We start from the raw sequence: 57,671 nt of genomic DNA on the forward strand, positions 1-57,671 counted from the left end.
AATTAATATACTCATTTAAGGGTATTTAACGAGTCTTAGTGTCTCGATTATGTTTGCTCGGATTTACCTATGCTTGTTCCTCAGTTAAGAGAAACTTGCTGTTGCTTTCCAATCTTTCAAAGATCTTTGTATATTTTTAGCCCTGCGGCTAAGAACTTCTTTTTTTCCACCCCTTCATTTCTGAAGCGGGGCGCGAAGATAAGCGGCTTCTTCATTCCGTCAAAATGTTTTTTCAGAACATTTTGATTTGATTTTCAGGAAGTTAAGAGCTGTTTTTCTATCGAAGCGGGTGCAAAGATAAGAGCTTTTCGGCTACGCTGCCAAATCTTTTTTCTTAAAAACCGGCGGCTATTTTTTCACCCTTATTTTCCCCTCACCGTAAAGAACAACCGCCTCTATTTGTTTGGCGGGCCGCAAAGATACAAGCCCATCCATTACAAGCCAAGCCTTTTCTTTTCCTTCTTAACATTTTCTTTAGTTTACCCCCGTACGCCGGCCCTATCCTCCTTTCCTCCCCTGTTTACCGGAACGGCCTTTGCAGCAATTATTCCGTTGTTTTTACCTCAACCGCTTGCATATGGAAGAAACCCTGCAAAAAATACAGGCCTATGCCGACCAGGCGCATGGCGACCAGACGCGGAAATACTCCGCCGAACGCTTTATCCATCACCCCATACGGGTCATGGAAATGTGCCGCCAGTATACGGATGACCCTGCCGTGCTGGCCGCCGCCCTCCTCCACGACGTGCTCGAGGATACCCCGGTGACCAAGGCCGAGCTGCAGGCATTCCTGCTGACCGTCATGGACCCGCCCACCGCCCTGAAAACCGTACAGCTGGTGGAAGAGCTGACCGACGTCTACCTGAAAGAAAAGTATCCCTACTGGAACCGGCGCCAGCGCAAAACCCGGGAGGCGGCCCGGATCGCCAAAACCAGCGGCTCCTCCCAAACGGTCAAATACGCCGACATCATTGACAACTGCTCCGGCCTCCTCGCCAACGACCCCGAATTCGCCCCTACCTTCCTGCGCGAATGCAGCGACCTGCTGAAACGCATCCCCAGCGGCGACCGCCGCCTGTACCAGCGGGCCCGCGATTCAGTGGCCGCCTGCCTGCTCCAGGCCGGCACCCCGAGCAAACGGGGGCAAAACAACCGCTGGAAAAGAAAGAAACCCTGAACCCCTGCCCCGGCGCCCCCTTTTTCACCTGTTCGTCACCGAAAGCGAGCAGTCCCCGGGGAATGACGACAGGCATCCCAATCCCTGCCATAATAATGGTTTCAAATTTTGCTATATTGCCACACAGAGCCATATCATTTACTAAGGGATACGGAACTGGTTTACTTTATCGCGCCATATGGGGTCACTTTTAAAGAAACATACGCTTGCTTTCTTACTGGCTTATCTCCTCCTCCTCCATCGGCTGCATGCCTTTGACGGCCCGGCTACCTCTTACCTGGGTATCGAACAGGGCCTTTCCAATAATTCCGTCGTCTGCGTCTACCAGGACCATAACGGCTTTATGTGGTTCGGCACCTACGACGGCCTGAACCGCTTTGACGGCTACGAATTCACCGTCTTTAAACACCAGGTGGGCGACACTGCCTCCCTGCCGGGCAATACCATCTATTCCATTGAAGGCGACTCCAGCCACCGCCTCTGGATCGGCGCCCGCCAGGGCCTGGCGGTTTACCATCCCCTGCGGGGCTCCTTTTCCCCGGTCCGTTTTTCCGACTGGAGAAAGCTGAACAGCCTGCGGGTTTCCGGCAGCATCCAGCAGGTGAAAACGGATGCACAGGGCGATGTTTGGGTGGGCACCGAGCACCAGGGCCTGCTGCGGTTCCCCGCCGGATCACTCAACGGCATGCAGGTGCCGCTGCTGCACCGCTCTGCCAGGACCGGGGCCTACGCCGCCCGCTTTATGGAAACCCATCCGCAGAAAGGCCTCCTGTGGGTGTTCGTGGAAAACGAAGGCCTGGGACTATACGACAGCCGGCACAACGCCGTGCAGATCGTCTCCGCCGCCCAGAAAAAGATCAACGTGCTGCGGACCGACCGCCAGGGCCAGCTCTGGGTGGGCACCGACAACGGCCTGTACCGCTTTGATGCCGCTACCCGCCGCTTTTCCGCCAATTACCTGGCCGAACCGGCCCGCATCATCAACATTACTGCCGACCCCAACGGTATGCTCTGGCTGGCCTCCGACGGCAACGGCCTGCTGGCGCTGCCGCCCGGTGCCCCACAGGCCCAGCCCTACCTGGTGGCCGGCACCCGCAACCGGCTTACGAGCAACTCCCTAACCACCGTGTACCTCGACCGGCAGGGCCGCAAATGGATCGGCACGCTCCGCGGCGGCATCAACATTATCGAACCCCGGCCCAACCCGTTCAAAAGCGTTTTCTCCATCTTCGACCAGGCGGAAGAACCCGCCCGCAACTTCATCAACAGTTTTTGCGAAGCCCCGGGCGGCAACGTCTGGATCGGCACCTCGGGCGCCGGCCTGAAATACTGGGACCGCCACCGCGATACGTATACCTACTATACCCACCGGCCCCGGGACGAGCAATCGATCAGCAGCAACATCATTACCTACATGGCCCGCGACTTCGAGGGCGCCACCTGGCTGGCCACCTGGAATGGCGGCCTCAACCGCCTGCGCAAACCCGGCGGCCCCTTTGAACGGTTCGCCTGCGAAAACCCTTTTACCGGAGCCGAAGAAAAGAACGTATGGGTAGTCTATGAAGACCGCCACTGCACCCTCTGGGCCAGCACCACCAACAACGGTACCCTGTACCGGCTGAACCGCGACAGCAACCGGTTCGAACTCTTCGACCGTCGGCTGGAAAACCTGCAGTGCCTGGCGGAGGACCGCCGGGGCACCCTCTGGGGCGGCAACTACTCTTCCCTGATCCAAATTGACCGGCAAGGCAGACGCCACCGCTTTTTTACCATCGGCTACCCGGTGCGCTCCATATTGGAAGACCGGCAGGGCAACTTCTGGGTGGGCACCGACGGGGCGGGCCTGCTGCAGTTCGACCGGCAAACCGGCCGCTATACCCGCTACACCACCGCCAACGGCCTGCCGGGCAATACCATCCTCCGCATCCTGGAAAGCAACAAAGGACGCTTGTGGATCAGCACCTTTACCGGCCTGTCGCGCTTCGACCCGCAGAAAAAGGAATTCCGCACCTTTTCCCTGGCGGAAGGCGTGCCCAACAACCAGTACAACTTTAACGCGGCCGGCAAACTGAGCACGGGCGAGTTCCTGTTCGGCGGCATCCGCGGCTACACCTACTTCAACCCCGACAGCGTGGTGGACTTCGAAACCATGCCCGAGGCGCAACTGACGGGCCTGAAGATCAACAACGAGCCCATCGAACAGGACGACTCCTATATCTCCAAAAAAACCGGAGACCGCATCGTAGAGGTAACGGTGCCCTACAACCGCGCCATGATCACCCTTTCCTTCGTAGCCCTCGAATACCGGGCGCCCGGCAACATCCGCTACGCCTACTGGCTCGAGGGCTGGGACAAAGGCTGGACCGATGCCGGCAAAATCCGAACGGCCCACTACTCGCGGCTGCGGGAAGGCACCTACCTGTTCAAACTGAAACATACCAACGCCGCCGGCGTCTGGAGCGCCGAAAAAACCCTGCTGCGGGTGGTGGTGCTGCCGCCCTGGCACCGCAGCTGGTGGGCCTTCCTGCTGTACCTGCTGGCGGCGGGCCTGGCGGTGAACCAGTATTTCCGCTACACCAAAAAGCTGGAAGTGCTGGTGGCCGAACGCACCCGCGAGCTGCAACGCTCCAACGAAGACCTCCAGCAGTTTGCCCACGTAGCCTCACACGACCTGAAAGAACCGGTCCGCAAAATGAAAACCTTTACCAATTTCCTGACGGAAGCGCTGGAAGGACGGCTGAACGACCGGGAAAAGAATTACCTGCACAAGGTACACAGCGCCGTGGACCGGATGTTTATCATGATTGAAGGCGTGCTGGCCTACTCCACCATCAACGCCCAGGAGCAAACCTACGAACCGGTAAACCTGAACGAGGTGCTGAAACATATCGAGTCGGACCTGGAGGTGCTGATCCACCAAAAAGCCGCCGTCATCCAGCACGCTCCCCTGCCCGTCGTGGAAGGTGCCCCGGTGCTGCTGTACCAGTTGTTTTACAACCTGATCAACAACTCTTTGAAATTTACCAAACCCGGCCGCCCGCCGGTGATCGCCCTCTCCAGCGAAATCTTTTCCAAACAGGGCAAAGAATGGGCGCGGATCATCGTTAAGGACAACGGCATCGGCTTTGACCAGAAATACGCGGAGCGCATTTTCGGCACCTTCACCCGCCTCAATGCCAAGGACAAATTCGAAGGCACCGGCCTGGGCCTGGCCTTGTGCAAAAAGATCGTGGAACGCCATGGCGGCTCCATAGCAGCCCATTCGCAGGAAAACGAAGGCGCTGCCTTCGAGATCCTGCTGCCGCTGAAACGGCTGGAAAAAAAGTTATGAGCGCAGGAGGTTTCTAATAGGCATATTGGGTAAAAACGGTATCCAGCACCACCGCCGTGCGGAAGATGTGGCCGCCGGCACCCAGGGTGCCGTACCCGGCCTGGACCACCGCACTGTAATCGGCCGGCCCGATATTGCCGGAAGTGGGCTGGTAATTAAAATCATACAGATCGGTAAGCGTGGCCTGCACTTCCAACGTATCCAGGATCGCCTTCCCGTCGGTGCGGCAGCCCGCGGCAATGGAGATCCGGCCCGTCAGCGTGGCGGTACCAAAGGCATTATACAGGTCCTTGTCCAGGGCCGGGGCGGAAGAAACATACCGGATCAGGGAGGGCAGCTCCAGCACCAGCCGGCCCGTTTGGCAATTGCCTGATTTTATGCGCTGCAGGTTGTTGTGCAGCAGCGTGCCGATCACTTCCCGGAACGCTTGCGACGCCCGGATATCCGCCCCCAGCACCGAACCTTTCGGAAAGACGAAATTCCGCACCAGGGCCCGGCCGGAGGCATCATAGTCGAAGCCCACCTGATAGGACAGGCTGGACCGCAGTTTCGGTTCCAGGTCGGCCAGCGGCAGGTCGGACCAGTTGTAGGAGCCGCCATAATTAATCGGCTGGTGCTGCAGGAAGCTGCGTAAAAAGGCACCGGCCCGCTGCAGGCCGGAAAGCGCCAGTGCCAGCTGCAGCACGCCCATAGCGGATGTATAGGCTTTCTGATTAACGATCGCAAAGGTCCCGTCCGACAAGGACGAGGATTCCCCGCTATCCACCAGGTTGTTCTTGTTGGCGTCCACCCAGGCCAGGAGCATATATTCCTTTAAGGGCAACGATCCCCCCGTCTCCAAAGTCATCTGCACGGAAGCGGTGGTACCGGAAAGGCTGCCCTCCCCATACACCTCCTGGTGGCCGCTTTCCGCGGAGGCGAAGCGAACCTTTACATAGGGCAGCAGGGCCGGATCGGACACGGAGATCTCCGCGCCGGCATAGGCCGTGGCATTGTCGCGGGTGCCCATCAAAATGCGCCGGTCCGCATTGCCGTCCGTACCGGCATTGCCGCCCCCTCCTTTTTGCAAAAAATTCAGCTCTTTGCCGGAAGCAAACTGCTCCGACCAGAATTTCGTGATAGCCACCGTACCCGAAGGGGGTTTGGCGTTTTCCTCACCGGGCTTCCGGCAGGCAACCCACAGAAGGCAGATCAAAACAAGCGGCAGGGACATACCTGGGTTAGACGTGCGTATCAAGGGACTAATTTTAAAACGTTTGTGGTAAAAAAACCGTTTGCTTTTTTAGGGCGGGATTGCAATAGAAGGAACAAGGGATCGATGGGAACAGGAAGACAGGGCCGGCGCCTTCGCCACAGCCTCTGCAAGTATACACAAAAAACAGGGCCTTGTCAAGATGCCCGCCGGAAAGCAAAAAGGGAAGAGGCCGTGGCACTCTTCCCTTTCTCCCTGGAAAAAATGATGTTTATTCTGTGGGGTTGTTGAGGATCTGCTGTGCAATGGTTTTTTTCAGGTTCATTTCCGGCAGGTTGCCCGGGTTCGAAAAAAAGCGGGGCGTGGCAAACTGAACGAAATTATGCAGGAAGGTGAAGTGGTCGCCGGCCAGGGTACGCACCTCGCCGTCATGGGGAAAGACCGTATATACATTGACAAACTGGAGGTCGGGAAGGCCCAGGTCGATAGACTCCACTGTATAGGAAATCTTATGCCCTTTCCCTTCGTAAGGAACACTGATCGTCTTTACATTTTTCATGGTCAATCGTTTGCCCGGTAAGTTACCGCTTTTCCAGTGAAGCACCACTTGGGGAAAGAGGGAATTAGTTAATTGGTTCATTGGTTCATTGGTTCATTGGGCAGGGGGAACAGTCCTTAAAAGAAAAGGGTTCAGAACCTTTAAAAAGTTTCGAACCCTTGGTCGCAGGAATTTTCCCTGCAACAAAACTATTTCTGCCTAATGCCCAATGAACCAATTAACCAATGAACCAATGAACCAATGAACCAATTCCTACTTACTGGAGAAGTCCCTTAAATGCCGGCAGCAGGTAGTCTTCCAGTTCCTTGAAGGGAATAAACAGCGTGATCTCACCCAGGGCGTAGGGAGCGATCTGGTAAGGAATGTAATTGAAGCCGATGCCTTTGGCCGTTACAAAAAAGTTGTCGGTGGGTTTCAGGTGATTGGAAAACAATCCTCCTGCGGTGAGGGAGTCCTGCGGGTTGAGCCGGTAGCGTTCGCGGAAGCTTTTTTCCAGCAGTCCCTCCAGCTTTTCGCACCCAAACCGGCTCAGGATGTCGGTCAGGGCCAGGGTCTTTTTCCTCATAAGGTCCACCACGGCGTAGGTGGTGCCGTAATTGCTGTGCGCCCCGCCCACGTAGGAATAATTGATGCGCGCCAGGGTCACCAGCCGGGGCGACTGGTAGACAAATACCAGCCGGTCGGAAACCGTCATGTTGTAGGGTGCGCCGGCCACACTGGGACCCGGCCGTGTTCCTTTGTTGTACTCATCGAGGTAACCGGCCAGGAACGAACGCTTTTCCTTCAGGAACCATTCACCGATCTCCTCCTGCTTGTCGGAGCCGCTGCAGAACGACTGCCGGATCACCTCCTTCATAAAATTTTCCATCGGCCCGTTGCCCAGGGGCCAGACCGATGCCGCCTCGAACAGGGCGCCGGGCACATCCTGCTGGTCCGGCTTTACCGAGCCGGTGGTATAGACGTAGGTGCAGCCGACCGGCGCTTTCATTTCCACGGCCAGGAACGAAGACGACAGGCTGTCGCCGGTTTTTTTCCAAAACCCGGCCGCCCCCGATGAGGTTAAAGAAATGGTAAATTCCTCCGTGGGCCGTCCGCCGGTGAAGCTGGCCAGCCGGATATTGTCGGTGCCGGCCAGCGACTGGCCGAAAAAATAAATGGGTTGCTGGCGGGCATTGTAGTAATAAAAGCCCAGGTAATGGTTGCCTGCTTTGTGCAGGTGCAGGGTCACCGGGAAGCGATCGATATTGCCCGCCAGCATTTTATACCAGCCGGAAGGTGCCGCTGTTTGGGAAAATCCGTAAAAGCAGGTAAGTAAAAAGAAAAGCGTAAAGATTCCTTTCATGTCTTGGTTCGTTTGGAAGGTGAATAAATATAATTCATTTGTCCTTTTACACGAAGGGGCGGAAGCTGCTTTCCTAAAGATGTAGGCAGTACTGTTGGTTTTCACCGGTGCAAACGGATAAGGCCCGGGGAGTGGTTACCAGGAAGGCCGGAATGGGTGGCATAACTTTTTTTTCAGAGCGTGGCGGCCTTTGGACGATAAAGATAAAAAGACCGTTCCAGCCATCCTCCTGGCGGCCGGGTAAGGAAAAGCGCCGCTCGCCTGCCTATCGTTCAGGGGTAAGCGGAAACATTTGAGGAGGATGCCTTCCCCAATTTTGAAAACCGGAAAGGGCGGGCCGCGAAAAGCAGGGACATGAAAAAAGCCGGTCGGCAACCAGCTTTTTTCAGGGTACTATATGGCGATGATCGAAGCGTCGCTATTTTGTCTTCAGCTCGGCTTCGGTCACGTATTGCTTGTGGCCTTTTTTATCCACCCAGTAATACCGCGATTGTCCGTCAATATAGATGGTTTCGCCGCTCGGTCCGGCTTTGCCGTCCACCGTTTTGTCCAAAACCTTGGAGGCGCCTTTGGAGGTCACCTCGGCCGTTTTATGGGCCGCCTTCTTTGCACCTTTCTTGATTCCCTTACCGGCATCCTTTACCTCTTCTTTCACCTTTTCCTGCGCCGAGGCCCCGGAAGAGAGCCCCAGGAACAAGGCGAACAATCCTGCACTGATGATCTTTTTCATAACAACAAGGTTTAGTGATGATTAAAAAGCTCTGTTTTTTTATATCTGTGAATCCTCTCCTTCTAAAATAGTGCCAGTAGCAGAGCAAACCGTCCCAAAAAGGAAAAGCCGGCAACCGCCGGCTCTCCTAAAAAACACACGCTATGACAGGTAACCCGGGGTTCACTTCTGCGAAACCTCGGCGGGGCGCAGCGTGGGATAGGTAATGCCCAGCTGCTCCAGGTACGTTTTGTATTTGTCGGGGTTATAATAAAAGGCCTTCATCCGGGGCCGGTACTCTTCCATGATGCCCTTGTTCAGCTCGATGGCGGGCTTGTCGGTGGCCGAGATCAGCGGGATGTATTTCGTTTCTTTTGTCTGCACCTTGTCGAAATAATCCTTGGCGGCGGTCAGCACTTCGGGCTTCAGGAACATGTCCAGCAGGGTCATGGCCTCGGCCTTGGCGCCGGCGGTAGCACCTTTGTGGGCGATGGGGGTAGCCATCGAAATGGCGTTGGCCCAGTGGTGGCCCGGCAGGCCGGGGATGTTGGAGGGAAAGCGCAGCACTACGGTGGGCACGGTCCAAGAGATGTCGGCGATATCGTCCGAGCCGCCGCCCATGGAGAATTTTACGGGCGTGCCGATGGTATCCACTTTGGAATCCAGGCCGTCGATGGGGCGGCCGCGGCCGTCCGTTTTGGGGGCGCCAACTTCTTTCTGCACCGCCCGGGCCAGGGTCTGGTCATCGGCGCTCCACTGCGGCAGGCCTACGGCCTTGATGTTTTCGTACATAGTCTCGGCGATGGGCTTGTTGAAATGTCCCGGCCAGGCGCTGCCCAGCACGGTATACGACATCTTGGTGCCGGTCATCATGGCCGCTCCCTTGGCGATGTTGACGGCGTCGTCGTACATCTGCTTGATCTTGGGATAGGTGCGTTCGCGGAAGTAGTACCAGACAGCCGATTTGGAAGGCACCACGTTGGGCTGGTCGCCGCCGTCGGTCACCACGTAGTGCGACCGCTGGGTGGGTTCCAGGTGCTCGCGGTGGTAGTTCCAGCCTACGTTCATCAGCTCCACGGCATCCAGGGCGCTTTTGCCGCGCCAGGGGGCGCCGCCGGCATGGGCCGCCTCGCCGTCGAAGGAGAATTTCACCGACACCAGGCCGTTGCCGCCGCCATCGCCATACGATACGCCCAGGTTGCTGGCCACGTGGGTAAAGATGCAGGCGTCCACGTTCTTGAAGTAGCCGTCGCGGACATAATAGGCCTTGGTGCCCAGCTGCTCCTCGGCTACGCCGGGCCAGAGCACCAGGGTGCCGGGAATGCCTTCCCGCTCCATGACCTTTTTCAAGGCCAGCACGGCGGTGATGTTCAGGGGCAGGCCGCCGTTATGGCCTTCGCCATGGCCGGGGGCGCCTTCGATGATGGGGTCGTGGTAGGCCACGCCGGGTTTCTGGGAGGCTTTGGGGATACAGTCGATATCGCTGCCCACGGCAATCACCGGTTTGCCCGAGCCCCATTTGGCGGTCCAGGCGGTGGGGATACCCGCCATGCCCATCTCGATGGTAAAGCCGTTCTTTTTCAGGATATCGGTCAGGTAGCGGGAGGTTTCGCTTTCCTGGAAGCCCAGCTCGCCATAGCTGAACACCATGTCCACCATCTGCTGGGTCAGCACTTTCTGGTTTTCAATCTCGGCCATCAGCTCCAGCTTCAGCGCCTTCAGCTTGGCGGCGGAAACTTTCGGGGGTTCTTTCTTCCCGGGGGGATCTCCGGGACCACCGGCCAGGGCCGCTACAGGAACCACGGTATTCAGTCCCAGCAGCACTGCGGCGCCCACGCCCAGCAGCCTGCGGCTGATTGCTTTTCTTTCATTCATAACAGTAATTTTTTGAGGTGACTCTTTTGGGAAAAAGGAATTGGTTAATTGGTTAATTGGGGTATTAGGAAGGGCGGAAACGGTTCTAAACTCAGAAACTCAGAAACATAGGAACCCAGGAACTTTCTCCGAACTCGTAAACTCAGTTTTATTCGCACATCATCCCAATCGGGGCTCCGTCCGGCATGGAAACCGGCGTTCCGGGCAGGGGTTCGGCGGGGTTCATTTCAAAGTTCTTGATCTGCGCCACTGCAAAGGCGTAATGGGCCTGCCAGTCCTTGCCTTTGGCGGTGGTGGCCGACAGCCATTGCTCCAGCTCTTTCACCTTCTGGCCGGCGATGGCACGAACCTGGGGCGCCGCATCCTTGTTGGCCGACAGGCTCACCAGCTGTTGCAGCAGGCGGATGTTCACGGCCCGGCTAATCTCGCCGGCATAGCCGTCCTTCTCCCCTTTCTTCCAGGTGGCGGCGACCATGCGGTCGATGAGGTCGTTTAGGGAAGGCTGTTCGGGGTGCAGGGCGTGGTGGCCGAGGATGCGGGCCGCCCGCTGGGGGTCGAGGATGAGGCCGAAGGTCATGCCGGCAGCGGCATCTGCCGGCGACAGCGGGTCGAAGGTCATGCCCGTGAAGCCCTTAAAGGTTTCCCGTTCGTTCTTGTTGTAGCCGAAGGGTCGCGGCGGGATCAGGTCCACTACTTTGGACGGCAGGGCCAGCGCTTCGGGCTGCACCGCCGCCATCAGGGCGTCGAGGGCCCGGTACTGCTCCTTAGCCGGCACCAGCAGGTTGGGCTTCTGGCCGTCGCCGCGGAGGGCGTAGGTGTAGTCCACGCCGCCCAGCACCTTGGCGGCTGCCTCCACCTGGTAGCGGTGGAAGAAATACATCGGCACCAGCACTTCTTCAAGGGTGGCTAACGGGGCGCCGGTGGGGATCTTTTTTTCCGAAAAGCCGTTGAGCACCACGGAGCGGACCTTCATCACCTCGTTGAGCTCGTCCACGGCGTTTTTACCGTTGTCCCAGAGGTGGGTATTGGGGTGGGCGCTGCTGGTGGGGCGGGCGTCCTGGTCGGTCAGGAAGCGGAGGCCTTTTTTCATATAAGCCTGCACCAGGCCTTCCAGCTCCTTTTTCTCGTCGGTTTTTTGGGGAAACTGGCGGTAGGCCAGGGTGACGGCCACCTTGTCCCAGTCGCCGATGCCCTTGGCATAGGCGTCGGACAGGTCCACCTGGTTGTTCTTGCCCAGCTTCGCCTGCGGGTGGGGGTAGTCCATTACGGAGGCGCGGTCGGTGGTGGAGGCGATGTAGTTGTGCGGCAGGCCCAGGGTATGCCCTACTTCGTGGGCCGCCAGCTGGCGCATGCGCTGCATACACATTTCCACGATCTGGGGCGAGAGCGGCTTGCCGTCCTCGAAGTCGGCCAGCAGGCCCTGGGCGATGAGGAAGTCCTGGCGCACCCGCAGCGAGCCGAGGGTGACCTTGCCCTTGATGATCTCGCCGGTGCGGGGGTCGGTGATGCCGCCGCCGTACGACCAGCCGCGGGTGGAGCGGTGCACCCACTGCACGAGGTTATAGCGGATATCCATAGGGTCGGCATCCGGCGGCAGCAGCTTTACCTGGAAGGCGTTTTTGAAGCCGGCGGCCTCAAACGCCTCGTTCCACCAGGCCGTGCCTTCCACCAGGGCGCTGCGGATGGGTTCGGGCGTGCCGGGATCCACGTAATACACAATAGGTTTTACGGCTTCGCTGACGGCGGCGTTGGGGTCTTTCTTTTCCAGGCGGTGGCGGCGGACAAAGCGCTTTTCAATGGGTTCGCTTACCGGGGTGGCATAGTCGAAATAGCTGATGCTGCCGATGCCGGCGCGGGGGTCGAAGGCGCGGGGCTTGTATTGGTTGTCGGGCAGCTGCACAAAGGAAAAGTGCTGCCGCAGGGTAACGGCGCCCGGCGTGGGCACCACCTCGCGCAGGTAGGTGCCGGCGCCCTCGCCGGTGAGGGTGGTGGTCACCTCCACCTCGGTGTTCAGGGGAAAGTTCTTGGTATAGGGCAGGTAAAAGGCGCAGCGCTGGGGATCGATGCGGTACACGCCCTGCTTGGCCCGGCTGATGGCCGCCGCCGCCCCTACGGCATCCTGCTGCAGGAAGAAGGCGGTGGCGTCCACCAGCACGCGGCCCGGCTCGTCGGCTGCCACCTCGAAGCCGGCCAGCACCGAGTGGGCAAAGGACTCTTCCACCGCCCGCTTTTCCATTTCGTTGTCGGTGGTGGCGCGGTAGTCGTAGTTCTGTTCGGTCATCAGCACCTTGTTGCCCGAGCGCTGGAATTTTACCACGTGGGAAGGCCCCATTTTGCCGCGGTCCAGGCCAATGTCGTTGGAGCCTACGCCGGCGGAAAGAGAAGCAAAATAGAGGATCTCGGTATCCAGCTTGTCGATTTCGAGGAACAGCCGTCCTTTCTTCGCATCCCAGTACATGGGGATAAAGCCGGGCAGGTGCTGCATGCCCGCGGTAGCGGCAGTTATGGAAGTGGCCTGTGCCTTTGCTTCGGCCGGCGCTTTTGCCTGCTGCGCCAGCACGGGGGAAAGGGAAACGGGAAGAAGGAAAAAGGGAACGATCTTTTTTATCATGTAACGATTTTTAGGGTCAGTGGTCAATGGTCATTAGTCAATGGTCAGTGGCTCTTTCCCACCGGCTTCACCGCTCCTCCTGCCGGGAACGGCCGGAGTTTGGCGCACAAGCCGCAGTGCCCTGGAGCGGTAGCAGCATCGGTGGTTTTCTCAATCATTTTTGCATATTGCCAATGGCCTATTGCTTATTTGGTTATCAGCAGCTTATTGGTCAGGATCTCGTTGTTGGGCAGGGGAAAGATATAGGCGGCGTTGGAGGGTGCTACCGCGGGCGATGACAGGCTGCTGCTGCCCTTGGCCGGGATAGTCAGCAGGTTGCGCAGCAGGTCGTTGGAGCGGAAACCCTCGCCCAGCAGCTCGATGCGGCGCTCTTCCCAGATGGTCTGCACCAGGTCGGCGGACAGGGCCGTCTTCTGGGCCGGGAACACGTAGGAGGCATCGGAGCGGTGGCGAACGGCATTCAGCAGGTCGGTGGCCAGCGGCAGGTTGTTGGTCTTGGCCAGCGCCTCGGCATAGTTCAGCAGCACCTCGGCATACCGGATCACGGGCACATAGTCGGTATACGGGGCGGGCTTGTTGTACTTTTTCAAAAAGGTGGCCCCGCTGGCAACGGTCAGGAAGCCGCGGCGGCTGTCGGTGGCCCGCCAGCCGGTATTGCCCATGATGCCGGAGGGGTTCAGGCTGTATTCGGCATTGCCGTTCGGGGCGGCATTGAAGATATAGCCCAGGGAGTTCTGGCCGGTAGAGGAGTTCAGGTCGGTCATAGGCAGGGAAAAGATGGATTCGGTGCTGGTATAGTTGGAGGCAAAGATCGCCTGGATGTCGGTAGCCAACTGGTGGGCCACGCCTGCAGGCGCTTTATAGGGTGCCGTGGCCGGAACGATCTTGCGGGCTTCCTCGATCACTTTGTCGTAGAGGCCCATGTTGAGGTACACCCGGGTCTTCAGGGCGATGGCGGCATTCTTATGCGCCCGGCTGGCGTTCAGCAGGTCGGAGGTATAATTTGCGGGCAGGGCGGCTTCGGCCTCGTCCAGGTCCTTGAGGATCTGCGCATATACTTCGGCGACAGAGCTGCGGGCCAGGTCGTTGTGGGCGGTGGAGGTCTCTCCTGCCAGGCGCAGCGGCAGGCCGGCCGAGGAGCCCCCGTCCTTTACATAGGGCTGGGCATACAGGGTAACCAGGGTGAAGTAGCTCAGGCCGCGTAAAAATTTCCCTTCGGCCGCGAATTGGGTGGCCAGGGCAGGCGTCACCTTGGCGTTGTTGGCGGCCAGCCCGTCGAGGAAGACGTTGATGGCGTTGATGGCGCCGTAGGCGGCGGTCCACAGGTTCTGCACCTCGTTGGAGCTGGAGTTGAGGGTGTGGCTCCAGCTGTCGTAGCCGGTAAAGATGTTGGCGGTGCGGTTGAGGAATTCCTCGCCCCGGAACTCGCCGTACATCACGTACTTGCCGCCGTAAAACTGCGGGTCCTTCACCTTGGTGTACATGCCGTTCACCAGTCCCAGCACCCGCTCGGGGGTGGAAAAGGCCGTGGCGTCGAGGATCGAGGTTTCGGGCGCCGGGTTCAGCATTTCGGATTCTTTTTTACAGGAAGCCAGCGCAGCCGCCAGCACCAGGCTGATACCTAAACTTTTTATGGAGAGCGTTTTCATGTCTGATGTTTTTGTGTTGGAAGGAGTTTTTCGGGAAATCGGACAGGTGTTGCCCACCTGTCCGATTTTTTTATTGGAGGACCATTCACTCTTAGAAACCTACGTTCAGGCCGAAGGTGAAGGTGCGGCCCTGGGGAGCGGAGTTCTTGTCCACGCCGGGGGTCAGGTTCGAGTTGCCGTTGGAGGAGATCTCGGGGTCGGAGCCGCTATAATTGGTCAGCATAAAGGCGTTGAACACCTGGGCGTATACCCGTACCGAGCTGAGGCCTGCCCGGGCAATCAGGTCCGTCGGAAGGCGGTAACCCAGCGAGGTGGTTTTGAGCTTCAGGAAGTCGGCCTTTTCCACGTTGGCCGAGATGGGCCAGGAAGAACCGTTCGACAGCAGGTCGCCGTACACTACGCGGGGCACGTCGGTCACCTGGCCGGGGGTGGTCCAGCGGTCAAGCACCTCGGTGCTGTTGTTCCAAAACCGCTGGTCGCGCAGGGTGGCCCGGGTGCCGTTCTGGATAAAGTTGCCACCGGAGAAGGTGAAGCTCAGGTTCAGGTCGAAGTTGCCCCAGTTCAGCGAGTTGTTGAAACCGCCGTACCAGGTGGGCAGGGCGTTGCCGAGGATGTAGAAGTCTTCGGCGGTGATGGCCGGGGCCGGCTTGCCGTCGAGGTAGGTCCAGCGGCTGCCGCCAGCGGGAACGGCATGGCTGTACTGCACCTGCTCCCCTGCCTTGTTGACAAAGATTCGCTGGCCGGTAGCTGGGTTCACGCCGTTGGTCTTGGCACCGTAGAGGCTGCCTACCGAGTAGCCCACGCGGGTGATGTTGGAGGTTTCGGCAGCGGTGGAAGTAGAGCCCACGATGTCGAGGTTGCCGCCGGCCAGCTCGGTTACCCGGTTCTTGATGGTGGTGAAGTTGATCGAGGGGGTCCAGGAGAACCTTCCCTTCTTCACGGCCGTGCCGCTGAGCGCGAATTCATAGCCGCGGTTGTACATCGAGCCCACGTTCACCAGGATGCCGTTGTCGGGAATGCCCTTGGAAGGTGCCTGGGGCGCATTAAGGATCAGGCCGTTGATGTTGTTGTTAAAATAAGTGGCCTCTGCCTGCACCTTGCCGCGAAACAGGCCCAGGTCCACGCCGATGTTGGTCTGGTCGGAAGTTTCCCAGCCCAGGTCGGGGTTGCCGGCCTGCGAAAAGTTCCAGGTAGCGGCATTGCCGTAAAGCGAGGAGTTGTAGAGCATCAGCGAAGCGTACTGGTTGGTCAGGTTGCCGTTGCCTACCCGGCCCCAGGAAGCCCGCAGCCGCACGTTGTTGGCGATGTCATACAGGGACGAGCTTTTGTAAAAGTCTTCCGACGACAGGGCCCATCCGCCCGAGATGCCGCCGAAGTTGCCGTATTTCTTACCCGATCCCAGGGCGCTGTTGCCGTCGCGGCGGAAGTTGATGGTAAAGAAATACTTGCTGCGGAAGTCGTACGACAGGCGCGAGAAGGCCGAGGCGTAGGCTTTATCCGAGATGAGGTTGTTGGTGATGGGCGTGATGCGGCCGTAAGAGCCTTCGTAGTCGTCAAAGAACAGGTCGGACGCCTGGGTGCGGGAAGCGCCCCAGCGGGTGTTGTGGAACGACTGCACGTCATAGCCGGCCAGCAGCGACAGGTTGTGGGTATTGGCGAATTTCTTCGAGTAGCCCAGGGTGTTGGTCCAGTTCCAGCTGTTGAAGCGCGAGGCCACGTTGGTGGCGGTACCGCCGTTGGCAAAGCCGGGCCCGTGGACGGGGCTGTTGAACAGCTTATTCTCCACCTGCAGCAGGTCCAGGCCGTAGCTGGTCTTGAACTCGAGGCCCTTCAGCAGCTTGGCGGTGGCCCCGAAGGTACCCAGGATGCGGTCGTTCTCGGAGGTATATCGGTCCAGTTCGAGCAGGGGTACGGGATTGTAAAAGTTGCTCACCACCCGGTTGTTGCCCATGCCCATGGTATTGGCGCTGCTGATGTTGTAGGTGCCGTCGGGGTTGTAGGGCGACACATTGGGGGCGGTCAGCCAGGCCAGGCGGGCCACGCCGTTCAGCTGGAAGGCGTTGCCGCTCAGCGAGCCGGTATTGGGCGAGGCGTTGTAGCTGTTGTTGTAGCTGACGTTGCCCGAGAGGCTCAGCCAGTCGTTGGCTTTATGGTTGACATTGAAGCGGACGGTCTTGCGCTGGAAGTTGTTGGTCTTGATAAAGCCGTCCTGGTTGCTGTAGTTCAGCGAGAAGTAGTAGGTGGTGGCTTCCGAGCCGCCCGAGATGCCCAGGCTGTGGTTGTGCGCCACGCCGGTGCGGTACACCTGGTCGTACCAGTTGGTATTGACGATGTTGCTGTCGGCATCGTAGGTGGGGAAGAACAGGGCCGAGGCCACGCTGGCGTTGTTTTCGTTGCCGGTGAGGATTTTGGAGTTGAGCACCGCTTCGTTCTTGATCATCATGAACTGCTCGGCGTTCAGCATCTTGGGCAGGCGGATGGGTTTGGTCACCCCTACCCAGCCTTCGTAGGTCACCTTGGCGCGGCCGCTCTTTCCTTTTTTAGTGGTAATCAGCAGCACGCCGGCAGCGGCCCGCGAGCCGTAGATGGAGGTGGAGGCCGCGTCTTTCAGCACGCTGATCGACTCGATGTCGGCGGGGTTGATATCGCCCAAGGGGTTGTTGGTCACCGTGGCGTTGGCCGATACTTCGCCGGTATTGATGGGAACGCCATCTACCACCACCAGGGGGTACGAGCTCAGGGAGATGGAGTTGATGCCGCGGATGCGGATGACGGGGGCGTTGTTCAGTACGCCGTTGGGCTGGGTAATGTTGACGCCGGCCGCCCGCCCGGCCAGGGCCTGGTCAAAGCTCTGCACGGCGGCATCCTTTAATTTATCCCCCGAAACGGAGGCGGCCGAGCCGGTAAATTCTTTTTTCGACTGGGTGCCGTAGCCGACTACCATCACTTCACTCAGGGACGCTTCGGCGGCGCCCAGCACCACGGCCAGGGCGCCGGATTTGCCTTTCAGCGGCACTTCTTTGGCCTTAAAGCCTACGGAGGAAAAGATCAGCACGGCATTATCGGCGCATTTGACCGAAAAGCCGCCCTGGGCGTCGGTGGTGGTGGCGATATTCGATCCTTTTACCAGTACCGTTACGCCGGCCAGCGCTTCGCCTTTTTCATCGGTCACTTTACCGCCAATGGTCACGGGCGGCAGGTTGTGGGCGACAGCCCCGGTGGAAGGGCCGTCTATTTCCCCGGCATTTACCTGCAGGCACGCCGTCAACAGGAACAGGGCGGTCAGTTTCATACATCGGTGGGTTGTGGAGGGAAGCTGCTGCCGCATGCCTTTACCATCCTTAGAAATTCGCATTTTTTCTCGTGCTTTGGGTTTAGGGTTAAACATTGGGTTTGGTCAGGGAATGCCCGGCCGGAGCGGAAACAGGGTTCCGCCGGGATCGTTCCGACTGCCAGGTTCCCACCTGGCGCTTCCGTATGGCTGAATGATGCTTTTTATTTGATGCCCGGTCCTTCATCGCCCAGCAGGCGCTTCAGGAGGGTCTTTGTTTCATCCCGCAACCGCAGGGCCGCCGCGCTTTGTTCGTCTTCGAACAGGGGCGGCCTGTTTTCGTAAGAAGCGTACCAGGTTTCCACCAGCCGGCGTTCGGCCTCGGTACACCTGCCGCTGCGGTATTTTTCCAGGATGTCAGCGGTGATTCGGTTGTCCACTTCTTCTTCTTTTTAAGGGTAAGCGTATGTAAAGAACAAATATTGATTCCTAATATCCGTGTCCTTTTATAGTTAAACGATCTTAAAATTCTTGACCGCCATTATATTTTTAAACTTTTTTTAGAAAAAACAATGTCGTAACTTTGATTGTCAACAATACACTTTAAATGTAAAATTTTTTAATCCGATGGCCGATCTTAAGAAATGTACCGACAGTGAAATTTTTGGATTGCTGAAAATGGGCGATATGGAAGCATTTGACACCATCTATGACCGTTACTTCATTTCCCTGCTGAACGCGGCGTTCAAGCGGTTGCGTTCGCGGGAGGATGCCCGCGAGGTGGTGCAGGATGTATTTGTACAATTATATATGAAGAGAGAGCAGATCGGGCACACCCAGAACCTGCCGGCCTACCTGCACACGCTGCTGCGCAACCGGATCATCGACCGCTTTCGCGAGGAGCTTTCGCGCAAGAAGCGCCACGACCGGCTGAAGACGATCCATCCTTCCGTGGTGAACGAGGAGCACGAGGCAGAGATCGACGTCAAGTTGTTGCAGGAGGAAGTAAAAGGAGTGATCGACGGGTTGCCCCAAAAATGCCGCGAGGTGTTTGTGCTGAGCCGGGTCAACCATTTGTCGCACCACGCCATTGCCGAAAAGCTGAAGATATCGGTGAGCACGGTGGAAAAGCACATGGGCAAGGCGCTGCGGATCATGCGGGAGCGGATCGGCACCTACCAGCTCAGCCGCGCCGTGGTGGCGGGGGGCATGCTGATCACCGACCTGTATGCCTGTTTTCACCCGGCAGCATGAACATTTAAAGAATTTAGGGGCATAAAAAAAGCCCGCTTTTCAGCAGGCTTTCATCAATAGGTTTTTCCGCTCAAAGATCATCGTAATTGCCAACCTGGCGGTAAAAGGATTTCCGGCCTTTTTCCTCCCGGCTTGCTTCCCTGCGGGAAGTAGACGCAGGCTGCTCCTGGCGGGAAAGCTCCCGGGAGCGCTCGCTCCTTTCGCGTACTCGGGAAGGTTCGGATCCTGTTCTTTCCGGGCTGGGGATTCTTTCGTGCGCCGCACGTACAGACAATTGTTGTTGCGTGTTCATATGGTTTTACCGTTTAGTGAATGGATAAGGTGATAAGTTCCGGCTATGGCCGCCGGGCCCTCGTGGAATGGGCCTGCAAGTAACCATAATTCTTCCGATCCGGTACGCTCAGCAGTTTATATTAAATAATCTTTATGTTAATGCCCTTTAGCACCACCGGGCTCACGTGTTGCAAAACCTTGCAGCCATATTCGAAATTAAAATAAATTATAAAGAACTAGAAGTAAAGCGACTTAAAAACAAAAGAGCCAAGCGTTTTCCCGTAGCCCGGCCTACCCATCCGGTACCCCAACCCTTACGGCTCAGTCCGCTAAAAAGCGGAAGCCCTTCCGCCTCCTGCCGGGGCAGGGAGCAAAAGGGCTTCCGCAAAACAGATGCAAACGAACGCGCTTCCTTAATGCACCTTCTCTTCCACATAGGCCGGGGCCAGCCCCAGCGTGCTGTTGGTCCAGGAGCGCACTTCCTGGCAAAGGGCGGCATCCTGCGCCAGCGACTTGCCATAGGACGGGATCATCTGCGACAGTTTTTTGTTCCATTCGGGCGAGGCGAGGCGTTGCGGGAAGCAGCGCTTCAGCAGCGTCAGCATAATGGAAACGGCAGTGGAGGCGCCGGGAGAGGCTCCCAGCAGGGCGGCTATGGAGCCATCGGCCGCACTCACCACCTCGGTGCCAAACTCCAGTACCCCCCCGTGCTCGGGGTGCTTCTTGATCACCTGCACGCGTTGACCGGCAACTTCCAGGTCCCAGTCCTCCATTTTAGCATCCGGCATATAATCCTTCAGCGCTTCGAGGCGTCCTTCGGGGGTCAGGCGTACCTGCTCGATAAGGTATTTGGTCAGCGGGATGTTCTTGATGCCCGCTGCCAGCATGGGGCGAATATTATTGATCTTGATCGACTTGAACAGGTCCATAGCGGAACCCTGCTTCAGGAACTTAGTGGTAAAGCCGGCATAGGGGCCGAACAACAGTTCGCGTTTGCCCTTGATCCAGCGGGTGTCGAGGTGGGGCACCGACATCGGAGGCGAACCTACGGCCGCCAATCCGTATACCTTGGCGTTGTGCTTTTCAATGATCTCGGGGTTGGTGCAGCGCAGCCACTGGCCGCTTACGGGGAAGCCGCCATAGCCCTTACCTTCAGGGATGCCCGACTTCAGCAGCAGGGGCAGGGAGCCGCCGCCGGCGCCGATGAAGACAAACGCCGCCCGCACTTCGCGCTTTTTACCGGAATTCTCGTCCTTTACCTTTACTTCCCAGTAGCCATGATCATCCTGGTCGAGGTCGGTTACCGAATGGTTAAAGAACATGTGCACGCCGTCCATGCTCTTCAGGCGGTTAAAAATGCTGCGGGTCAGCGCACCGAAGTTCACGTCGGTACCCTGGTCCATTTTGGTGGCGGCCACCTTGCCGTCCTTGTCACGGCCTTCCATGATCAGGGGAATCCATTCGGAGAGTTGCTTGGCATCTTCGGAATACTGCATTCCTTTGAAGAGGTGGTTTTGTTGCAGGGCTTCATACCGCTTGCGCAGGTAGTTCACGTTCTGGTCGCCCCACACAAAGCTCATGTGCGGAATGCTGCGGATAAAGGAAGCGGGCGCGGACAGGATCTTGTTTTCCACCAGGTAGGCCCAAAACTGCTTCGACTCTTCGAAAGAAGCGGCAATTTTGACGGCTTTGGAAGTATCGATGGAACCGTCGGCCTTTTCGGGGGTATAGTTCAGCTCGCAGAAAGCCGCATGGCCCGTACCGGCATTGTTCCAGGCGTCCGAACTTTCGGCGGCCGCCACGTCCAGTCGTTCAAAAATGTCGATGGTCCAATCGGGTTCCAGTTCCTTGATCAACATACCTAAAGTGGCGCTCATGATCCCTGCGCCAATCAGCACCACGTGCGGGGTTGCTGAAGCATTTTCTTTTATACTCATTATCTGCCTCCTAAGATTAAAAATGAATTTCCCCGCAAAAATACTATGCTACCGGCTGAAGTTGAGGAAAATCACTTTTTTATTCGGAAGAGTTTAAATTATTTCTATTTTTCTAATATATAAATCCTATCCCTGTTTTCCGTAAAAAAGACCCGGACACGCCAAAGGCGAACTATTTAACAGCGATTCCTATACATGAATTTTGGGCAGGGCCCCGGGCCGCCTGCACAAAGGCCTCATTACCAGTCACAGCATTTCAGGACCAGGACGCAGGCCACAACTCGCTAAGGACCCGGAGGCTCATCCAGGACAGGACGGCCACGACCGCCCAGCCGGCCGCCTGCATCCAGAGCGGGTGCCGGTAGGTGCCCATGATCTTCGACCGGGCCGCCGCTACCAGGACCACCGACAGGGCCAGCGGCAGGATCAGGCCGTTGACCGCCCCGGCCAGGACCAGCAGCCGCACCGGCTTGCCCAGGAACACAAAAGCCACCGTAGCAGTGATGATCAGCATCGAGATGATGAGCCGTTCGTGCTTTTCAAGGACCGGGTGGAGGGTTTTGAAAAAGGAAACAGAGGTATAGGAGGCGCCCACCACGGAGGTGATGGCGGCGCACCACATCACCAGCCCGAAGAAGCGGTAACCCAGGCTGCCGGCGGCCCGGAACACCGAAGCCGCCGGGTTGCCGCTGCCCAGCGAAACGCCCTGCGCCACCACCCCCAGGGCCGCCAGGAACAGCACGAACCGCATGAGCGAGGTCAGGAGAATGCCGGTGACGGCGCTGCGGGTCACCTGCGGCAGGGCCTCCGGCCCTTTGATATGGGCGTCCAGCAGGCGGTGAGCGCCGGCAAAGGAAATGTAGCCGCCCACGGTGCCGCCCACCAGGGTGATGATTTTGAGCACGTCGGTTTGTGCCGGCCAGATGGTGCGGTAGAGGGCATCGGCCAGGGGCGGCCGCGACACGAAGGCGATATAGCAGGTAAGACCTACCATCAGCAGTCCCAGTATTTTGGCAAAGGCATCCATACGCCGGCCGGCCTCACGAAACCAAAACAGGGCCAGCCCCGCTATACAACTAAGAGCGGCACCGGCCCGGGGATCCAGGCCGGTCAGCGCCTGCAGGCCCAGGCCGCAGCCGGCCATGTTGCCGATGTTGAAGGCCAGCCCGCCAAAGCCGATCAGGCAGGCCAGGGCCAGCCCCAGTCCCGGCAGTAATCGGTTCGCCAGGTCCTGTGCATGAAGTTCGCTAAGCGTGATCACCCGCCAAATGTTGAGTTGTGCACCGATATCGAGGAGAATGGAAATAAGGATAACGAAACCAAAGGAAGCCCCCAGATCAGCAGTGAACTGGGCGGTCTGGGTAAGAAAGCCCGGCCCGATGGCCGAGGTAGCCATCAGGAAGGCAGCGCCCAGGAGGGCGGAATGGTTTCCTGTACGTTGGTTATTGCCGATAGGTAAATATAATGATGGAGCGGGTGACCGTAACATACTCGGGACCATTTCACGCTCTTTGGAAGAATAATCCCGAATAAGTATCTTTTCATCCACTGTTCGCCCTTTTTCCAAAAACAGACTGTTGAACGCAACGCTCACCTGAATCCTAAATGGCCATGCGGAAGAATTTTATTGCATGCATTATACTTCCCCTGCATTTCTTACTATCCCATCGGCTCTATGGCCAGGGGAAACTACCGCCTGCAGACGTTCAACGTCATACCATTGGATTTTCTCCTTTTAATAATCATACGCATATTTCGGGTGTGGCAATCGGCCTGACCGCACATCCCTGGTCCGCATGGAACGATACTACTTATGTACAGGTAAATGGACTGAATATCGAAGTAGGACCCCTGGGAATTGTTGGAGGGATCTGGGGCACTCTATTCGGTCTTATCGGCAGGAGGGATTCCCTGCATAACAGGATGAGCATTTTCACCCATAACGCCTATTCAGACAGCACCGACTTCCGGCACGTCGTGTACGGGACGAAAATCAATGGCGTATCCGTGAGCATTGGGGGTATTTCCGAAACATTTAATTCCGGAATAATCGTGAACGGGCTCTCCGGTTATGTTTATACCACCAGCGGGATACAGGTCAGCGGCCTGTTGAACGAAATGTTTGCTTTCAAAGGGTTGCTGGTGGCAGGAATTTCCAATAAAACAAATATCGGTAAGGGGGTCCAAATCGCTCTTATAAACAATAGCAATACCGGCCAGGTTTTCCAAATTGGACTATTTAACCGTATTGGAAAAAGGGTATTACCATTTATCAACTTCGGTTTCAAAAAGGAACACAAAGCTTCCCCAGGAAAATAAACAAGCATTACCGGCATAGCTATTCGTATAGGGTCACCAATACCTGATAGGTGTCTATGGCCGGTTCCATTGGAAAGCTATACTTTATCGCACCTCAAACCTTAAGGATAGCCCGGAATCCCCTGGCGGCATAGTAGGAAGAGGCGCCGTTATGATACACGAAGACAGTACCGTAGCGGTAATCGGCGAACAGGGCCCCACCGAGTTTCCGTATAGCGGCAGGCGTTTGGATCCAACTGGAGGTCTTCGCATCGAAAGTTCCCAGCTGCTGCAGTTGCCGGTACTGTTCTTCGGATAAGAGCTCTACGCCCATATCCGCTGCCATACCCATGGCGCTGTCCTGGGGCTTATGCTCTTTCCTGGATTCCAGGGCTTCGTGGTCGTAACATACACTCCTGCGCCCTTTCGGACTTTCCGCCGCACAATCCACAAACAGGTATGCGCCCGTCTGTTGATCCCAGCCCACCACATCCGGTTCGCCTTCGGTACTCTCCATCGCATGGAGCGACCACAGTTTTTCCGGGTTGGCCTCCAGTTTGGATTGTATCGTAGACCAGTCCAACCCTTTATGCCGGTTGCCGTTCTTTTCAAAACGGGCTTTCAACAATTTGAATAACGCCTCCTGCTGGTCCGGGGACAGCAGTTTTATATCTTCCTTTACCACCATGTATAAATTATTTGTTGGCGTTGAAGGTGCGACAGCAACTCTTCACCTGCTACCTATCTTACAACAGCCATCATGGGAAAATACTCGTACCGGTTGATTTTGCTGGCAGGGTCATTGGCAATAAATTCCTGCACTTCCTGTTCGCTGTCCGCGGAAATGATTCCCAGTCCATAAACCGCTTTGGGATCCAATACCGGTCCGAAAGCCACTACTTTCCCCTGGTTCATCAACTCGGTCCAATAGCCCACATGGCTCATCATAATTGTCCGTTCTTCATCCGTCATCGTCTGGGCAAAGTCGGGTCGCGAAGGAAGCAGGTGCAATACGAAATACTTTTTGTCCATTTCTTGATTTGTTATTTAGTCTGGCCGATAAATTTAGAGTACTTCGGCCAGATTTTTCCACCGGCGCTGTCACCCGTCCGTTTTCCTATTCCCTTCGTAAGTATTCCTCCACGTTAAGCGGCGTCACGTTCCATTTATTCAATACCGCTTCCAGGATCAGCAGTTTGTCCAGCAGGAAATTTTCATTTTGCAAATCGGCTTCCGAAGCCGATATCGTCTGCCCATAATACAAGTTGCGCTGAAACCCCAGTTCTTTTTTCAGCTTCGCCTTCAATTCCTTGTTCTTTTCCAGGTCAATGAAGGGAATGATCTCGATTTTCACCGTCTTTTGCTCAGGGTCAACCAGATTTATCCGGAAATAGTATTTTCCCAATTTACCTAGTAAGAATGTCTCCAGCTCCCGGACAATACTTCCTACTCCATCCAACCGTCCGTAAAAGTCAAGTTTTTTAAAAGCAGGTTTATCAAAAAGTTTCTTTCGCTTCACCAGGTTGTTGTAATTCTGAACTACCGCAGCTACCACTGCAAACAAAGAAAAGCCAAACGCATAAAGAACCGAAAAGGGAAACCGGTGCAATATGTTTGTCCAGGTCAGTCCGTCTGCAAGGATGGGTAGAAAGGTGAAGGGAAAAACAAGGATAAAAGAAACCAGGTGACCACGGAGGAGTGTTCTTCTCTCTGCTATTATTATGGCAAGAAGGTCTTTCATTCAAAGGAGGCTCCGCTCAAAAATAACCGAAGCCGGCTATGCGGCCAACTTCCTTTTCTTAACAACTGCAAATGCTTATCCCCTCCTTTTTCAAGGCCTCGAAAATGCTGCGGGCAAAGGCTACGGCATGGCGGCCGTCGCCGTGGAGGCAGATGGTGCCGGCAGCGATGGGAATGACCTTGCCGGAAGTAGTACGCACCGCTCCTTCCTTGACCATTTGCAGCACCTGGCGGACCGACTCCTCCCCTTCCTCGATCAACGCATTTGGTTGGGTGCGGGGCGTCAGGCTGCCGTCATCGGCATAGGTGCGGTCGGCAAAGACCTCGCTGCAGAAGGGCAGGCCGAGGCGCTCCGCCTCCGCTTGCATACAACTGCCGCTCAAGCCGTATAAAATAAGGCGGCGGTCGATGGCCCGGATCGTTTCACAAATGAGGGCGCTGACGGCCGCATCCTTTGCCGCCCGGTTGTACAGGGCGCCGTGGGGCTTGACGTGGTGCAGGCGCAGGCCGGCGGCAGCGCAGACCTGCTGCAGGGCGACTACCTGTTCGCCGATCATTCCGGGCAGGTCTTCCAGCTTTACGCTGCTACCCAACAGGTCTACCCGCCCGAACTGCTCCCGGTCGGGATACGAGGGATGGGCGCCGATGGCGACGGAGTACCGGAGGCAAAGGTCCACGGTCCGTTTCATGGTGTCGGCATCGCCGGCATGGCCGCCGCAAGCAATATTGGCAGAGGAAAGAAAGGGCATGATGGCCGCATCATTGCCGGCGCCTTCGCCCAGGTCGCAGTTCAGATCGCAGTACAGCATAAAAATAGGAATTACACGAATAAAGCAAATCGGAGGAACAAGGCAATGGGCCGGAAAAAAATTTTCACTAAAACTAACCCTTTAGTTAAAAAACTAAATAATTCGTTATAGCTTTAACGTTCAATCATTGCAGATGAAAACACTCACGAAAGCAGAAGAACAGATCATGCAGGTGCTGTGGAAGCTGGGCAGCGGCTTTATCCGCGACGTGCTGGAAGCCCTGCCCGAGCCCAAACCGCACCAGAACACGGTCGCCACCATGCTCAAAATCCTGGTGGAGAAGGAGTTTGCCGCCATCCGGACATTTGGCCGCCAGCACCAGTATTATCCCCTCGTCAGCAAGGAAGCATATTCCGAGGCCAGCATGAAGAACCTGGTAAAGGGTTATTTCGACGGATCGTTCAGCGAGGCCGTCTCCTTTATGGTCCAGGAAAACAACCTGAGCCTCGATGACCTGGAAACCCTGCTCCAGCAACTCAAAAAGAAGAAGAAATGATCCCCATCGCCTTTTACCTGCTGAAGGTCACCGCCCTGTCCGGGGCCCTGTACCTCTATTACCGGGCAGCCATGCGTTCCAAAGGCCACCACGGGTGGAACCGTTTTTACCTGCTGGCCGCCACGGCCCTGTCGCTCTTGGCGCCGCTGCTGGAGCTTCCGGTGGGGCAGGCACCGGCGGAAGCAGCCCCCGGCCCCATCCGGGTGTTGCAGGTGGTGACGGACGCCGGTGCTTATGCGGAAGAAATGGCCGGGGAAAGCGGCCAGGGATACCCGTTAGAGCGCTGGGCAGGAGGACTGTATGCGGCGGTCTCCGCCTTCTTTTTGGTGCAGCTGGGAAAATCCCTGCTCCGGGTACGGAAAGTCCTCCGCCAGGGCACCCTGCAAAGGCACGGTCACCTGAAGCTGGTGCACACGTCGGCCCCGGCTACGCCCTTTTCCTTCCTGGGCTACATTTTCTGGAACCGCACCCTGGACCCCGAAAGCGAAACGGGCCGGCTGATTCTGCGCCACGAGCAGGTGCATGTGGAAGAATGCCACACCCTGGACAAGCTTTTTTTGCAAGCCGTGCTTGTCTGCTGCTGGTGCAACCCGGTTTTCTGGATCATCCGCAAAGAACTGGGCGACCTCCACGAATTTTTGGCCGACCGCAAGGCGGTAGGCACCGGCGGCACCCCGGCCCTTGCCGCCATGATCCTGCAGGCCGCTTATCCCGGCGCCTTCCACGACCTGACCCATCCCTTTTTTCAAACCTCCATAAAACGACGACTCGCTATGCTGACAAAAGATCACCACCCGCGCTCTTTCGCCCGCCTGCTGGCCCTGCCCGTCCTGGCCGTTGCCAGTCTTGCCTTTACGCTGAAAACGAAAAACGTTGTTCCGGTCGCCGCTTTCGAAAAAGAATATATTGTCGTCATTGACCCGGGACATGGCTATATGCCGGACAACAAACCGAACGGGGCCATGGCAGAGGGCCTATCCGAAGACGACCTCGTGCTGGCCATCGCCCAAAAGATCAAGGCCGCCAATACACAAAAAAACCTGCGCATCCTGCTGACAAGGGAAGACAAAAAAAATGTGGAACTGAGAAAGCGGACCATATTTACGGAAGAAAATAAAGCGGACCTATTTATCTCCCTGCACCTGGCGGCCGCCTCCGGAGCAGCTACAAAAGAAAGAACGGAAGGCATAGAAGTGTATATCCCCGCCCAAAACCAGGACCATCACCAACAAAGCACGCTCCTGGGTTCAGCCCTTATCGAACGGCTCGGCAACCTGCATACCACCTTTCCCGCGCCGCTGCAACGCAAAACCGCCGTATGGGTATTGAACAACGCCCCCTGCCCGGCAGCCCTGATCGAATGCGGGTACCTGACCGATAAAGAGGACCGCGAATTCATCCGGAAGGAAAAGAACCAGGAACAGGTTGCAGCGGCGATTTTACAGGCGATCGGTCAGTATGCCGCCCGGAAGGCCGCCGGCAGAAACGCGGACAAATCAGAGGACGATGCCCTGGTATTCCTGGATGGGAAAGAGATGGGCTCCTTAAAAAATTTCCTGAATACCGCCAAGGCGCCCCTGAATTTCCGGTCTGCCACTATACTGAACGGTGATACCGCCCGCACAAAGCACCTGGCAAAGGAGCAACTATACCGATTTACATTCAGCGCCGATTTGATTACGGTAAAACCAGCTGATGCCGCCCGTAAGAAATATGGCGAAAAAGGCAGGAATGGCGTTTATGAATTTGTTACCCGGAAAGAAGCCTCTTCCCCAAACACTCCCGTTCCGGCACCAGTTATCCCTTAGCCACCCAGCACTTCCCGTAACTTTTCCCGGCAATCCAGCTGCAGTTCCTGCAGGTAATCCTGCTGCTGCAGCAGGGCCTCCTCGGCCGCTTCCAGGGAGGTAAGGGTAAACCGCACTTCATCGTTGGGCTGCAGCTGGGCCAGGCGGTCCAGGTCCACGGAACACAGGTTGGCAATGCGCGGATAACCGCCCGTGGTCTGGTGGTCGGCCATCAGCACGATCAACTGCCCGTCGGGCAGCAGCTGCACCGTTCCGGCCGCCACCGGCGACGACACCATACCGCCCGGGTTCTGCACCGCCAGGGGGCGGCTGCTGAGCCGGAAGCCCATGCGGTCGGCCAGCCGCGTAATGCGAAACGAGCTTTCCCAAAACGCCGCAACCGATTCGGCCGTCAGCCAATCCCACTCAAAGCCCCGCAGCACGCCCAGCCGGCTGCCAGCCACCGGCTCCGGCGGCACCGCCTTCCAGTGCAGGGGCACAAACGCCCGCTCCAGCAAAAACGACCAAAGGGGAAGATCCTGCTCGAATGCCAGCACGTCGTCCTTTTGCAGCCCCCTGCCCTTCCAGCCGCCCGTTTGCAGTCCCAGGTGGGTACTGTAGCTGTGGAGCCAGGGCTCCAGCCGCAGTCCCGGCAACAAGGCCAGGTAACTGCGGGCGCCCGCCACGGGGCGGGTAAAGGCCAGCACCGACTGCGGCCCCACGGCCAGGGGCTGGTTCAGCGGAATGGGCTGGTCGTTGATGGTGGGTGCAAAATCGGCCCCGGTTAGGCACATCAGGGCCGGGCGCTCGAACAGGAAGCGGGAGGCGGGAAAATGCAGCTCCAGCACCGGCGCCCCCAGCTCCCGCCCCAGCAGGCTGTTGGCCAGCCGGGCCGAAAATCGGTCCATGGCGCCGCCGGGATTGATGCCGGAATGCTGGCCGCCAAACCGGCCCAGGTCCTGCACCGTATCAAGGATGCCCGCTTTGATAATTTTCAAACTCATCTTCTTCGATTGAATAGAATTGCACTTCGTCGCCGGGCCGGAACAGGGAGGGCACTTCGCGGGCAGGATCGAACAGCTTCAGGGGCGTCCGCCCCACGATCTGCCAGCCGCCGGGCGACGCCAGGGGATAAATGCCCGTCTGCCGGCCGGCGATGCCCACGCAGCCGGCGTCGACCTGCCGGCGGGGCTGGGCGTGCCGCGGCACGGCAATGCGTTCGTCCACCTCGCCCATGTAGGCAAAGCCGGGCAGAAAGCCGATCATATATACCCGGTAAATGCGGGCAGTATGCAGGCGCACCACCTCCTGGGGCGTTATGCCCTTTTGCCCGGCCACCAGGGCCAGGTCGGGCGCAAACTTCAGGCTGTAGCAAACCGGTACCGTCAATTTACGTATAGCCCCATCGGCGGCAACCGCCGGCTCCGCATGCATTTGCAGGATATGCCCTGCCACCGTTTCATAAGCCGTAACCCCACCGGGGCTGAACTGCCGCACCGTATAGACATCGTAATAAACGGCCAGCGAACCGTAGGCCGGCACCACATCCAGGAGGCCGGGCAGGTCCAGGGCCCGGATCCGGTGAAACAGGGCCAGCACCGCTTCGTTCAGCTCCCCGTCGATGGCATCGCCGAAATGCACCAGCAGCGCCGCGTCGCCCAGGGGCTGTATACGAAATGAAGGAAATCCCATGAACGATGACCCTTTAGGGAATGAAGATAACGCAATGATCAGGAGAAAGGAAGGAAAGTGGTCCACTTTATGAAACGGACCGCTGCCCACAGTGCGGTGCACCGCCCCGGGCTTCTGCGAAAAGCACTACATTTGCGCCGCCCGTCCGGAACCTCCGCTTGCCTGCATCCTCCGGCCTTTTAGTCACCCGTTATCGAAAACCTTTATGTCCATCATCGACCAATTGCAGGGGAGAAAGTTCAGCCCCAAAGACGATATTTTATCCGGCCTGACCGTGGCGCTGGCCCTGGTGCCGGAAGCGGTGGCCTTTTCCCTCATTGCCCACGTCAGCCCCCTGACCGGGCTGTACACCGCCTTTATGATCGGCCTGATCACGGCCGTGCTCGGCGGCCGCCCGGGCATGATCTCGGGCGCCACGGGGGCTATCGCCGTCATTACCGTGGCGCTGGTGCTGAGCCACGGTCCGGAGTACCTGTTTGCCGCCGTCATCCTGATGGGCCTGATCCAGGTGGCCATCGGCCTGCTGAAGCTGGGAAAATTCATCCGCCTGGTGCCCCATCCCGTTCTTTTCGGCTTTGTCAATGGCCTGGCCATCGTCATCTTTATGGCGCAGCTGGAGCACCTCAAAACCACCGACGCTTCCGGCGCCTCGCACTGGCTGACCGGCGCCCCGCTGTGGATCATGCTGGCTTTCATCGGGCTGACCATGGCCATCATCCATTTCCTGCCCAAACTGACCAAAGCAGTTCCCTCCTCCCTGGTGGCGGTGGCCATCGTATCCGCCCTCATCATCGGCTTCGGCATCCCCACCAAATCCGTAGGCGACATCGCCTCCATAGCGGGCGGCCTGCCTGAATTCCACCTGCCCCAGCTACCACTCAACCTGGAAACCCTCCGCATTATCTTCCCGTATTCCCTGATGATGGCGCTGGTGGGCCTGATCGAGAGCCTGCTGACCCTGACGGTGATCGACGAAATGACGGAAACCAGGGGAAGGGGCAACAAGGAATGCATCGCCCAGGGCCTGGCCAACCTGACCACCGGCTTTTTCAGCGGCATGGGCGGCTGTGCCATGATCGGGCAGAGCGTCATCAACGTCAGCTCGGGCGGGCGTACCCGCCTGTCGGGCATCGTGGCCTCCGTGGGCCTGCTGCTGATCGTGCTTTTCGGCTCTTCGCTGATCGCCAAAGTGCCCATGGCGGCGCTGGTGGGACTGATGTTCATGGTGTGTATCGGCACCTTCGAGTGGGCGAGCTTCCGGATCTTCCGCAAGGTGCCCCCCACCGACGTGGCGGTGATGGTGCTGGTGACGCTGATCACCGTTATTTACCACAACCTGGCGGTGGCGGTCATTTCCGGCGTGGTGATCTCCGCGCTGGCCTTTGCCTGGGAAAATGCCACCCGCATCCGGGCAAGAAAATTCGTGGACAGCCGCGGCTGGAAGCATTACGAGATCTTCGGCCCGCTGTTCTTTGGCTCGGTCAGCGGCTTCCAGGAAAAGTTCGACATCCCGAACGACCCCGAACACGTGGTAATCGATTTTAAGGAAAGCCGGGTGGCGGACCACTCGGCCATCGAAGCCCTGAACCGGATCACGGAACGCTACCGCAAGGCAGGCAAAAAGGTGCACCTGCGCCACCTGAGCGAGGACTGCCGCCTGCTGCTCCACAACGCCTCCGAGCTCATCGAGGTCAACTACTGGGAAGACCCGCACTATAAAGTGGCGGATAACCAGTTGGAGGGCTAAGGAAAGTTTACGAGTTTACGGGTTTACAAGTTCGTTCCTGAGTTCTTTTAAACCGGACAGGTTGGGAAAACCTGTCCGGTTTTTTTGCAGACCGCCAATGACCAATGTCAATTGTCCATTGACTATTGCCCTCCTTAATTCAGGCTGACCTGCTTTTTGGCTTTGCTGCCTTCGATGATTTGGAGGGCGAGGTTGCCGGAGATCTCTTCTATGCCGCCCACCTTGCGGATGTACCATTTGAGTTCCTCGCACTGGTACAATTCGGTTAAGCGGCCGGGCAATACGGTGATTTCCTGGTGCAGGAAATTATGGGCGATGTCGGCTTTTACTAAATACGTTTTAATGACTTTCATGGCGATGGAGTTTGGTCAGCGCCGGCCAGCAAGTTCTTGCTGAAACCTGTTATTTTGCACTGATGTTTTTTAATCAGGAGCCCCCTTCGGGATCGTTCCTTTGTTGCTTAAACGAAGGTAATCACCGCACCGGTGGGAATATGCGGCTCCTGACGCGAATCATGCCCCCGGGTCCAAAGCTGATAAAAATCACCGGGACCAAACCCTCATTTCAACTTAACCACAAATACGTATGAAGATTGTTGTTACCGACGGATATACTTTAAACCCTGGCGACCTGAGTTGGGACGCACTCCGGAACCTGGGCGAAGTGGAAGTTTACGACCGTACGCCGGAGGAGGCGATCGTGGAACGGTGCCGGGACGCCGCCATTGTCCTGACCAACAAGGTGCCGCTCCGCAAGGCGGTGCTGGACGCCCTGCCGCAGCTGCGGCTGATCGGGGTAACGGCCACCGGCTACAACGTGATCGACACGGAGGCCGCCGCGGCCAAAGGCATCACCGTCTGCAATGTGCCCGCCTATGGCACCGCCTCCGTGGCCCAGCACAGCTTTGCCCTGCTGCTCGAGCTGACCAACGCTGTGGGCCGGCATGCCGCTTCGGTTGCCCAGGGCCGTTGGCACCGCCCTTCCGACTGGAGCTACACCCTGGCGCCCCTGACCGAACTGAGTGGAAAAACGATGGGCATCGTGGGCTTTGGCAATATTGGCCAACAAACCGCCCGCATCGCCCGGGCCTTCGGCATGGAGGTCATGTACAACAGCCGCAGCCCGAAGGATACCGACCTGGGCACCTTTGCCGCCCTGCCCGAGCTGTTTGGGCAAAGCGACGTGGTGTCGCTCCACTGCCCCTTAACGGCCGACAATACCGGCTTTGTCAACCGGCAGCTGCTGCAGCGCATGAAGCCCACCGCCTTCCTGGTCAATACGGCCCGGGGTCCGCTGCTGAACGAACAGGACGTGGCCGATGCGCTGAATGAAGGCCGCATCGCAGGCGCAGCCGTCGACGTGCTGTCCACCGAACCGCCGGAAAAAACGAATCCCCTTCTAACAGCAAAAAACTGTATCATCACCCCCCACAACGCCTGGATGAGCCGCGAAGCCCGCCAGCGCATCATGGACCTAACGATTCTAAACGTACAGGCCTACCTGGACGGACAACCGGTAAACAAGGTTTAAGGCTGGGAATAACAGTCAAGGGGTATGCGGTAAACCGCTACCCCTTAACTCGTAAACCCGTAAACTATTTCTTCGACCGCGTCCACTTCCAGGAATCGATTTCGGGGTCTTTTTCCACCGCCTTTTCCACGTCATCGGGCAGCTGGGCGAAAAAGTCCAGGCCGGTACGCTTTTCCAGGTCGTCCACGGGAACGGCAAAGCTCTTCAGCGTGGCGGCCGAAGCCTCGTTGGGCAGCAAAAAGCCGATGGCCCTGGCCTTGCCTTTTTTCAGCTGCAGCACCGCCTTGAAATAATAGTCCGGAACCGAAACCTTGTTGGGGCCGATGGTGGCCAGCTTGCCGGTCAGCACCGGGCCGGTAACAATGAAGATGCTGTCGTAGGTGACGCCCCAGAACCGCACCAGCTCTTCCAGCCGGCGCCAGACGCCGCGGTTGAACGCCGGCTTCTGGGGGCTGATATTGCTGTAGTAAAACGATTCGGCCATGGTGACCTTCGAGCCGTCCATGTCTTCGGCCGGGGCCAGGTGGCCGCGGTCGAAGCCCGACCCTTCGTAATCGGCATTGCCGGCCGAACCCTTCGCCACTTCGGGATCGGCAAGAAACCGGTCGGTACGGGCATGGTTGGCGGAGCGCAGTTCGCCCTTGCGCGTCAGTTTATACGCCACCCAGTTGGCCTGCTCATGCTTTTCATTGTAGGAGAGCGTATAGCCGGCATGCCGGATCAGCTCCTCTCCTTTCAGGGGCGCCGGCAGCCCTATGTCCTTGCCTGCCGGAACGGGAGTGGAAACCGTGGATTCGTCGCCCCCTTTTGCGGGGGGAGGCGGGGCCGGGGCATCATTGCAGCCCACCGCACAGGGTATCAAAAACAACGCGAAAAGGTATCCTTTCATAGGGGCAAATATACCGGGATGTTGACGAGTTTACAGGTTTGCAAGTTTACGGGTTGGGGGAAGTGCCCCATTCTTTAGGTATTGTTTTTGGATTTACATTCTGCGTTCCAGGCGGTTAAAATACAGCCGGCTCCGCAAAAGGGCGCCCCCGGGTTCCTATACAAATTTCCCGCGAAATACTAAATTTTTTATTCCGGAAAAGCTAAATAAATTAGCAAAACAAACGGGATACCGAACCCGGTATGGAGGACAGTGATCGAGTGAACAGGTGAACCATTAAATTAAAAAACAATGCACAATCCATTTGTACCATTCAGCGAAAGATTATTATATGCATTAGCAGAAAGCGGCAAAGAATATTTTGTCCGGCAAACGCTCTCCCTTGAAAGTGATTGCGGGCTGGAAGGCAGCTTCCTGTTTACCCACTATTCCAGCCAGGCGGAGGCCCAGGCCCATTTCGGCGCCCTGGACCAGGATATTTACCGCAAGCTGTACGACTGGAAAAATCCCGAAGACCGTGAAAAGCTGCTGATCGCCGCCCGCCGCCCGGCCGGCTACCGGATTTACGCCGCCCTCTTCCACCCGCAATGGCAGAAAAGCATTTCCCAGGAATTCGTGCGCAAGCTGCGCACCTATATCCAATCCAAACTGGGATGGAACCCGGGGAAGGGCGAAACCGTTCACCCCGCTATTTACCTCGAATTCGGACAGCTTTATACCCGCCTGCGCTACAAAACTCAGGAAGTTAGCGTTAAATTCGAGGAAATAGAAAACCACTTCTGATGTGTTATGACATTTCCTTCAGTGCCGGGGTGGAACTGATCACGGATTATTTTCCCAACCTGGCAGTCGATCCCCAGGTGCATTTCGACTTCGGCCGCTATATCCATGTGCAGGCGCAGGCCTTTTCCCGCTATCCCGTGGTGCTGTTCGAAAACGGGCAGTACCGCCTGAAAAGCTTTGAATGGGGCGTGATCGCCGGTTATATGGACACGCCCGAAAAGATCAAAACCGGCCGCAAATGGATGTGCAACGCCCAGGCCGAAAAGATCCGCGACGACCAGCGCTCCTTCTGGCGGCGCATCCGCTATACCCGCTGCCTGGTGCCGGTGACCGGCATCTTCGAACACCGCGAGATCAGGAACTGGAAGAACAAAGTGCCCTACTACATCTACCAGAAAGGGCGCCCGATGTTCTGCCTGCCCGGCCTGTACCACTACCCCCACCTCGCCGATCCCGAGACCGGCGAGGTCACGGGCACCTTTACCGTCGTCACCCGCTCCGCCAACAGCCGCATGCAGCAGATCCACAACTGCGGCGACAACGCCCACCGCATGCCCCTTTTCCTGCCCCGCGACCTGGAAACCCAGTGGCTCCTCCCCGACCTGGAAGACCACGAACTGGCCCGCCTCCTGGACTACCAGCTCCCTTCCGAAGCGCTGGAAGACTGGCCGGTCTATACCATCCGCACCTCCAAGGAACGCCCTGACGGGAAAAGCAAGACCGAGCCCTTCGCCTGGCCCAGCCTGCCCCCCCTGGGCCAGGACAGCAACGTCCAGGAACTGTTTTAACCTCACCCCCGGCCCCTTCCAACTGGAGAGGGGTGCCCAAACTATAGTCTTTTCCCAAAGGGTAGAAGAGAGAAGCGCGTGAAACAGAAAAGCCTTTTCCGGTGTGGAAAAGGCTTTTCTGTTTAAGAAAACTTTATTGGGATCAAACCAGCAGGATAAAATTCAGGTTTGGGCACCCCTCTCCACCTGGAGAACCTGTCCCGCCTCAGCGGGAGGGGCCGGGGGTGAGGCCACCATACCTTCTAAAAAACCACTGACATCATTGACCCACTTCTGGCGGTAGCGTAACAGGTAGCTTTCGTGGCCGGCACGGGGGTAGGTAACCAACTGCTTGGGCCCCTGCAAACGGGCAAAAATGGTGTCGATCTCCCGGCGGCTTACCTTGGGATCGCATTCGCCGTACAGCAGCAGCGTGGGACAATGAACACTTTTGGCATATGTTTCGGGATTGTGACTGAAGGCCCAGAAACCGTTTTGCAGGCCGCCCCAGAACAGCAGCAGCCCCGCCAGCGGAAAGGAGGGCGCACCCGCCAGGCGAAAACGGGCGGAAACGGTCTGGTACATGGAGCCGAAAGGACATTCAATGAAGATGGACGCCGGCTGGAACCCGTAATCGTGGATCGCTTTCAGGATCGCTACGGCACCCATGGACGTGCCAAACAGGTGGATGTTCTTTTCCCCCTGCGCCTGCAGGTAATCGTAACAGACTTTTACTTCACCGGCTTCCTGCACGCCGATGGTGGTTTGAACGCCTTCGGAGCCGCCGGAGCCGCGGAAGTCGACCAGCAGGGTGTGGTAACCCATTTTTCGAAACTCCATGGCCTTAGGCAGCAGCCCCGACTTTTCGCCCCCGTAACCATGAAACAGCACGATCGTGCCTTTGCCCGCGGCGGTGTCGGCCCGGATCATCCAGGCTTCCAGGGTTTTGTCGCCCCGTAGCTGCACCACCTGGTAAGGAACGGACGGCCGGGCGGCGGTTTGGGGCCGTTGCAGGTCTACGCCCAGGAACAGCATTTTCAGCATTTCGGCCTTGGACAATCGGAGGTTGCCGGCCTGTTCGCCCGTCCGCACAAAGTGCGTCAGGCGCCACGCATGCATAAACGCAATGCCGTTCAACAGAACGACCACCACCAGGAACCCCCGGATCATAAAGCGCAGGACAGGATGTCGTTTCATAATAACTCCCTGAAAGTTAAAACGCCGGAACCGCCATTAAAGTTTACGGCAGCCATTTTTTTTCCAAAACCCCAAATGAAAAAGGTTGAACAGGCGTTTCTGTTCAACCTCGGTACTTTTTTCCGGGGCCTGTTGCCAGGCGGTTATTTAATGGCTGCGAAATATTTTTCCAGTTCGTTCTTTTTATGGGCGGCGCTCATTTTCTTCAGCTCGCCCTGGAGTTTCAGGTTGTTGGCAGGAACGGCGGCATACTGCAGCACCCTTTTGGCGGCATGGAGCTGCAGACTGGCCGCATCTTTAGGGGCACCCTTGCTTTCAACGGCCAGTTGCACCAGGGCAGCCATATACAATCCCAGGATATCCGGGTCGTCCGCAAAGGGTTTGGCATACTTGCCTTCCAGGTTCAGGCTGTAGTCGGGCGTGCCCTCCATCCATTTCATCAGGAACTGGATGGCATATAACCGGTCGAGATCGTCTTTATCGAATTTGGTGGACAGCAGCAGGTGGCTGGCATGCAACACCTGTTCTTCGGCTTTTTTGAAATCCGTCTTGTGTTCCAGCTTCACGGAAGCATAACCGCTCTGGGCACGGGAGGCCGTGGCCAGGGAAAAACAAATGACAAATAAAAATATACACCTCATAGTATCTGTTTTGGTGAGGAAATCGAAAATACCGCTTACAAAATAGCAATAGAAAGGTAGAAAACAAAACCGTATCGCCCCCAGGCTTTCGGCGAATGCCTGGTTCGGAACGGCGAACGCCCTGTTCTTCGCACAAAATAAGGCCCTCAAATCTTTCGATTTGAAGGCCTTACTGAATGCACCTTCGGGGTGGCAGGCGGAACCTTCTCAACCGGCCTGCTCCCCTAAGGCTCTTTGAAGATCCTGAAGAGGATCCTTCATCGATTTTTCCATAGGGAAAAGACGTTGGACACATCCCTTCCAATGGTATCTCCATCACTATCGGTACTACCATACGGCGTACTTCGTACCTCGTACTTATTCCTCACATTTCCGGCTTCGTTGCTTCTTTGGACTTCGTCGCCTGGGAAGTTTCCTTGCCGGCCATATTCTTTTTCAGGATGCCGATGTATTTCTGCACATCCCCGTTGCCGGGATCCAGTGCCAGCAGCTTTTCGAAATAAGCGATGGCGGCGGCGTAATCTTTTTCCGCATTGGTTTTATAAGCGGCCAGGTAGCCGTACGCTTCGATCAGCCATTTCTTGTTGGTAGAATTGTCGGTAGTATCCTTCTCCAGCATGTCCACCACTTTCTGGTAGTGCGGAACAGCCAGTCCGGCGGTCATGGCCGTATCGATGGCGGCGCTGCTGCGGGCCCTCCAATAATAGCCAAAGGTCTGCTCGGGATATTTTTCCATGTAGCGGGCGAAGACCGAGTCGGACTGGACAAACTCTTTAGCCCGGTAGTGCGCCAGGCCCCAGTTGAACAGGTCGACGTTGGTGGCCTTCGGGTTGCCGTCGGTGTATTTGCCCAGCCAAAGGGCCTGGCCGGAATAGTCCTGCAACCCTTTATAGAGTTCCGACAGCTTCAGGTAGGAGGCGATACGGGCCACACTGTCTTTTTCCAGGCGCACGGCCTTTTGGAAAAAGTAGCCGGCGGAATCTCTTTTCCCTTCCATGGAGGCATAGATCTCTCCCATCATTTCATAGTCCTTCTGCACAAAATCGCTGTCGTTGGCGGTGGCGAAGTAGCGGTTCATATACTGCAGGGCGGTCAGGGAGTCGTGCTGGTCCTTATAGCTGTAGGCGATCAGCTTGTTCAGACGGGGCGCCGACTTAGGATCGCCCTTACTGATCAGTTCCTGGGCGTGGGCGATGGCGGCATCGTAGCGCTTGTTCAGGTACAGCAGGTCGGTATAGGCATAATCGTTCTGCGCATCGGCATCGCTTTTAGCCTGGTAGCGCTGGAAATAATCCATGGCCTTGGCGGGATCCTTAAAGTAATAGTGGTAGTACAGGCCATAATAAGCCGGGGCGTAGAGCGAATCCTGCGCCACTACCTCGTTGTAAAACTTCAGGTACATTTCGGGGTTCTTCTGCGTGGCGAAGATCTTGCCCAGTTGGTATTTGGCGGCGGCATAGTTGCCGTCGGCGTTCAGGGCCTGCTGGTAGGCTTTATAAGCCTCGGTACCGTTGTCGAGCTTGCGGTAGGCATTGCCCAGGGCGGTAAACAGCTCGGCGCTGTTCTTTTTACGTTTGAGGGCCTTATTCAACTGCTCGATGGCATAATTGGCGTCACCGGCCTTCTCCTCGATATGGGCATTGGCCACGGCCAGCAAAATGTCGGCGTTCTTCGATTTGGTTTTGTCCAGCGCCTGTTCGAAATACAGGCGGGCGCTGTCGGCTTTTTGCTCCTGCAGCAGCACGGAGCCGTAAGCCACCTGGAAATAAGGTTCCTTTTTTACGTCTTCCGGCGCCCGCTGGAGGCTGTCTTTCAACAGGGCGGTTTCCTTTTTCGGCAGGTAGGCCTGGCTCAGCACGTACCAGGTTTCAGCCCTGGAGGGATCGGCTTTCAACAGGGCATGAGCCGCGGTTTTGGCACTGTTATACCGTTCGTAATAATTCAGCTTTTTGGCATCCTGCAGGTCCTGGGCCGTCAGCAGTTTGGCCAGGAAGAGACAGGAGGTAATCATCATTGTCCTTTTCATACACATCGGTGGGTTTAGGTTTTCTTGTTGTTTCCGTGGACTAAACTAGAAGGTCAGCCTTAGCAGGGCATTAGAGAGGCATTAAAAAGGAATTAGAACTGCCCATCAATGGGCAATAGACAATAGGCAATGGCTTGTTGCTTATTGCTTGTTGCTTGTTGCTTGTTGCCTATTGCCTATTCTTAGCAGTATAATTACCTCAGGGGGATGCGAATGAACAGCGTGCACCCCTTGCCGGGAGCACTTTGCAGGGATAAGGTCCCGTTCACGGTTTCCGCCCGGGTGCGCATATTCTGGATGCCGATGCCGGCGCTGCGCTCGTTGGGGTCGAAGCCTTTTCCGTCGTCGGTCACCGTGGCGCTCAGCACCCCTTCGGCCTGGGAAAGGTCCACCTCCACCTTCCGGGCCTGGGCATGCTTCAGGATGTTGGTAAAATGTTCCTGCAGGATGCGGAACAGCATCAGGTGAATGTACTGGTCCATGCGGCAGTCTTCCAGGCCGGCGGTATGGAAGGAAACCTTCAGCTTTTGAGTAAAGGCCACGGACCCGAGCAGGTCCTTGACGGAATCGCACAGGTTAATATTCGCCAGCGAGGGAGCTGCCAGTTGTTTGGAAAGACTGCGGATCTCATCGATCGCCTCCTGCTGGAGCTTACGTGCCCGCTCCAGGGTAACCTGGTTATTCGGGCCGTCCTCGAGGCTGAGCTCCATCAGCAGCTTTACCGTGGTCAGCACCTGGTTGACGTTGTCATGCAGCTCCTGGCTGATCCGGGAGCGTTCCTTTTCCTGGGTGTTGATAATGGCCCGGGTAACTTTCCGGCGGCTATCTTCCTGCTCCCGGCGCAGGGTTTCCCGCAGGTGCTTCTGCTCGGTAATGTTCTGGCCGCAGGAATAAAAATTACCCGCTTCATCCTGTACGATCGTGGACCAGGAGATCCAGAAATAGCGGCCGTCGCGGCTGCGAAAGCGGTTTTCCACCACCTGGTTGTGCTTGCCCGCCTTCACCTCCTGGTATTCCCGTACCGTAACCGCCACATCATCGGGGTGAATAAAATAAACAAAGGGATGGCCCATAAGCTCCGCTTCCGGGTAGGCGAGCAAATCGAAAAATGCAGGATTTACCTTTTTATAAAACCCGTCCTGGTCCAGGATGCAAAAGAGGTCGTGGGATATATTGAAGAACTTTTGATACTCCGCCATTGACCGGAAGTTGATTGGGTTGTTCCTGCAAAAAACGTACTACACCCTTTTTAACGCCAATTTAAAGGGTCAAAGGAAATCCCCGGCCGGAAAACGCCGATCATTTGGGGCAGTTCCCTAACTTGCCCCTCCGGTTGCCCCCTATTTTTTTTCACCCTTTTCATTTTTACCCATGGAAGAACGGAAGATCCTGATTGTGGAAGACGAGCGCAAGATTGCCGATACCATCAAGCTGGGGCTGACGGAAAACGGCTACTACGTGGAAGTGGCCTACGACGGCGCCATCGGCTATAAGCTGTTCCAGGCCCACGACTATAACCTGGTGATCCTCGACATCAACCTGCCGGGGCTGAATGGCTACGAGCTGTGCAAAAAGATCCGGGCCCAGGATACGGGCATTCCCATCATCATGCTGACCGCCCTGGGCTCGTTGGGCGACAAGGTGGAAGGCTACGATGCCGGCGCCGACGACTACCTGGTCAAGCCCTTCGAATTCCACGAGCTGCTGCTGAAGATCCGTGTGCTGCTGAAGCGCACCATGCAGCAACAGCTGCCGGTAGGCAATGTGCTGAAAGCCGCCGACCTGACCATGAACCTCGACAGCAAGGAAGTGGCCCGCGGCCAGGTACGCATCAACCTCACCGCCAAAGAATTCCAACTGCTGGAATACCTGCTGCGCAACAAGAACCGCGTGGTCTCCCGGGCCGATATCGCCATCAACGTCTGGGACATCGACTTCGACACCAACACCAACGTCATCGACGTCTACATCAGCTACCTCCGCAACAAAGTCGACAAGCACTTTGAACCTAAACTGATCCAGACGCAAGTCGGTATGGGGTACGTTCTTAAAGAATAAGTTTCCGAGTTTACAAGTTTACGAGTTTACGAGTTGCTTGCGCCCATCAGGAACTCGTAAACTCGTAAACTTGTAAACTCGGAAACTTCTCATACCCTTTAACTTAAAGAACATGCCCATCCGCCTCCGGATCACGTTTTTGTTTACGGCCATTGTATTTACGATACTGAGCCTGGTGTGTGCCACGGTTTATTATGTGTCGCACGACAGCCGGATCCGCATCATCACCAGCCGCCTGGCCAACCGGGCCATCACCACGGGCCGGCTGCTCAGCCAGTCCGAGACCTTTCATCCCCAGCTGATCCAGAAGATCGACTCCTCCACGGCCATGTCGCTGAGCCATAAGACCGTGCAGGCCTACGATTACCTGAACAACAAGATCTACTCGTTCAGCGACCGCCTGTCGGACACGATCGCGGTGGACGAAACCATCCTGGACGCGGCCCGGGTGGAGGGACTGAAAGCCTACCGACTGGGACGGAAGGATATCGTGGCTTATCATTATACCGATGCCCGCAACCGGCTGGTGCTGGTGGCTGCCGGCCTGGACGAGGCGGGCCTCCGCCACCTGCAGCAGCTGTCGGCGATCCTGATCTTCAGCTTTATCGGGGGCGTGGTGGTGACCTTTCTTTCGGGCTATATTTTTTCTTCGCGGCTGCTGCTGCCCATCCGCAAAATTGCCGACGAAGTCAACGAGATCTCGGCGCGGAACATGGCCAGCCGGATCGCCGAAGGCTCCGGCCGCGACGAATGGCACTACCTGGCGGGCACGCTGAACCAGCTGCTCGACCGCCTGCAGGAAAGCTTTGAAATGCAGCGCCGCTTTATCGCCAACGCCTCGCACGAGCTGTCCACCCCGCTGACCGCCATTTCCAGCCAGCTGGAGGTGTCGCTGCAGCGTGAGCGGGAGGCCGGGGAATACCGCAAGGTGCTGCAGTCCATTTACCAGGATGTGCGCAACATGAGCCAGCTGACCCTGACGCTGCTGCAGTTTGCCAAGGCGGCGGGCACGGCCGCCGGCATTGAGATCCACCCCATCCGGGTGGACGAAGTGCTGCTGCGGCTGCCTTCCGAGCTGGCTAAGGCCAACAAATGCCACCTGGTGCAGTTGCAGTTCGGCGAGCTGCCCGAGGAGGAGGAAGCCCTGCTGGCGACGGGCAATGAAGAACTGCTGTTCACGGCCATCAAAAATATCGTCATCAACGCCTGCAAATATTCCGACCCCCACGAAGCCGTCGTGCAGCTGTCCGCAAAAGAGCAGGACATCATCATCCAAATTATCGACAAGGGGGTCGGCATCCCGGCGGCCGACCTGCCCACGATCTTCGAGCCCTTTTACCGGTCCGAATCCACGCTGCACCGCGAGGGCTTCGGCCTGGGGCTGTCCCTGGCCTACCGGATCATCAAGCTGCACAAAGGCACCATCAGCGTGCAGTCGGAGGTGCAGGTGGGCACTATATTTACCGTCGTGTTGCCCTCGGTGCAGAAAATCCCGCGGTTTTAATCGCTTTCTAATCCCAGACTAAGGCCGGCTTAATAAGATAGTTGCACTTTTCCGTAAAGAAATAACTCCCGGATATGAGATCTCCCGTACGCATACTGGCGGCGCTGCTGTCTGTCATTGCCTTTTTGCTGTTGACCAACACCTGGCTCTGGGTAAAGAACCAGACCTACCGGCAGCGCAACCGGGAACTGATCCTGGAGAACGATTCCCTGCAGGCCGTAAATATCAAGCTGGCCGAAAAGAAAGAAAAGCGCCTGGTAATGCGGAAAGAAAAAGGATAGGAATGCGAAATTTCGGATGTCGGATTTCGGATTTCGGAACCCTTGACTGTAGTAAGTGTCTTTTGCAGCAAAAGCCCTCTAACATTCGATATAATAAACAAAAAGCCCCCGGGTTTCGAGGGCCATCTTATAAATAATACAGTTTCTTCTGTCAAAGGTTCCGAAATCCGAAATCATCCGACCTTCATCAGCGACTCCTTATGGCTGAGCGCACCCAGCAGGGACAGGACCATTTGCGGGGTGTAGAGGTTGAAGCGGGCAAAGGAGGCCTCCGCTCCGATTTTGATGGTCCAGGCGTTGCGGTCGGCCGCCAGGGCCCGGAACATATCCTCGTCGGTCCGGTCGTCGCCCAGGGCCAGGATGAAGTCGAACCGCTCGGGAGAAAACTCCTCCTGGATCACCAGTCCCTTGTTCATGCCATACACCCTTACTTCCACCATTTTGTTGCCCCGCAGCACCTGCACGCCCAGGTTATGGGTATACTCGTTCAGATCCTTGAACAGCTCCGCCGCACGCAGCGCCGCCGCTTCGCTATTGGTATTGCGGTAGTGCCAGACCACCGAAAACTCCTTGGTTTCCACGAACGAGCCGGGACATTGCTGCACGGTGGCTTCCATCAGGTCGCGCACCAGCCCTTTCCATTCGCGGGGCGCCCCGGTGCGGTCCCGCCAGCTGCCTTCCTTTTCCTTCATGCGGGCGCCGTGTTCGGCGATGATGTTCAGGGGCAGGTGTCCCAGCCAGCTGTCAAGGGTGGCGCTGTCGCGGCCGCTGATGATGCAGACCGTATTGTTCGGGGCCTCGGCCAGTTGCTGCAGCAGCTCCAGGAGGTGGGCGCCCGGCCGGGCCTGGCCCGGCGTATCGGCAAAGGGCACCAGCGTGCCGTCATAATCCAGAAGAATCAGCCGCCGGCGGCTCCGGTCCCATTTGTCAAAAAGGTCTACCCGCGACAAGTCGTCCAGGAATTTTACCTGGTAGTCCTGCTGCCGCCGCTTCATGTCGGACAGCTGGCCCAGGAAGTCCGCTGCCCAGTCCTTTACCTGGTAGTGGGCGATGCGCCGGCGCATCAGCTCCATACGGGTGCGCTGTTCCTGCGGGCTCATGGTCAGGCCGCTGTGGATCTTGCCGGCGATCTCCTCCACGTCATTGGGATTGATGAACAGGGCCGTGACCAGCTCCTTGGCCGCCCCGGCCATTTCGCTCAGCAGCAATACGCCGCCCTGGTCCTGGCGGGCCGCCACGAATTCCTTGGCCACCAGGTTCATGCCGTCGCGCAGCGGGGTGATCAGCGCCAGGTCGCAGGCGGTGTACAGCGCCAGCATTTCTTCGAAGGGCAGCGACTGGTACTGGTAAATGACCGGCTGCCAGTTGAGGGTGCCGACCCGGGAGTTGATGTTGCTGATCAGTTCGTCGATGAGCTTTTTGCGTTCCTGGTAGCGCGAGATGGTATCGCGGGAAGGCACCACCACCAGGATGAACACCACCTTTTCGCGGAATTCGGGATGGGTGACCAGGAAGTGTTCGTAGGCACGGAGTCGGTGGCTGACGCCCTTGGTATAGTCGAGCCGGTCCACGGAAAAAATGATCTGCTTGCCCTCAAAGGATTGTTTCAGGGTCGCGCGCCGCTCCTGCACTTCCGGAACCGCAAAGCCATTGCTGAACAGGTCGAAGTCGATGCTGATGGGAAACACCCCGGCCGTTACCAGGCGGTTGTCGTAGGTGATCATCCGGTTATCGGTATCGGCGCCCAGGATGATCTTGACGCACTGCAGGAAGTGGGTGACATAATCGATGGTATGGAAGCCCACCAGGTCGGCGCCCATCATGCCCTGCAGCAGGTCCTCCTGCCAGGGACGGGGCAGCATGCGAAAGAGCTCGTAAGAGGGGAACGGGATATGCAGGAAAAAGCCGATGGTGATCTCGGGCACCAGCCGCCGCACCTGGGCCGCCAGGGGCAGCAGGTGGTAGTCGTGGATCCAGACCACGTCGCCGGGGCGGGCATGGCGGGCGATCACTTCGGCGAAGGCCGCGTTCACCTGCTGGTACGCCTGGAAATCCTCGGTGCTGTATTCGGCGTAGGAAGGAAAATAGTGAAACAGGGGCCAGAGCACCGAATTGGAAAAACCGTTGTAGTAGCCGTCGTACGTCTTCCGGGGAGCAAAGACCGGCAGGAAGGTATAGGGTGAAGGCTCCAGGAAGGTTTCGGCCTTGGTCCAGGTTTCGGGGCTGCAACAGGGCATGCCCACCCAGAAGGTTTCGGCATAGCCGGTGGCGGCGGTACCGCCCTCACCGTTGAGGTACGAGTTGACCGCGGATACCAGTCCACCGGCGCTGGGCTGCACACTGATCTCCCCCGCGATGCCCTGCACCTGCACCGGCAGCCGGTTGGCTATAATAAAAAGTCTGTTCCTTGTGTTCATGCATTCAGGTTTTAAGGTGAATGGTCGGAGGATATTGGGCATCAAACCTAGAATCGTGAACGTAGAGGTGCATTAAAATGAAATTAATTTTCAATTAGAAGTTCGGAAGGCGTCGTTTCCCCCATTGCCGGAGGTTTTCCTATCTTAGCTTTGCAGCCGCCTTCCGGGGCCCCCTGACGATTCCTTCGCCCTTCACCCCTGAACTCCCCTACATGAAGCATGACCGGTTCCAGAAATTAAGACAACAGGTGATGTACGGCTTTGAACTGCTATTTCCCGAAAAGTTCCGGGAAAATGTGTTGCAGGCACTGCCGTTCTGGGTGGCCTCCCTGTTGGCGGGCCTGGTGGCGGTAGGGTATGCCCGCCTGTTCGGGTATGCCGAGCAGTTGTCGGCCTACCTGTTTCATTCCTACAAGTGGTCGATCTTTTTGCTGATGCCCCTTTGCTTTTCCCTGGCCTGGTGGATCGTGCAGTGGTTTGCTCCCAATGCCCGCGGCAGCGGCATTCCGCAGGTGATGGCGGCCATCGACCTGTCCACTCCCCGCCAGGCCGCGAAGGTCGATAAGCTCCTGGGCTTCCGCATTATGGTCACCAAGATCGCCTCCAGCCTGGTGATGGTGCTGGGCGGTGCCGCCGTTGGCCGCGAGGGACCCACCATCCAGATCGCCGGCTCGGTCTTTCACCTGGTCAACAAATGGATCCCGGCCCGCTGGCCCCGGCTGGCGTTGCAGAACTTTATCCTGACCGGGGCGGCCGCCGGGCTGGCGGCCGCCTTCAACACCCCCCTGGGCGGGCTGGTATTTGCCATGGAAGAGCTGGCGCGCATCCATGTAAAATATTTCCGCACCGCCCTGTTTTCGGCCGTCATCATTGCCGGCCTCACCGCCCAGGCCATCCTGGGCCCCTACCTGTACCTGGGTTATCCCGATGTCGGCAACCTGCGGTTCACGGTCTTTTTCGGCGTGGCCGCCACGGCGGTCCTGGGGGGCCTCGGGGGCGCCGCCATGTGCCGTATCATCCTGCGGGCCATGAAATGGCGCAGCCGCTTCAACACCCCTTCCAAAAACCTCCTGTTCCTGGCGGGCGCCGCCCTGTTGCTGGCAGGTGTCGCCTTTTTCCTGGACCACCAGGTGATGGGGTCGGGAAAAGAGATCATGAACAAGGTATTGTTTACCCCGGACAAAAGCATGGAAGGGCAGACCGTGCTGTGGCGCATCTTCGGTCCCGTCCTGTGCTTTATCACCGGCGGGGCCGGCGGTGTGTTTGCCCCTGCCCTGGCGGCCGGGGCGTCCATCGGGGCGTATGTGGCCGACCTGTCGGGGATGACGGGCGCCACCGCCAACATCCTGATCCTCAGCGGCATGGTGGGCTTCCTGACCGGCGTTACCCGGACGCCCTTCACCTCGGCCATCCTGGTGCTGGAAATGACCGACCGGCACAGCGTCATCTTCCACCTGCTTCTGGCCGCCCTGGCCGCCAACCTGGCCGCCCTGCTGGTGGACGGACACTCCTTTTACGACCAGCTGAAAAAGGGTTACCTGAAGGATGCGTTAGGAGATGGAGAACAGGGGAATGGGGAAAAAGCGAAGGAAAACAGGGAAACGGAAAAGTGAAGCCGTGGAAATGAAAAAAGATTCCGGGGCCTGGCGCCCCGGAATAGGACTTACTTTTCGGAGATGACAAAGGTGATCGGCTGCCTGCGGTAGGCATTGACCTTGCGGCCATACTGCCAGGCCGGCGTCCAGCGGGGCGACAACCTCAATATGCGCAGCACTTCCTGCTCCATGCCAAAGCCGTAGTGGGTGAGCGGCTCCATATCGGTGATGCGGCCTTCGGTATTCACGATAAACTGTACCATCACGGTATAAGCGCCGGCAGGGGCTTTCTTCTTCACCGGCACGTCGCCCCTCAGGTTGCGTCCCAGGAATTGCGACCAGCCCGTCAGCCCCTCGGGAAACTGGGCCTCCTGCTCCTTACAGTCGGCGGCCGCCCGTTGCTTGCCCTGCTCATCGAAACAATCGCAGGAAGCCCTTTCGCCTTGGACATAATTTTCCACCGCCAGCAGCTGGCCGTTGGCATGGTAATAATTCCAGCGGCCGACCCGCAGGGTATCCGCAACGAGGCTGCCCTGGCTGAATACCTTGCCGTTGACCTGGAAGTTGGTGTGCACGCCATTGCCGGCCCCGTCAAAATGCAGGGAGTCGGTCCGGAGCCCCTTGTACCATTTCAGTTGCACCCCGCTGACGCGGCCGGCTTTAAAACCGGCCGAATCGGTCACCTGGCCCGCCTCGTTATACTCCTTCCATACCCCCTCCTTTTTTCCGTTCTGGTAAAGGCCGGAGGAAAGCGTCGTACCGTCGGGGTAATAACGGGACACGGTACCATGGGGCAGCTTGCAGGCCGCATCCAGGTAGGTGCCCTCCCGGGCCAGCGTGCGCTCGGGCAGGTAGGTCAATGCGCGGTACCAGAGGTCGCCTTTCTTTTCGGTACGGACAAGATAACGGGGAGCCGTGGTGGTGGGTTTAAATTCATTATCCCAGACCTCTTCCTGTTTCTGGGCAAAACCGGAAGCTGCCTGCGCCAGGAGGAACAGGCTAAACATCATTTTCTTCATAAGCTGTTGGTTATAAGCGGCAAAATAAATCAAAAATTGCCGCAATACCCTGAATTTCCCTTTCTGTCCCCATAAAAAAAAGCCCGGGAGGGTGCCCGGGCTTTTTTCGTACTCAATAAAGGCGAAAGCTTATTTCAGGGTGGCGATCAGCTTTTCGTTCAGCCGCACGTAGTCCGTGTTCTTCTGCTGGCGGGCCAGCTCCATGGATTTTTCGGCGGTCTTGCGGGCTTCGTCCTTGCGGCCCAGCTTTGCCAGCGCCTGGGCTTTCTGGTAGTGGATAAAGAAGGCGTTGGGCTGTTGCTCCAGGGCCTTGTCAAACCACTTCAGGGCCTGGTTCAGGTCCTTGCCGGTTTCCAGGTAATAAGCGGCTGCCTGGAAATAGGGACGGGTGTCTTTATTCAGGGCATTGTCGATCTGCGTCATCACCTTGCTGTCGATGTCGGTGGAAATGGGCAGGCTCACCGCCACGTTGTCCCAGATCAGCTGCAGGTCGGTACCGGCAGGCTTTACATTGGAAAACAGGATGGTGAAGGTTTCCACCGGGAACGGCAGGGCCTGGGGTTTGGCCTGCACCCGCACCACGTCGTTCTCGGGCTTGTAGGCGGCCGGGCTGGTAACGTCGAGCTGTTTGGTGATGATCAGGGTCCAGCTGTTGGCATCGGGGATGGACAGCAGGCCGTATTTGCCGGCCGGGATCTTTTTACCGCCGATGGTCACTTCGTCGCTGAAGGTAAGGGTGGTGGCCTGGTTGGCACCGGTACGCCATACCTGGCCGTAAGGCACCAGGTCGCCGAAGACTTTGCGGCCCTTTACCCCCGGGCGGGAATAGGAAAGTTCAATAGTGCCCAGCCCGAAATTCTGGGTAACGGTCTGGGAGGGGCTGGGTTGCGGCATTTTGATCGATTGCGCGTCTGCTGTAGCGAACAGGGCTACCAGAGCGCTGCACAGCACGATTTTTTTGAACATGGTGTTGTTGTTTTGCGGCAAATCTAAGAAGGAGAAAGCAATCCGGCGGCGGGATGGCGGAAGTGGGGAAAAGCCCCTGGCGGCACGTACGCTAATTCCTGTAAATTTGACGGTGCAGCCTTTTATAAGCGCTGAGCTGAGTTGATACCCAAGCACCCATTACACTATGCCGAAACCCTTTATTGCCTCATCCGCTACGAATGGCCATGACCGTGAATATCACCTGCTGGAGCAGGCTCCCTTTCCCGTTTGTATTTTGCGGGGTGCTGACTTCGTAGTGGAAATGGCCAATGAAAAGGTCCTGGAGATCTGGGGCGTCACGGCCGCAGAAGCGATCGGCCGGCCTTACCTGGAGGTAAATCCGGCTGCCCGGGAGCAGGGCCGGGAACAGGTTTTTGAACATATTTACCGCACCGGCGAAGAAGCGGTCGTGGATGAAGTGGCGGTGCGCATTTCCCGCAAGGAGCAAACCCTGGACCAGGTGCACAAGATCCATTACGTGCCGGTCCGGGATACCGGGGGCACCATCACCGGCATCATGGCCGTCGGCATGGACATATCCGGGCAGGTGCAGGCCCGCAAAAAGCTGGAATCCAGCGAAGAACAGCTCCGCATCGCCCTGGAAGTGGGCGGCCTGGGTTTTTATGACTTTATCACCGGCACCGGCGATGCCATGTGGTCGGACCGGGCCAAGGAGATCTTCGGCCTCGAAGGCGAAGGAACGGTTCCTTACGAAACTTTTTTGCAGTCCGTGCATCCCGGCGACCGCCAGCGCATTCATAACGACCTGGTGCAGGCCCTGGAGCGCGCCGACAGCCAGCGGCTCGCCAACGAATACCGCATTACCGGCCTGCACAACGACCGCCTGAGGTGGGTACGTACCAATGGGAAGATCTTTTTCGACCAGGAGGGAAAAGCCCAGCGGATCATCGGGGTGATCCAGGACATCACCGGGCAGAAGCTGGCGGAAGAAGCCCTGAAAACCAGCGAGGAGCGCTTCCGGACGCTGGCCAACAACGCCCCCATGTGGGTATGGATGGTCGATGCGCAGCTGCAGGCCACCTATGCCAATAACGAGATGCTGGAGTTTACCGGCCTGCAGCAGGCCGCCGGGCTCACGAAAGAAGCCTGGGATCGCCTCCTGCATCCCGACGACCTGGCCGCCACCAAAAATATTTTCAACGCCGCCCTGTTCCAGGAAGGACCCTATACGCTGGAGGTACGGGCGCTCCATGCCGCCACCGGCGAATACGAATGGTTCCTGCTGAAGGGGGTGCCGCTCCTGGACCAGAGCACCCTAACGGGCTATATCGGCACGGGCGTGAACATCCACCCGCAAAAGATGTTCATGGAAAAGCTGGAACAGCTGGTGGTGGAACGCACCCAGGAGCTGCTGCGCTCCAACGAAGACCTGCAGCAGTTTGCCCACGTGGCCTCGCACGACCTGAAAGAGCCGGTACGCAAGATCCGGACCTTCGGCAGCCTCATCCTGCGCGAATTCGAACATACCCTGCCGGAAAAGGCAAAGCTGTACCTGGGCAAGATGGAAGCCGCCGCCGCCCGCATGTACAGCATGATCGAGGGCGTGCTGGTCTACGCCTCGGCCGAGGCCGCGGAAATCAAAAAGGTGCCGGTTTCGCTGTCGGATACCCTCTACAGCGTGGAAACCGACCTGGAGGTGGTGATTCACCAGAAGGGAGCCGTGATCCGCTACGGCAACCTGCCGGTGGTGCCGGGCGCCCCGGTGCTGCTGCACCAGTTGTTTTATAACCTGGTCAATAATTCCCTGAAGTTTTCCCGCCCGGGGGTCCCGCCTATAATCACCCTTTCGGCCGAAACCCGCACCGGTGCGGAGTTGCCCGCCTCCCTGCTGCTGCCCCCCGAGGCGCCCTACGTAGTGGTGGAGCTGGAGGATAACGGCATCGGCTTTGAGCCGCAGCACGAAGACAGCATTTTCAAAACCTTTGGCCGCCTGCACACCCGCGAGCAGTACGAAGGGACCGGCCTGGGCCTTGCCCTCTGTAAAAAGATCGCCGAGCGCCATGGCGGCTCCATCCGGGCCGAGGGAAAGCCGGGCGCGGGCGCAAAGTTTATCGTGTACCTGCCGCTGGAGCACCAATAGTGCCTTTATTCTGTTCATCAACTACAGGATGGTGCTGGCACCCGCCTGCCATACCGATGAAAGCCTGATCCCGGAACTGGAGGGCCCTTACCCGGAGCGGCCGAACTACCCGTAAGCGGAACATTTACTGGATTCAGACAACGATAACTATTATAAGCCAAGTGGCAACCGATAAGACTGTCATCAGTATGATAATTGTTGCTCAGAACAAGCCCTAAAAGGTCACCGTGGACTTCAGGGGCGTATCGCCTGAAGAACCGCCGGCAAGGATATCGAAGGCGCCCGTCTCCAGCACCCACCTGCCCTGGATATCGTTGTAATATTGGAAGGCATCTTCGTTGAGCGTTACCGTTACCTCCTTTTCCTCTCCCGGCTGCAGCCACACTTTCTGAAAACCTTTCAATTCCTTTTGCGGACGGGGCAGCAGCGACCGCTGCTGGTGCACGTACACCTGTGCTACCTCGGCACCGGCAACCTTGCCGGTATTTTTCAGGCGGAACGTTACCGTTGCGCGGCCGGTGGCGGCGGTTGCCACCTTGATGTTGCTGTAGGCAAAACGGGTATAGGACAGCCCGTGGCCAAACGGGAAGAGCGGTTGTACGTTGTAGGTATCGTAATAGCGGTAGCCCACGTAGATGTCGTCGAAGTAATAAACCGATTTGCCGTCGCCGGGAAACTGTCCCAGCTTATGCGCCGGCACATCTTCCAGCGTTTTGGGAAAGGTCATGGGCAGCTTGCCCGAAGGGTTCACCTGGCCGTAGAGGATGCGGGCCAGGGCATGGCCGCCCTCCATACCCCCATACCAGGCCTGCACGATGCCCCGGGCCTGCGGCGCCCAGGCCGACAGGTCGGCCGGGCCGCCGCCGATCAGCACCACCACCGTCCGCGGGTTGGCAGCCACCACGGCCTTTATCAGCTCGTCCTGCCCGAACGGCAGGTGCATGTCGGGCTTGTCGGTGCCTTCGGCATCATAGGCGTTATCGCTCCATTTGCTGTAATTGTAGCCATGCGTCCAGCCGCCGACCACGATGGCCACGTCGGCCCTGGCCGCGGCCGCGGCTGCTTCTTTGATCAGGGCCGCATCGGCCGTGGCAGCCCGCTCATCCTTGTAGCCCGGGGCGAATTGAATGGTGGTTCCTTTACCCGCCAGGGCTTGCAGGCCCTGCAGCGGTGTCACCTCGTAAAAAGCCCGCACCTGCGAGGAGCCGCCGCCCATGGACTGGGGCCGCAGGGCGTTCGCCCCGATCACCGCCAGGCGCCTGATTTTCTTCGCATCCAGGGGCAGCAGGCCGCCTTCGTTCTTCAGCAGCACGATGCCTTCCTCCGCCACCCGGGCCGCCGTTTGCTGGTGCTCCTTTGTATTGTACGCGCCCTTTTTGCGGCTCCCGTCCATCATGCCGGTTTTATACATGACGCGTAAAATGCGGCGCACCTTATCGTCGATCAGCGCTGCGGGAATACGGCCGGTGCGGACCAGGGTCACCACCGTATCGCCCAAAAAGAATTTGCCGTAGTTGCGCTGGGCGCCCTGTTCCAGGTCGGTGCCCATTTCCAGGTCGGTGCCGTTCCAAAGGGCTTCCCAGGTGTTGTGGACAGCGCCCCAGTCGCTCATGAGGAGACCCTGGAAGCCCCACTCGCCTTTCAGCACGCCGTTCACCAGGAAATGGTTGTGGGTGGCCCACTGGCCGCGGAACTTGTTGTAGGCGCCCATGACGGTATTCACGCCGCCCTCGGTAACGGCAGCCTTGAAACCGGGAAGGTAAATTTCCCTTAAGGCCCGCTCACTCATCTGCACGTCGATATGTCCGCGGTCTTTTTCCTGGTTGTTGGCGGCATAGTGTTTCAGGCAGGCCGACACGCCCTGGTCCTGCACGCCTTTGATGTAGCCCACGCCCATGCGGCTGACCAGGTAGGGGTCTTCGCTCTGGTACTCGAAGTTGCGGCCGTTGAGCGGCGAGCGCAGGATGTTGATGCCGGGACCGAGGATGACGTCCTTGCCGCGGAAGGCGGCCTCGCTGCCCAGCACCTGGCCGTAGGCATAGCCCAGGGCAGGGTTCCAGGTGGCGGCCAGGCACACGCCCGTAGGCAGGTAGGTGCCGCTGTCGTACACGTTTTTGTCCAGCGTCCAGTCGCGGCCGTGCTCGGGGCGCACGCCGTGCGGCCCGTCGGAGGTGGTCAGTTCGGGTATGCCCAGGCGGGGCACGCCACCCGAAGTGAAGGAGGAAGAGGCATGGATCATGCCCACCTTTTCTTCCAGCGTCATCTTTTGGATCAGGTCGCTGATTTTCTTTTCGTTGGCCGCATCGTTTTGCGCTCCTGCCGTCAGGCCCACGGCCAGGGCAGCGGATAAAAACAGTTTTCTCATGGTTGGTGGTATCGCGAATAAATTTTGAAAGTTGGAAAGCAAATGCGCGGTTCCTGTTATTGTTTTACGGTAACCTGCCTGCCTGAATAGCGTACCGTAGCATCGGGCTTCCGCTCAAGGTCCAGGGCAACGGGTTTTTCCCGGGAAACCCAAACTACGTTGAACACACGGTTTTGCAGCATGCCCGGGAATTGTCCCTTGCGGTCGCCGATGGTCAGCATTTTCGTTTGTTCGTTATAGTGAAAAGGAATTTGCGCATGCAGTCCTTTCTCGTAATTGTTATTGGTGCCTTCATCTTCATAAAGCGTAAACGAAGCGTTTTTGCCGGTATAAACAAACAGCGTAATGCTGTCGGCGGTCTTTTCGGAAGTGTATTGCAGCTCGGGACCCAGGGGCAGGATGCTGCCTTCCTTTACATAAACCGGCATCCGTTGGTAGGGTGCTTCGGCGGTTATTCTTTTTCCGCCAGGAGTATATTTCCCGGTATACAGGTCGTACCAGCCCTGGCCGGAGGGCAGGTACAGCTCTTTTTCCCGCTCTTTATAAGTATACACCGGGCTGACCAGCAACGAAGGCCCGAAGAGGAACTGGTCGCCGATGCCGGTAACGGCCGTATCAGCGGCAAAGTCCATGACCAGGGCCCGCATCAGCGTGTAGTGGTCGTGGTAAGCTTTGCCGGCCAGCGAATAAATGTAGGGCAGCAGGCGGTAGCGCAGGCGGTTGTAGTACAGCATGCTTTGGTAGGCCGGGTGGTCGTCGGGGGCGATGTGGTACAGCTCGCGGAACGGGAACTGGCCGTGCACGCGGAACAGCGGGCAAAACGCTCCGAACTGGTACCAGCGGGTCGACAGTTCGCGCCACTCGTCGAGGTCGGCGCCTGCCTTGGCCTTTTCGTAGCGCTGCTCCACGGCAAAGCCGCCGATGTCGGAGGTCCAGTAGGGAATGCCCGAAAGTGAAAAATTCAGGCCGGCAGGGATCTGCGCTTTAAAATCCTCCCAGCGGGCGGCGATGTCGCCGCTCCAGGTAGCGGCGGCATAGCGCTGCGAGCCGGCAAAGGCCGAACGGGTAAGAATGAACACCCGCTTGTTCGCATCGGCCGAGCGCTGGCCTTCGTAAATGCCTTTGGCATTCATCAGCGGGTAGGCGTTCAGGTACTGGGCGGCGGGGCCGGCGGCCAGGGGCACCATCTGCTCTTTCCGTTTCTCCGGGCTCACATTCGAAAGAATGTCCGGCTCACTGGCATCCATCCACCAGGCATCCACGCCTTTGGAAAAAAGCTTTTCGTGGAGCAGGTCCCAGAAACCCCTGCGCGCCCCGGCATTGAAGGGATCGTAAAAGGTGGAGACATAGCCCTTGCCGATCCAGTCGCGCTGTCGGTCGGCGATGTTGCGGGTGTACAGCCAGCCCTTGCGGTTAAAGTCGTTATAAGCCGAAATGCCTTCATAAAATTTCGGCCAGACCGAGATCATGAAGCGGGTATGGTACTGGTTGTGCAGCACCCGGATCATGCTGTCGGCATTGGGAAAGCGGGAGGAATCGAAGGCCTGGCTGCCCCAGTCGTCCTGCTTCCAGTAGCTCCAGTCCAGCACGATATTGTCCAGCGGCACCCTGCGCTTGCGGAACTCCGCCACCGTGCCCAGGAGGTCGGCGGCGGTCTTGTAGCGCTCGCGGCTTTGCCAAAAGCCCAGCGCCCATTGGGGCACCAGGGTGGCCCGGCCGGTAAGGGTGCGGTAGCCCGCGATCACCTCGTCCATGCTGCCGCCCCCGATAAAGTAATAATCCAGCTGCCGGCCGGCCTCGGAAGAAAAGCCAAAACCGTCCGCCGGCACGGGTTCCTGCACCTTCAGCGACAGGTAGGACTCGCCGCCGTTGGGGATCCATTCCATTTTTACGGGCACCTTTTTTCCGCCTTCCAGCGGCAGGTCCAGCAGGGCGGAACCCGGGTTCCAGGGCTGCCGCCAGCGGTCGAGCACCAGCCGGCCATCGACCCACAGCTTCAGGTAGCCGCCGTAGGTAAAGCGCAGCTGGTAGGGACCGCCCCGCTCCGAAGCCAGGCTGCCCTCCCAGCGCACCAGCCCTTTATCGGGCCTGAAGGCGGCCGGCAGGCGCCATTTGGTATCGTTGAGGAATTCGTAGTTGATGGAGGAATGGGGCTCTTCCCCTAAAATATCTTCCGCCTTGTTCTTGTCGTTGGCAAAGGAGGCCGTCAGCCAGCCCTGCCGCCCGTCGCGGTCAAAGAGCTGCAGGGCCGATAACGGGCGCAGCGGCGCTTCGCTGCCCACGCGGGTGAGGGAATAGTTGTCCCACAGCAGGCCGTAATTTTTGCGGGAAATTAAAAAGGGAACGGCCACCTCGGTATTGTTCTGAAAAAGGAACACCTGCCGGCCGGCGTAATTGAACAGGCCGTCCTGGTGCTGGCCCAGTCCGTACCAGGCATCGCCGGCTCCGGTGGTGAAGGAACGCGTCACCTGCCACAACTGCCGCCCTTCGAACAGGGCCGGCTCGAAGCTGCGGCCCTGGATGTTTTCGGCCAGCAGTCGGCCTCCCCTGCGGTCGGAAAACACCACCGCGCCGGTCCGCAGTGATACGGAAGCCGTGAGGGCGGAAGTTTTCAGCACCAGCGTGTCTTTTTCCCGTCCCAGCGTCCAGGGGGTTGCGGAAGGAGCCGTGGGGAGCACCACCAGGCTGGTATCGGCGGGCAGCTCGCGGGTGGGCGCCGCCTGCACCCGGATGATGTGCGGCCGCACCACCTGCAGCCGCAGCAGGCGAACCGAACCGGAAAAGGAAGCGTCGGGATATACCTGCACGCCATCGGCGGTTTTTACAAAAGCGGGCGCCTGGGCCTGCCCCCGCAGGGAGCAACTTAGGGCAGTAAGACCCAAAACAAGGGAGCAAAACTTTTTCAGCAGCATGTCGGTTACTTTTTCCGGAAACCGGTATTGTGGTTTAGGGGCCCGAATTTAGGGTTTGTTTTAACAGAAGGATGGCATTGCCGAAAAAGAGAGAATTTGGAATTTGGTGATTGAAGGTAGATATTTGGAACCGGAAAACAGGGGGGTCCGACGGGGGATCGCCATTTATGAATGGTAATCAGCCGGATACGTGAAAACCGGAGCACCACCCCCTTTTCCCGGCACCCCAAAACCAAGAACCGGTTTTTGCGCACAGGATTTGCGGGGAAACCAGACTTAAATAAATGTCATGAAAGCACAGTTTACGAAACTAGTTAAGGCGGGCAACAGGCTCAGGGAGTTCAATTTCAGGAAGTTACCCAGCGCCGAAAACAATTTATTTCACGTGGATATCAGCGACGACCGCGGCAACCGCATCATTTTTAAAATGCGGAAGAACGCCAACGAGCCCTGGAAGATCATCGACGAAAACCTGCCGCCCTGGATCTACGAGGTGGAAGGAAAGCTGAACGAAGTGATGGAAGAACAGAACTGACCGCAGGCCCAACGCTCAAAAACGTCAAAAGCGTCACATCCGACAAATAAGTCATAAAAGGTTACACCCAAAAACTGACTGTTTACCGTAAATGAACTTTTGCATGAGACCGGTGGATCCATTCATTGTTATCGGAGCGGCGGTCATATACGCGGCTGCGGACGGCGCCCTGGAGGTTGTACCGGTCCTTTCCTTCACCCCCATACATCAGGATCCTGATCTGTGACGAGGCGGCTTCATCGATCTCAAACGTATCATCGCCCTGGAACCCCAGGAGGTAAATGAACCGGGTTTCTCCCGGAAGAAAGGTACGTT

At 57.6% G+C, this 57,671-nt stretch carries 45 protein-coding genes (1 of these 45 running past the window's edge); 16 read left to right on the forward strand and 29 right to left on the reverse strand.

The features are described from left to right. Nucleotides 1-577 precede the first annotated feature (577 nt). Nucleotides 578-1,177 carry an HD domain-containing protein gene (locus V9K67_RS13390; protein WP_336723249.1) on the forward strand — a complete coding sequence of 200 codons (600 nt, stop codon included), beginning with the start codon at nt 578-580 and terminating at the stop codon, nt 1,175-1,177. A gap of 178 nt (nt 1,178-1,355) precedes the next feature. Continuing rightward, a complete protein-coding gene (locus V9K67_RS13395; protein ID WP_336723252.1) occupies nt 1,356-4,508 on the forward strand; it encodes a ligand-binding sensor domain-containing protein in 3,153 nt (1,050 codons plus the stop codon). A 13-nt stretch (nt 4,509-4,521) separates the two neighbouring features. On the opposite strand, the gene V9K67_RS13400 is transcribed toward V9K67_RS13395, so the two are convergent. From V9K67_RS13400 to V9K67_RS13440, 9 genes are all read right to left on the reverse strand, one after another. Further along, nucleotides 4,522-5,634 carry a hypothetical protein gene (locus tag V9K67_RS13400; RefSeq protein ID WP_336723253.1) on the reverse strand — a complete coding sequence of 371 codons (1,113 nt, stop codon included), beginning with the start codon at nt 5,632-5,634 and terminating at the stop codon, nt 4,522-4,524. A 337-nt stretch (nt 5,635-5,971) separates the two neighbouring features. Next, nucleotides 5,972-6,259 (reverse strand): hypothetical protein, encoded by a 288-nt coding sequence (locus V9K67_RS13405; RefSeq protein ID WP_336723255.1) that lies wholly within the window; start codon nt 6,257-6,259, stop codon nt 5,972-5,974. Between the two features lie 256 nt (nt 6,260-6,515). Beyond that, nucleotides 6,516-7,601 carry an RsiV family protein gene (locus tag V9K67_RS13410; protein ID WP_336723256.1) on the reverse strand — a complete coding sequence of 362 codons (1,086 nt, stop codon included), beginning with the start codon at nt 7,599-7,601 and terminating at the stop codon, nt 6,516-6,518. Between the two features lie 418 nt (nt 7,602-8,019). After that, nucleotides 8,020-8,331 (reverse strand): hypothetical protein, encoded by a 312-nt coding sequence (locus V9K67_RS13415; RefSeq protein WP_336723257.1) that lies wholly within the window; start codon nt 8,329-8,331, stop codon nt 8,020-8,022. A gap of 162 nt (nt 8,332-8,493) precedes the next feature. Beyond that, nucleotides 8,494-10,185 (reverse strand): peptidase dimerization domain-containing protein, encoded by a 1,692-nt coding sequence (locus V9K67_RS13420; protein WP_336723259.1) that lies wholly within the window; start codon nt 10,183-10,185, stop codon nt 8,494-8,496. A gap of 148 nt (nt 10,186-10,333) precedes the next feature. Beyond that, on the reverse strand, nt 10,334-12,796 hold the full coding sequence (locus tag V9K67_RS13425) for a zinc-dependent metalloprotease (protein WP_336723260.1): 2,463 nt from the start codon (nt 12,794-12,796) through the stop codon (nt 10,334-10,336). A 185-nt stretch (nt 12,797-12,981) separates the two neighbouring features. Beyond that, nucleotides 12,982-14,445: a RagB/SusD family nutrient uptake outer membrane protein gene (locus V9K67_RS13430; protein WP_336723262.1), complete on the reverse strand. Its 1,464-nt coding sequence runs from the start codon at nt 14,443-14,445 to the stop codon at nt 12,982-12,984. Between the two features lie 91 nt (nt 14,446-14,536). Next, a complete protein-coding gene (locus V9K67_RS13435; protein WP_336723265.1) occupies nt 14,537-17,737 on the reverse strand; it encodes a SusC/RagA family TonB-linked outer membrane protein in 3,201 nt (1,066 codons plus the stop codon). 203 nt (nt 17,738-17,940) lie between these two features. Continuing rightward, the gene (locus tag V9K67_RS13440) at nt 17,941-18,156 is read right to left on the reverse strand and encodes a hypothetical protein (RefSeq protein WP_336723267.1); all 216 of its coding nucleotides are present in this window, start codon (nt 18,154-18,156) and stop codon (nt 17,941-17,943) included. Nucleotides 18,157-18,343: 187 nt separating this feature from the next. Here V9K67_RS13440 and V9K67_RS13445 point away from each other — a divergent pair, with 187 nt between their 5' ends. Continuing rightward, on the forward strand, nt 18,344-18,970 hold the full coding sequence (locus V9K67_RS13445) for an RNA polymerase sigma-70 factor (RefSeq protein ID WP_336723269.1): 627 nt from the start codon (nt 18,344-18,346) through the stop codon (nt 18,968-18,970). A 686-nt stretch (nt 18,971-19,656) separates the two neighbouring features. On the opposite strand, the gene V9K67_RS13450 is transcribed toward V9K67_RS13445, so the two are convergent. Together V9K67_RS13450 and V9K67_RS13455 are read right to left on the reverse strand one after the other, a co-directional pair. Further along, nucleotides 19,657-21,180, reverse strand: a complete 1,524-nt coding sequence (locus V9K67_RS13450; protein ID WP_336723271.1) for a malate:quinone oxidoreductase — start codon at nt 21,178-21,180, stop codon at nt 19,657-19,659. Between the two features lie 256 nt (nt 21,181-21,436). Further along, on the reverse strand, nt 21,437-22,669 hold the full coding sequence (locus V9K67_RS13455; protein ID WP_336723273.1) for an NRAMP family divalent metal transporter: 1,233 nt from the start codon (nt 22,667-22,669) through the stop codon (nt 21,437-21,439). 122 nt (nt 22,670-22,791) lie between these two features. Between V9K67_RS13455 and V9K67_RS13460 the strand changes: the two genes are divergently transcribed. After that, nucleotides 22,792-23,499 carry a hypothetical protein gene (locus V9K67_RS13460; protein ID WP_336723274.1) on the forward strand — a complete coding sequence of 236 codons (708 nt, stop codon included), beginning with the start codon at nt 22,792-22,794 and terminating at the stop codon, nt 23,497-23,499. A gap of 94 nt (nt 23,500-23,593) precedes the next feature. Here V9K67_RS13460 and V9K67_RS13465 read toward each other — a convergent pair whose 3' ends face one another. The 4 genes from V9K67_RS13465 to V9K67_RS13480 form a co-directional block, all read right to left on the reverse strand. Then, nucleotides 23,594-24,166, reverse strand: coding sequence for a DUF4256 domain-containing protein (locus V9K67_RS13465; protein ID WP_336723276.1), 573 nt, complete (start codon nt 24,164-24,166; stop codon nt 23,594-23,596). 53 nt (nt 24,167-24,219) lie between these two features. Beyond that, on the reverse strand, nt 24,220-24,510 hold the full coding sequence (locus tag V9K67_RS13470) for a YciI family protein (protein WP_336723277.1): 291 nt from the start codon (nt 24,508-24,510) through the stop codon (nt 24,220-24,222). Nucleotides 24,511-24,595: 85 nt separating this feature from the next. Continuing rightward, nucleotides 24,596-25,219 carry a hypothetical protein gene (locus V9K67_RS13475; RefSeq protein WP_336723278.1) on the reverse strand — a complete coding sequence of 208 codons (624 nt, stop codon included), beginning with the start codon at nt 25,217-25,219 and terminating at the stop codon, nt 24,596-24,598. Between the two features lie 58 nt (nt 25,220-25,277). After that, the gene (locus V9K67_RS13480; RefSeq protein WP_336723280.1) at nt 25,278-26,027 is read right to left on the reverse strand and encodes a 5-oxoprolinase subunit PxpA; all 750 of its coding nucleotides are present in this window, start codon (nt 26,025-26,027) and stop codon (nt 25,278-25,280) included. A 133-nt stretch (nt 26,028-26,160) separates the two neighbouring features. On the opposite strand from V9K67_RS13480, the gene V9K67_RS13485 reads away from it, so the two are divergent. Together V9K67_RS13485 and V9K67_RS13490 are read left to right on the forward strand one after the other, a co-directional pair. Continuing rightward, entirely contained in the window at nt 26,161-26,523 is a 363-nt protein-coding gene (locus V9K67_RS13485) for a BlaI/MecI/CopY family transcriptional regulator (protein WP_336723281.1), read from the forward strand. Then, complete coding sequence (locus V9K67_RS13490; RefSeq protein ID WP_336723283.1) at nt 26,520-28,331, forward strand: N-acetylmuramoyl-L-alanine amidase; 1,812 nt, start codon at nt 26,520-26,522, stop codon at nt 28,329-28,331. The genes V9K67_RS13485 and V9K67_RS13490 overlap by 4 nt, the downstream gene beginning before the upstream one ends. On the opposite strand, the gene V9K67_RS13495 is transcribed toward V9K67_RS13490, so the two are convergent. Both V9K67_RS13495 and pxpB read right to left on the reverse strand, forming a co-directional pair. After that, nucleotides 28,328-29,314 carry a 5-oxoprolinase subunit C family protein gene (locus V9K67_RS13495; RefSeq protein ID WP_336723284.1) on the reverse strand — a complete coding sequence of 329 codons (987 nt, stop codon included), beginning with the start codon at nt 29,312-29,314 and terminating at the stop codon, nt 28,328-28,330. The genes V9K67_RS13490 and V9K67_RS13495 overlap by 4 nt on opposite strands. Beyond that, nucleotides 29,280-30,002 carry a 5-oxoprolinase subunit PxpB gene (pxpB, locus tag V9K67_RS13500; protein ID WP_336723285.1) on the reverse strand — a complete coding sequence of 241 codons (723 nt, stop codon included), beginning with the start codon at nt 30,000-30,002 and terminating at the stop codon, nt 29,280-29,282. Before pxpB ends, V9K67_RS13495 begins: the two co-directional genes overlap by 35 nt. A 205-nt stretch (nt 30,003-30,207) precedes the next feature. Between pxpB and V9K67_RS13505 the strand changes: the two genes are divergently transcribed. Beyond that, a complete protein-coding gene (locus tag V9K67_RS13505; RefSeq protein ID WP_336723286.1) occupies nt 30,208-31,749 on the forward strand; it encodes a SulP family inorganic anion transporter in 1,542 nt (513 codons plus the stop codon). A gap of 134 nt (nt 31,750-31,883) precedes the next feature. Here the strand turns inward: V9K67_RS13505 and V9K67_RS13510 are convergent, their stop codons facing one another. Continuing rightward, nucleotides 31,884-32,102, reverse strand: a complete 219-nt coding sequence (locus V9K67_RS13510; protein WP_336723288.1) for a hypothetical protein — start codon at nt 32,100-32,102, stop codon at nt 31,884-31,886. 232 nt (nt 32,103-32,334) lie between these two features. Between V9K67_RS13510 and V9K67_RS13515 the strand changes: the two genes are divergently transcribed. Further along, nucleotides 32,335-33,279, forward strand: a complete 945-nt coding sequence (locus tag V9K67_RS13515; RefSeq protein WP_336723289.1) for a D-2-hydroxyacid dehydrogenase — start codon at nt 32,335-32,337, stop codon at nt 33,277-33,279. Nucleotides 33,280-33,343: 64 nt separating this feature from the next. Here the strand turns inward: V9K67_RS13515 and V9K67_RS13520 are convergent, their stop codons facing one another. Further along, nucleotides 33,344-34,168: a DNA/RNA non-specific endonuclease gene (locus V9K67_RS13520; RefSeq protein WP_336723291.1), complete on the reverse strand. Its 825-nt coding sequence runs from the start codon at nt 34,166-34,168 to the stop codon at nt 33,344-33,346. A gap of 291 nt (nt 34,169-34,459) precedes the next feature. Between V9K67_RS13520 and V9K67_RS13525 the strand changes: the two genes are divergently transcribed. Both V9K67_RS13525 and V9K67_RS13530 read left to right on the forward strand, forming a co-directional pair. Beyond that, nucleotides 34,460-34,951, forward strand: coding sequence for a hypothetical protein (locus tag V9K67_RS13525; RefSeq protein ID WP_336723293.1), 492 nt, complete (start codon nt 34,460-34,462; stop codon nt 34,949-34,951). Then, on the forward strand, nt 34,951-35,739 hold the full coding sequence (locus V9K67_RS13530) for an SOS response-associated peptidase (RefSeq protein WP_336723296.1): 789 nt from the start codon (nt 34,951-34,953) through the stop codon (nt 35,737-35,739). The genes V9K67_RS13525 and V9K67_RS13530 overlap by 1 nt, the downstream gene beginning before the upstream one ends. A gap of 162 nt (nt 35,740-35,901) precedes the next feature. Here V9K67_RS13530 and V9K67_RS13535 read toward each other — a convergent pair whose 3' ends face one another. The 4 genes from V9K67_RS13535 to V9K67_RS13550 form a co-directional block, all read right to left on the reverse strand. Then, entirely contained in the window at nt 35,902-36,915 is a 1,014-nt protein-coding gene (locus tag V9K67_RS13535) for an alpha/beta hydrolase (RefSeq protein WP_336723299.1), read from the reverse strand. A gap of 143 nt (nt 36,916-37,058) precedes the next feature. Beyond that, on the reverse strand, nt 37,059-37,556 hold the full coding sequence (locus V9K67_RS13540; RefSeq protein ID WP_336723302.1) for a hypothetical protein: 498 nt from the start codon (nt 37,554-37,556) through the stop codon (nt 37,059-37,061). Nucleotides 37,557-37,920: 364 nt separating this feature from the next. After that, the gene (locus V9K67_RS13545; protein ID WP_336723305.1) at nt 37,921-39,582 is read right to left on the reverse strand and encodes a tetratricopeptide repeat protein; all 1,662 of its coding nucleotides are present in this window, start codon (nt 39,580-39,582) and stop codon (nt 37,921-37,923) included. Between the two features lie 194 nt (nt 39,583-39,776). Further along, nucleotides 39,777-40,781, reverse strand: coding sequence for a PAS domain-containing sensor histidine kinase (locus tag V9K67_RS13550; RefSeq protein WP_336723307.1), 1,005 nt, complete (start codon nt 40,779-40,781; stop codon nt 39,777-39,779). Nucleotides 40,782-40,953: 172 nt separating this feature from the next. Here V9K67_RS13550 and V9K67_RS13555 point away from each other — a divergent pair, with 172 nt between their 5' ends. The 3 genes from V9K67_RS13555 to V9K67_RS13565 all read left to right on the forward strand — a co-directional run bounded on the left by V9K67_RS13555 (nt 40,954) and on the right by V9K67_RS13565 (nt 43,425). Next, complete coding sequence (locus V9K67_RS13555; RefSeq protein ID WP_336723309.1) at nt 40,954-41,640, forward strand: response regulator transcription factor; 687 nt, start codon at nt 40,954-40,956, stop codon at nt 41,638-41,640. Nucleotides 41,641-41,752: 112 nt separating this feature from the next. After that, entirely contained in the window at nt 41,753-43,144 is a 1,392-nt protein-coding gene (locus V9K67_RS13560) for a sensor histidine kinase (protein ID WP_336723312.1), read from the forward strand. 74 nt (nt 43,145-43,218) lie between these two features. Beyond that, on the forward strand, nt 43,219-43,425 hold the full coding sequence (locus tag V9K67_RS13565; protein WP_336723315.1) for a hypothetical protein: 207 nt from the start codon (nt 43,219-43,221) through the stop codon (nt 43,423-43,425). Nucleotides 43,426-43,598: 173 nt separating this feature from the next. Here the strand turns inward: V9K67_RS13565 and V9K67_RS13570 are convergent, their stop codons facing one another. Then, complete coding sequence (locus V9K67_RS13570) at nt 43,599-45,842, reverse strand: bifunctional alpha,alpha-trehalose-phosphate synthase (UDP-forming)/trehalose-phosphatase (protein WP_336723318.1); 2,244 nt, start codon at nt 45,840-45,842, stop codon at nt 43,599-43,601. A 212-nt stretch (nt 45,843-46,054) separates the two neighbouring features. On the opposite strand from V9K67_RS13570, the gene V9K67_RS13575 reads away from it, so the two are divergent. Next, on the forward strand, nt 46,055-47,455 hold the full coding sequence (locus V9K67_RS13575; RefSeq protein WP_336723321.1) for a chloride channel protein: 1,401 nt from the start codon (nt 46,055-46,057) through the stop codon (nt 47,453-47,455). A gap of 50 nt (nt 47,456-47,505) precedes the next feature. On the opposite strand, the gene V9K67_RS13580 is transcribed toward V9K67_RS13575, so the two are convergent. Next, on the reverse strand, nt 47,506-48,456 hold the full coding sequence (locus tag V9K67_RS13580; RefSeq protein WP_336723325.1) for an energy transducer TonB: 951 nt from the start codon (nt 48,454-48,456) through the stop codon (nt 47,506-47,508). A gap of 129 nt (nt 48,457-48,585) precedes the next feature. After that, on the reverse strand, nt 48,586-49,422 hold the full coding sequence (locus tag V9K67_RS13585; protein ID WP_336723328.1) for a DUF2911 domain-containing protein: 837 nt from the start codon (nt 49,420-49,422) through the stop codon (nt 48,586-48,588). A 166-nt stretch (nt 49,423-49,588) separates the two neighbouring features. Here V9K67_RS13585 and V9K67_RS13590 point away from each other — a divergent pair, with 166 nt between their 5' ends. Continuing rightward, nucleotides 49,589-51,544, forward strand: coding sequence for a PAS domain S-box protein (locus tag V9K67_RS13590; RefSeq protein WP_336723330.1), 1,956 nt, complete (start codon nt 49,589-49,591; stop codon nt 51,542-51,544). A gap of 214 nt (nt 51,545-51,758) precedes the next feature. On the opposite strand, the gene V9K67_RS13595 is transcribed toward V9K67_RS13590, so the two are convergent. Beyond that, on the reverse strand, nt 51,759-53,909 hold the full coding sequence (locus V9K67_RS13595) for a glycoside hydrolase family 3 C-terminal domain-containing protein (RefSeq protein ID WP_336723332.1): 2,151 nt from the start codon (nt 53,907-53,909) through the stop codon (nt 51,759-51,761). 56 nt (nt 53,910-53,965) lie between these two features. After that, on the reverse strand, nt 53,966-56,821 hold the full coding sequence (locus V9K67_RS13600) for a TIM-barrel domain-containing protein (RefSeq protein WP_336723334.1): 2,856 nt from the start codon (nt 56,819-56,821) through the stop codon (nt 53,966-53,968). Between the two features lie 289 nt (nt 56,822-57,110). Here V9K67_RS13600 and V9K67_RS13605 point away from each other — a divergent pair, with 289 nt between their 5' ends. Then, complete coding sequence (locus tag V9K67_RS13605; RefSeq protein ID WP_336723336.1) at nt 57,111-57,356, forward strand: hypothetical protein; 246 nt, start codon at nt 57,111-57,113, stop codon at nt 57,354-57,356. 82 nt (nt 57,357-57,438) lie between these two features. Here V9K67_RS13605 and V9K67_RS13610 read toward each other — a convergent pair whose 3' ends face one another. After that, a protein-coding gene (locus V9K67_RS13610) for a hypothetical protein (RefSeq protein WP_336723338.1) crosses the window boundary here: on the reverse strand, nt 57,439-57,671 show its 3' end. The gene runs 1,252 nt beyond the window's last position; 233 of the gene's 1,485 nt are visible here — the last part of the coding sequence; its start codon lies off the right edge, out of view; it ends in the stop codon at nt 57,439-57,441.

It is taken from the genome of Huijunlia imazamoxiresistens (genome assembly GCF_037132455.1).
GTDB lineage: Bacteria > Bacteroidota > Bacteroidia > Chitinophagales > Chitinophagaceae > Flavisolibacter > Flavisolibacter imazamoxiresistens.

What these genes read in the sequence shown, in the direction of transcription:
- V9K67_RS13390 (WP_336723249.1), top strand. Translation starts at nt 578, where the DNA reads ATGGAAGAAACCCTGCAAAAAATACAGGCCTATGCCGACCAGGCGCAT.
- V9K67_RS13395 (WP_336723252.1), top strand. Translation starts at nt 1,356, where the DNA reads ATGGGGTCACTTTTAAAGAAACATACGCTTGCTTTCTTACTGGCTTAT.
- V9K67_RS13405 (WP_336723255.1), bottom strand. Translation starts at nt 6,259, where the DNA reads ATGAAAAATGTAAAGACGATCAGTGTTCCTTACGAAGGGAAAGGGCAT.
- V9K67_RS13410 (WP_336723256.1), bottom strand. Translation starts at nt 7,601, where the DNA reads ATGAAAGGAATCTTTACGCTTTTCTTTTTACTTACCTGCTTTTACGGA.
- V9K67_RS13415 (WP_336723257.1), bottom strand. Translation starts at nt 8,331, where the DNA reads ATGAAAAAGATCATCAGTGCAGGATTGTTCGCCTTGTTCCTGGGGCTC.
- V9K67_RS13420 (WP_336723259.1), bottom strand. Translation starts at nt 10,185, where the DNA reads ATGAATGAAAGAAAAGCAATCAGCCGCAGGCTGCTGGGCGTGGGCGCC.
- V9K67_RS13425 (WP_336723260.1), bottom strand. Translation starts at nt 12,796, where the DNA reads ATGATAAAAAAGATCGTTCCCTTTTTCCTTCTTCCCGTTTCCCTTTCC.
- V9K67_RS13430 (WP_336723262.1), bottom strand. Translation starts at nt 14,445, where the DNA reads ATGAAAACGCTCTCCATAAAAAGTTTAGGTATCAGCCTGGTGCTGGCG.
- V9K67_RS13435 (WP_336723265.1), bottom strand. Translation starts at nt 17,737, where the DNA reads ATGAAACTGACCGCCCTGTTCCTGTTGACGGCGTGCCTGCAGGTAAAT.
- V9K67_RS13445 (WP_336723269.1), top strand. Translation starts at nt 18,344, where the DNA reads ATGGCCGATCTTAAGAAATGTACCGACAGTGAAATTTTTGGATTGCTG.
- V9K67_RS13450 (WP_336723271.1), bottom strand. Translation starts at nt 21,180, where the DNA reads ATGAGTATAAAAGAAAATGCTTCAGCAACCCCGCACGTGGTGCTGATT.
- V9K67_RS13455 (WP_336723273.1), bottom strand. Translation starts at nt 22,669, where the DNA reads ATGTTACGGTCACCCGCTCCATCATTATATTTACCTATCGGCAATAAC.
- V9K67_RS13460 (WP_336723274.1), top strand. Translation starts at nt 22,792, where the DNA reads ATGCGGAAGAATTTTATTGCATGCATTATACTTCCCCTGCATTTCTTA.
- V9K67_RS13465 (WP_336723276.1), bottom strand. Translation starts at nt 24,166, where the DNA reads ATGGTGGTAAAGGAAGATATAAAACTGCTGTCCCCGGACCAGCAGGAG.
- V9K67_RS13470 (WP_336723277.1), bottom strand. Translation starts at nt 24,510, where the DNA reads ATGGACAAAAAGTATTTCGTATTGCACCTGCTTCCTTCGCGACCCGAC.
- V9K67_RS13475 (WP_336723278.1), bottom strand. Translation starts at nt 25,219, where the DNA reads ATGAAAGACCTTCTTGCCATAATAATAGCAGAGAGAAGAACACTCCTC.
- V9K67_RS13480 (WP_336723280.1), bottom strand. Translation starts at nt 26,027, where the DNA reads ATGCTGTACTGCGATCTGAACTGCGACCTGGGCGAAGGCGCCGGCAAT.
- V9K67_RS13485 (WP_336723281.1), top strand. Translation starts at nt 26,161, where the DNA reads ATGAAAACACTCACGAAAGCAGAAGAACAGATCATGCAGGTGCTGTGG.
- V9K67_RS13490 (WP_336723283.1), top strand. Translation starts at nt 26,520, where the DNA reads ATGATCCCCATCGCCTTTTACCTGCTGAAGGTCACCGCCCTGTCCGGG.
- V9K67_RS13495 (WP_336723284.1), bottom strand. Translation starts at nt 29,314, where the DNA reads ATGAGTTTGAAAATTATCAAAGCGGGCATCCTTGATACGGTGCAGGAC.
- pxpB (WP_336723285.1), bottom strand. Translation starts at nt 30,002, where the DNA reads ATGGGATTTCCTTCATTTCGTATACAGCCCCTGGGCGACGCGGCGCTG.
- V9K67_RS13505 (WP_336723286.1), top strand. Translation starts at nt 30,208, where the DNA reads ATGTCCATCATCGACCAATTGCAGGGGAGAAAGTTCAGCCCCAAAGAC.
- V9K67_RS13510 (WP_336723288.1), bottom strand. Translation starts at nt 32,102, where the DNA reads ATGAAAGTCATTAAAACGTATTTAGTAAAAGCCGACATCGCCCATAAT.
- V9K67_RS13515 (WP_336723289.1), top strand. Translation starts at nt 32,335, where the DNA reads ATGAAGATTGTTGTTACCGACGGATATACTTTAAACCCTGGCGACCTG.
- V9K67_RS13520 (WP_336723291.1), bottom strand. Translation starts at nt 34,168, where the DNA reads ATGAAAGGATACCTTTTCGCGTTGTTTTTGATACCCTGTGCGGTGGGC.
- V9K67_RS13525 (WP_336723293.1), top strand. Translation starts at nt 34,460, where the DNA reads ATGCACAATCCATTTGTACCATTCAGCGAAAGATTATTATATGCATTA.
- V9K67_RS13530 (WP_336723296.1), top strand. Translation starts at nt 34,951, where the DNA reads ATGTGTTATGACATTTCCTTCAGTGCCGGGGTGGAACTGATCACGGAT.
- V9K67_RS13535 (WP_336723299.1), bottom strand. Translation starts at nt 36,915, where the DNA reads ATGAAACGACATCCTGTCCTGCGCTTTATGATCCGGGGGTTCCTGGTG.
- V9K67_RS13540 (WP_336723302.1), bottom strand. Translation starts at nt 37,556, where the DNA reads ATGAGGTGTATATTTTTATTTGTCATTTGTTTTTCCCTGGCCACGGCC.
- V9K67_RS13545 (WP_336723305.1), bottom strand. Translation starts at nt 39,582, where the DNA reads ATGAAAAGGACAATGATGATTACCTCCTGTCTCTTCCTGGCCAAACTG.
- V9K67_RS13550 (WP_336723307.1), bottom strand. Translation starts at nt 40,781, where the DNA reads ATGGCGGAGTATCAAAAGTTCTTCAATATATCCCACGACCTCTTTTGC.
- V9K67_RS13555 (WP_336723309.1), top strand. Translation starts at nt 40,954, where the DNA reads ATGGAAGAACGGAAGATCCTGATTGTGGAAGACGAGCGCAAGATTGCC.
- V9K67_RS13560 (WP_336723312.1), top strand. Translation starts at nt 41,753, where the DNA reads ATGCCCATCCGCCTCCGGATCACGTTTTTGTTTACGGCCATTGTATTT.
- V9K67_RS13565 (WP_336723315.1), top strand. Translation starts at nt 43,219, where the DNA reads ATGAGATCTCCCGTACGCATACTGGCGGCGCTGCTGTCTGTCATTGCC.
- V9K67_RS13570 (WP_336723318.1), bottom strand. Translation starts at nt 45,842, where the DNA reads ATGAACACAAGGAACAGACTTTTTATTATAGCCAACCGGCTGCCGGTG.
- V9K67_RS13575 (WP_336723321.1), top strand. Translation starts at nt 46,055, where the DNA reads ATGAAGCATGACCGGTTCCAGAAATTAAGACAACAGGTGATGTACGGC.
- V9K67_RS13580 (WP_336723325.1), bottom strand. Translation starts at nt 48,456, where the DNA reads ATGAAGAAAATGATGTTTAGCCTGTTCCTCCTGGCGCAGGCAGCTTCC.
- V9K67_RS13585 (WP_336723328.1), bottom strand. Translation starts at nt 49,422, where the DNA reads ATGTTCAAAAAAATCGTGCTGTGCAGCGCTCTGGTAGCCCTGTTCGCT.
- V9K67_RS13590 (WP_336723330.1), top strand. Translation starts at nt 49,589, where the DNA reads ATGCCGAAACCCTTTATTGCCTCATCCGCTACGAATGGCCATGACCGT.
- V9K67_RS13595 (WP_336723332.1), bottom strand. Translation starts at nt 53,909, where the DNA reads ATGAGAAAACTGTTTTTATCCGCTGCCCTGGCCGTGGGCCTGACGGCA.
- V9K67_RS13600 (WP_336723334.1), bottom strand. Translation starts at nt 56,821, where the DNA reads ATGCTGCTGAAAAAGTTTTGCTCCCTTGTTTTGGGTCTTACTGCCCTA.
- V9K67_RS13605 (WP_336723336.1), top strand. Translation starts at nt 57,111, where the DNA reads ATGAAAGCACAGTTTACGAAACTAGTTAAGGCGGGCAACAGGCTCAGG.